Origin of the sequence: Paenibacillus sp. 598K (assembly GCF_003851045.1) — a bacterium.
Classification (GTDB): domain Bacteria; phylum Bacillota; class Bacilli; order Paenibacillales; family Paenibacillaceae; genus Paenibacillus_D.
In genome coordinates this window covers 1-57,671 of sequence record NZ_BFBX01000116.1, presented here as the reverse complement: position 1 = coordinate 57,671, position 57,671 = coordinate 1, and the positions used below count along the sequence as shown (strand labels likewise).

General features: G+C 57.3%; 46 protein-coding genes and 1 pseudogene (1 of these 47 running past the window's edge). 29 read left to right on the top strand and 18 right to left on the bottom strand.

Annotated features, from left to right (window positions below; all coding sequences use genetic code 11):
* The 7 genes from moaC to groL form a co-directional block, all read left to right on the top strand.
* On the top strand, positions 1–277 hold the 3' portion of the coding sequence (moaC, locus tag PA598K_RS28200) for a cyclic pyranopterin monophosphate synthase MoaC (RefSeq protein ID WP_128660140.1). The gene continues 200 nt to the left of window position 1, outside the view; only the last 277 of its 477 coding nucleotides appear in the window; the start codon falls outside the window, past its left edge; it ends in the stop codon at positions 275–277.
* A gap of 50 nt (positions 278–327) precedes the next feature.
* Positions 328–822, top strand: a complete 495-nt coding sequence (locus PA598K_RS28195; protein ID WP_128660139.1) for a MogA/MoaB family molybdenum cofactor biosynthesis protein — start codon at positions 328–330, stop codon at positions 820–822.
* On the top strand, positions 819–1,844 hold the full coding sequence (locus PA598K_RS28190; protein ID WP_128660138.1) for a molybdopterin-binding protein: 1,026 nt from the start codon (positions 819–821) through the stop codon (positions 1,842–1,844). Before PA598K_RS28195 ends, PA598K_RS28190 begins: the two co-directional genes overlap by 4 nt.
* A 126-nt stretch (positions 1,845–1,970) precedes the next feature.
* Entirely contained in the window at positions 1,971–2,204 is a 234-nt protein-coding gene (locus PA598K_RS28185) for a twin-arginine translocase TatA/TatE family subunit (RefSeq protein WP_128660137.1), read from the top strand.
* An 81-nt stretch (positions 2,205–2,285) separates the two neighbouring features.
* The gene (gene tatC / locus PA598K_RS28180; protein ID WP_376739086.1) at positions 2,286–3,107 is read left to right on the top strand and encodes a twin-arginine translocase subunit TatC; all 822 of its coding nucleotides are present in this window, start codon (positions 2,286–2,288) and stop codon (positions 3,105–3,107) included.
* Between the two features lie 203 nt (positions 3,108–3,310).
* On the top strand, positions 3,311–3,592 hold the full coding sequence (gene groES, locus PA598K_RS28175; RefSeq protein WP_128660136.1) for a co-chaperone GroES: 282 nt from the start codon (positions 3,311–3,313) through the stop codon (positions 3,590–3,592).
* Positions 3,593–3,682: 90 nt separating this feature from the next.
* Positions 3,683–5,320: a chaperonin GroEL gene (groL, locus tag PA598K_RS28170; RefSeq protein ID WP_128660135.1), complete on the top strand. Its 1,638-nt coding sequence runs from the start codon at positions 3,683–3,685 to the stop codon at positions 5,318–5,320.
* Positions 5,321–5,439: 119 nt separating this feature from the next.
* On the opposite strand, the gene PA598K_RS28165 is transcribed toward groL, so the two are convergent.
* Positions 5,440–6,024: a site-specific integrase gene (locus PA598K_RS28165; protein ID WP_260405655.1), complete on the bottom strand. Its 585-nt coding sequence runs from the start codon at positions 6,022–6,024 to the stop codon at positions 5,440–5,442.
* Positions 6,025–6,746: 722 nt separating this feature from the next.
* Between PA598K_RS28165 and PA598K_RS28160 the strand changes: the two genes are divergently transcribed.
* The 3 genes from PA598K_RS28160 (at position 6,747) to PA598K_RS28150 (ending at position 11,087) form a co-directional block, all read left to right on the top strand.
* A complete protein-coding gene (locus PA598K_RS28160) occupies positions 6,747–7,181 on the top strand; it encodes a hypothetical protein (protein WP_128660133.1) in 435 nt (144 codons plus the stop codon).
* Positions 7,181–9,085, top strand: coding sequence for a glycosyl hydrolase family 28-related protein (locus PA598K_RS28155; RefSeq protein WP_128660132.1), 1,905 nt, complete (start codon positions 7,181–7,183; stop codon positions 9,083–9,085). The genes PA598K_RS28160 and PA598K_RS28155 overlap by 1 nt, the downstream gene beginning before the upstream one ends.
* Before the next feature lie 1,111 nt (positions 9,086–10,196).
* A complete protein-coding gene (locus PA598K_RS28150) occupies positions 10,197–11,087 on the top strand; it encodes an ATP-dependent DNA ligase (RefSeq protein ID WP_185602272.1) in 891 nt (296 codons plus the stop codon).
* A 17-nt stretch (positions 11,088–11,104) separates the two neighbouring features.
* Here PA598K_RS28150 and PA598K_RS28145 read toward each other — a convergent pair whose 3' ends face one another.
* The 3 genes from PA598K_RS28145 to PA598K_RS28135 form a co-directional block, all read right to left on the bottom strand.
* On the bottom strand, positions 11,105–11,605 hold the full coding sequence (locus PA598K_RS28145; protein WP_128660130.1) for a NucA/NucB deoxyribonuclease domain-containing protein: 501 nt from the start codon (positions 11,603–11,605) through the stop codon (positions 11,105–11,107).
* 148 nt (positions 11,606–11,753) lie between these two features.
* Positions 11,754–11,966, bottom strand: a complete 213-nt coding sequence (locus PA598K_RS28140; RefSeq protein ID WP_128660129.1) for a hypothetical protein — start codon at positions 11,964–11,966, stop codon at positions 11,754–11,756.
* 209 nt (positions 11,967–12,175) lie between these two features.
* Positions 12,176–13,378, bottom strand: a complete 1,203-nt coding sequence (locus PA598K_RS28135) for a glucose-1-phosphate adenylyltransferase (protein WP_128660128.1) — start codon at positions 13,376–13,378, stop codon at positions 12,176–12,178.
* A 202-nt stretch (positions 13,379–13,580) separates the two neighbouring features.
* Here PA598K_RS28135 and glgB point away from each other — a divergent pair, with 202 nt between their 5' ends.
* The 11 genes from glgB to PA598K_RS28080 all read left to right on the top strand — a co-directional run bounded on the left by glgB (position 13,581) and on the right by PA598K_RS28080 (position 28,767).
* Entirely contained in the window at positions 13,581–15,605 is a 2,025-nt protein-coding gene (gene glgB / locus PA598K_RS28130) for a 1,4-alpha-glucan branching protein GlgB (RefSeq protein WP_128660127.1), read from the top strand.
* On the top strand, positions 15,602–17,050 hold the full coding sequence (glgA, locus tag PA598K_RS28125; RefSeq protein WP_128660126.1) for a glycogen synthase GlgA: 1,449 nt from the start codon (positions 15,602–15,604) through the stop codon (positions 17,048–17,050). Before glgB ends, glgA begins: the two co-directional genes overlap by 4 nt.
* Before the next feature lie 92 nt (positions 17,051–17,142).
* Positions 17,143–17,943, top strand: coding sequence for a hypothetical protein (locus PA598K_RS28120; protein ID WP_128660125.1), 801 nt, complete (start codon positions 17,143–17,145; stop codon positions 17,941–17,943).
* A gap of 133 nt (positions 17,944–18,076) precedes the next feature.
* Positions 18,077–18,403: a general stress protein gene (locus tag PA598K_RS28115; RefSeq protein WP_128660124.1), complete on the top strand. Its 327-nt coding sequence runs from the start codon at positions 18,077–18,079 to the stop codon at positions 18,401–18,403.
* Between the two features lie 150 nt (positions 18,404–18,553).
* The gene (locus PA598K_RS28110) at positions 18,554–22,249 is read left to right on the top strand and encodes a response regulator (protein WP_128660123.1); all 3,696 of its coding nucleotides are present in this window, start codon (positions 18,554–18,556) and stop codon (positions 22,247–22,249) included.
* 14 nt (positions 22,250–22,263) lie between these two features.
* On the top strand, positions 22,264–23,088 hold the full coding sequence (locus tag PA598K_RS28105; RefSeq protein WP_128660122.1) for a CheR family methyltransferase: 825 nt from the start codon (positions 22,264–22,266) through the stop codon (positions 23,086–23,088).
* Between the two features lie 50 nt (positions 23,089–23,138).
* Positions 23,139–25,289 (top strand): response regulator, encoded by a 2,151-nt coding sequence (locus PA598K_RS28100; protein ID WP_128660121.1) that lies wholly within the window; start codon positions 23,139–23,141, stop codon positions 25,287–25,289.
* Between the two features lie 51 nt (positions 25,290–25,340).
* Positions 25,341–26,288: a magnesium transporter CorA family protein gene (locus tag PA598K_RS28095; protein WP_128660120.1), complete on the top strand. Its 948-nt coding sequence runs from the start codon at positions 25,341–25,343 to the stop codon at positions 26,286–26,288.
* Positions 26,289–26,402: 114 nt separating this feature from the next.
* A complete protein-coding gene (locus PA598K_RS28090) occupies positions 26,403–27,623 on the top strand; it encodes a CobW family GTP-binding protein (protein WP_128660119.1) in 1,221 nt (406 codons plus the stop codon).
* 93 nt (positions 27,624–27,716) lie between these two features.
* Positions 27,717–27,896 carry a CsbD family protein gene (locus PA598K_RS28085; protein ID WP_128660118.1) on the top strand — a complete coding sequence of 60 codons (180 nt, stop codon included), beginning with the start codon at positions 27,717–27,719 and terminating at the stop codon, positions 27,894–27,896.
* 499 nt (positions 27,897–28,395) lie between these two features.
* A complete protein-coding gene (locus PA598K_RS28080; RefSeq protein WP_128660117.1) occupies positions 28,396–28,767 on the top strand; it encodes a hypothetical protein in 372 nt (123 codons plus the stop codon).
* A gap of 215 nt (positions 28,768–28,982) precedes the next feature.
* On the opposite strand, the gene PA598K_RS28075 is transcribed toward PA598K_RS28080, so the two are convergent.
* From PA598K_RS28075 to PA598K_RS28055, 5 genes are read right to left on the bottom strand one after another with little or no spacing between them, the layout of a single operon-like run.
* Complete coding sequence (locus PA598K_RS28075; RefSeq protein WP_128660116.1) at positions 28,983–29,711, bottom strand: ABC transporter permease; 729 nt, start codon at positions 29,709–29,711, stop codon at positions 28,983–28,985.
* 2 nt (positions 29,712–29,713) lie between these two features.
* A complete protein-coding gene (locus PA598K_RS28070) occupies positions 29,714–30,427 on the bottom strand; it encodes an ABC transporter permease (protein ID WP_260405654.1) in 714 nt (237 codons plus the stop codon).
* Complete coding sequence (locus tag PA598K_RS28065; RefSeq protein WP_128660115.1) at positions 30,424–31,341, bottom strand: ABC transporter ATP-binding protein; 918 nt, start codon at positions 31,339–31,341, stop codon at positions 30,424–30,426. Before PA598K_RS28065 ends, PA598K_RS28070 begins: the two co-directional genes overlap by 4 nt.
* A gap of 60 nt (positions 31,342–31,401) precedes the next feature.
* Positions 31,402–32,961 (bottom strand): sensor histidine kinase, encoded by a 1,560-nt coding sequence (locus PA598K_RS28060; protein ID WP_128660114.1) that lies wholly within the window; start codon positions 32,959–32,961, stop codon positions 31,402–31,404.
* Positions 32,958–33,629: a response regulator transcription factor gene (locus PA598K_RS28055; protein ID WP_128660113.1), complete on the bottom strand. Its 672-nt coding sequence runs from the start codon at positions 33,627–33,629 to the stop codon at positions 32,958–32,960. Before PA598K_RS28055 ends, PA598K_RS28060 begins: the two co-directional genes overlap by 4 nt.
* Before the next feature lie 132 nt (positions 33,630–33,761).
* Between PA598K_RS28055 and PA598K_RS28050 the strand changes: the two genes are divergently transcribed.
* Positions 33,762–34,124 (top strand): response regulator, encoded by a 363-nt coding sequence (locus PA598K_RS28050; RefSeq protein WP_128660112.1) that lies wholly within the window; start codon positions 33,762–33,764, stop codon positions 34,122–34,124.
* A gap of 186 nt (positions 34,125–34,310) precedes the next feature.
* On the opposite strand, the gene pepT is transcribed toward PA598K_RS28050, so the two are convergent.
* Positions 34,311–35,555 (bottom strand): peptidase T, encoded by a 1,245-nt coding sequence (pepT, locus tag PA598K_RS28045; protein WP_128660111.1) that lies wholly within the window; start codon positions 35,553–35,555, stop codon positions 34,311–34,313.
* Positions 35,556–35,981: 426 nt separating this feature from the next.
* A complete protein-coding gene (locus PA598K_RS28040; protein ID WP_128660110.1) occupies positions 35,982–36,629 on the bottom strand; it encodes a transcriptional regulator in 648 nt (215 codons plus the stop codon).
* Positions 36,630–36,860: 231 nt separating this feature from the next.
* On the opposite strand from PA598K_RS28040, the gene PA598K_RS28035 reads away from it, so the two are divergent.
* Positions 36,861–37,268: a hypothetical protein gene (locus PA598K_RS28035; protein WP_128660109.1), complete on the top strand. Its 408-nt coding sequence runs from the start codon at positions 36,861–36,863 to the stop codon at positions 37,266–37,268.
* 354 nt (positions 37,269–37,622) lie between these two features.
* On the opposite strand, the gene PA598K_RS28030 is transcribed toward PA598K_RS28035, so the two are convergent.
* From PA598K_RS28030 to PA598K_RS28010, 5 genes are all read right to left on the bottom strand, one after another.
* Positions 37,623–38,447 (bottom strand): alpha/beta fold hydrolase, encoded by an 825-nt coding sequence (locus PA598K_RS28030; protein ID WP_128660108.1) that lies wholly within the window; start codon positions 38,445–38,447, stop codon positions 37,623–37,625.
* Between the two features lie 147 nt (positions 38,448–38,594).
* Positions 38,595–40,727 carry a serine hydrolase gene (locus PA598K_RS28025; RefSeq protein WP_128660107.1) on the bottom strand — a complete coding sequence of 711 codons (2,133 nt, stop codon included), beginning with the start codon at positions 40,725–40,727 and terminating at the stop codon, positions 38,595–38,597.
* Between the two features lie 78 nt (positions 40,728–40,805).
* Positions 40,806–41,555, bottom strand: coding sequence for a DUF3169 family protein (locus PA598K_RS28020; protein WP_128660106.1), 750 nt, complete (start codon positions 41,553–41,555; stop codon positions 40,806–40,808).
* Entirely contained in the window at positions 41,548–41,766 is a 219-nt protein-coding gene (locus PA598K_RS28015; RefSeq protein ID WP_128660105.1) for a helix-turn-helix transcriptional regulator, read from the bottom strand. The genes PA598K_RS28020 and PA598K_RS28015 overlap by 8 nt, the downstream gene beginning before the upstream one ends.
* Positions 41,767–41,940: 174 nt before the next feature.
* Positions 41,941–44,985, bottom strand: a complete 3,045-nt coding sequence (locus PA598K_RS28010) for a copper amine oxidase N-terminal domain-containing protein (RefSeq protein ID WP_185602271.1) — start codon at positions 44,983–44,985, stop codon at positions 41,941–41,943.
* Positions 44,986–45,181: 196 nt separating this feature from the next.
* On the opposite strand from PA598K_RS28010, the gene PA598K_RS28005 reads away from it, so the two are divergent.
* The 3 genes from PA598K_RS28005 (at position 45,182) to thrC (ending at position 49,531) form a co-directional block, all read left to right on the top strand.
* The gene (locus PA598K_RS28005; protein WP_128660103.1) at positions 45,182–46,471 is read left to right on the top strand and encodes an ATP-binding protein; all 1,290 of its coding nucleotides are present in this window, start codon (positions 45,182–45,184) and stop codon (positions 46,469–46,471) included.
* 153 nt (positions 46,472–46,624) lie between these two features.
* The gene (locus tag PA598K_RS28000; protein ID WP_128660102.1) at positions 46,625–47,641 is read left to right on the top strand and encodes a lipoate--protein ligase; all 1,017 of its coding nucleotides are present in this window, start codon (positions 46,625–46,627) and stop codon (positions 47,639–47,641) included.
* A gap of 489 nt (positions 47,642–48,130) precedes the next feature.
* The gene (gene thrC, locus PA598K_RS27995; RefSeq protein WP_128660101.1) at positions 48,131–49,531 is read left to right on the top strand and encodes a threonine synthase; all 1,401 of its coding nucleotides are present in this window, start codon (positions 48,131–48,133) and stop codon (positions 49,529–49,531) included.
* A gap of 497 nt (positions 49,532–50,028) precedes the next feature.
* Here the strand turns inward: thrC and PA598K_RS38315 are convergent.
* Positions 50,029–50,658: pseudogene (locus PA598K_RS38315) on the bottom strand (cupin domain-containing protein); the annotation flags it as partial.
* Positions 50,659–50,880: 222 nt separating this feature from the next.
* On the opposite strand from PA598K_RS38315, the gene PA598K_RS27985 reads away from it, so the two are divergent.
* Positions 50,881–51,696 (top strand): Nif3-like dinuclear metal center hexameric protein, encoded by an 816-nt coding sequence (locus PA598K_RS27985; protein WP_260405653.1) that lies wholly within the window; start codon positions 50,881–50,883, stop codon positions 51,694–51,696.
* Positions 51,697–51,772: 76 nt separating this feature from the next.
* Here the strand turns inward: PA598K_RS27985 and PA598K_RS27980 are convergent, their stop codons facing one another.
* Positions 51,773–52,564, bottom strand: a complete 792-nt coding sequence (locus PA598K_RS27980) for a helix-turn-helix transcriptional regulator (protein WP_128660099.1) — start codon at positions 52,562–52,564, stop codon at positions 51,773–51,775.
* Between the two features lie 65 nt (positions 52,565–52,629).
* Between PA598K_RS27980 and PA598K_RS27975 the strand changes: the two genes are divergently transcribed.
* Both PA598K_RS27975 and secA2 read left to right on the top strand, forming a co-directional pair.
* Positions 52,630–54,693, top strand: a complete 2,064-nt coding sequence (locus tag PA598K_RS27975) for an alpha-glucuronidase family glycosyl hydrolase (RefSeq protein ID WP_128660098.1) — start codon at positions 52,630–52,632, stop codon at positions 54,691–54,693.
* 494 nt (positions 54,694–55,187) lie between these two features.
* A complete protein-coding gene (gene secA2, locus PA598K_RS27970) occupies positions 55,188–57,479 on the top strand; it encodes an accessory Sec system translocase SecA2 (protein ID WP_128660097.1) in 2,292 nt (763 codons plus the stop codon).
* The last annotated feature ends 192 nt before the right edge of the window (positions 57,480–57,671 follow it).

Below are 57,671 nucleotides of genomic sequence, written 5' to 3'. Positions count from 1 at the left end.
GCGCACCTCGGAGTGGATCCCGATGTGTCATCCGCTGCCGCTGACGGGGATCGACATCCAGTTCCATGACAATGGGGAGGATGTGCTGTTCATCGAGGCGACGGTCAAGACGACAGGCAAGACCGGCGTGGAGATGGAGGCGCTGACGGCGGTATCCGCCGCTGCGCTGACCGTCTATGATATGTGCAAGGCGCTGCAGAAGGACATGCTGATCGGCCCGACACTGCTGATCCACAAGGCAGGGGGGAAAAACGGGGACTATCGCCTGGCAGACTAAAAAAGATGCCGCGGTCGACTGTGCGGCGAACAGGATAGGGGGGGCTGGATATGCAATGGAAGGTAGCCATACTGACAGCGAGCGACAAAGGCTCGGCCGGCGAACGGGAGGATACGAGTGCTCAGGTGATCCGCGAGCTGGTGGAGGAAGAGCTGGGCGGGGAGATCGTCGATTACCGGATCGTCCCGGATGAGCAGGACGAGATCACGGCTGCGCTCATCGAGATGGTCGACTATTATCAGGCGGACCTGGTCCTGACGACCGGCGGCACTGGCCTCGGACCGCGGGACGTCACGCCGGAGGCGACGCAGCGCGTCATCGATCGCGAGGTCCCGGGCATCGCCGAGGCGATGCGGATGTTCTCGATCCAGAAGACCAAGCGGGCGATGCTCTCGCGCGGCATCTGCGGCATCCGCGGCCGCTCGCTCATCCTCAATCTGCCCGGCAGTCCCAAAGGCGTACACGAGAGTCTGGTCGTCATCATGGACCAGCTGCCGCATGCGCTCGGTATCCTGACTGGGACGATCGGGGAGCATAAGCGATGAACGGGCGGGCGGGAGGCACGAAGCTGACCGAGGTGCCGGTGCAAGAAGCGGTCGGGCTGCGGCTGGCGCATGACCTGACGCAGATCATCCCCGGCAAGTTCAAAGGGCGGTTGTTCACCAAGGGACATCTGGTCCGCGAGGAGGATATCCCGAAGCTGCTCGACATTGGCAAGGAGCATATCTATATCCTCGAGCTGGGCGAGGCTGAGCTGCATGAGGATGAGGCGGCGCAACGTATGGCAGAGGCGCTACTCGTCGATGCCGACCTGACCGCGACAGCGCCGCACGAGGGCAAGGTGACGGTTAAGGCGTCTCGGCAGGGCTTGCTGGAGATCGACGGCGAGCTGATCCATGCAATCAATCGTCTCGGCGAGATCGCGCTGGCAACAGTGCCGCATCGGACAGTCGTTCAGCCAGACCAACGGGTGGCGGCGACCCGAGTCATCCCGCTCGTCGTCGATCGCGCCAAGATCGAGCAGGCGGAGCGCCTGTTCGCCGACTACCGCAGCATGAAGGGGAGACCGCCGCTGCAGATCCGGCCTTTCCGACCGATGCGGATCGGCTTGCTGACGACCGGCGGCGAGGTGTACAGCGGACGGATCGTCGACAAGTTCGGACCGGCCGTGCGGGAGAAGGTCGAGGCCTTTGGCTCTGTCGTGGCGGAGCAGCGCTTCGCTCCCGATGACCGACAAATAATTGTCAAGGAAATAGACTATTTGCTGCGTGCAGAGTATGATATGATACTAGTAACTGGCGGAATGTCGGTCGATCCCGATGACCGGACACCGGCTGCGATTCGCGACGCGGGAGCGGAGATCGTCAGCTACGGCACGCCGATGCTGCCGGGCTCGATGTTGCTGATGGGTTATTTGCGGGGCGTGCCGATCTTGGGACTGCCAGGCTGTGTTATGCATGATCCGTACACTTCGTTTGATGTGCTGCTGCCGCGCATTTTGGCAGGGGACACGATTACCCGCGAGGATATCGTGACGATGGGGTTTGGCGGTATGCTGGGCTGTTAGACGCTGCAAGTGTTGGCCCCGTTGTGGGTATACTGGCGGAAGAGACGTATGTTGTAGCAACCCGTATGGATGAGATAGACGGACATTTTTGCTTGACAGCATGAATCGTTGAGGAGGTTAATTGGTATGGGACTGGGTACATCCGGCATCATCTTGCTGGCGATCGTTGCGCTGCTGCTGTTCGGACCGAACAAGCTGCCAGAGCTTGGTCGGGCATTCGGACGCACGCTGAGAGAATTCAAGAATGGCGCCAAAGACATTATGGGCGATGACGAGCAGACAGATCGCAAGACCGTAAGCGCCGTGCAAGCAGACGCGCCGTCGACAGAACCGACTAACAACAAGCGCCTTCCGGACTGACCGGAGACGCTTTTTTTGTGAACCGATGATGCAACATCTCGGGTAGCGCGGCGCAAGCATCTTAGAAAGGCGGTCTTCTCGGTGGCAGAACAGAACAACGCAGCCTCGTCCGGCAAAAGCAGGCGAGAGCAGCTGGCGGATCGACTCGGACAGGAAGGTCTGATGCCGCTGCTGGGCCATGTGGGCGAGCTGCGCAAGCGAATCATCTGGATTCTGGTCGTACTCATCCTTGGCATGATTGCCGGTTTGTCGCTGGCCAAGCCAGCTTATGACTTCCTGATGTCTCAGGAACCGGCAGTGAATCTGACGGTGCATACCTTTTCGCTGTGGGACGGAGTCGGCATCTATATGAAGTTTGCGCTGGTGATGGCGCTGCTTATAACGCTGCCGTTCACCTTTTTCCAGCTGTGGGCTTTCGTGAAGCCGGCGCTTGCCGTGCATGAGCAGAAGGCCACGCTCAAGTATGTGCCGTTTGCCTTGATCATGCTGTTGATCGGCTTGGCATTTTCTTATTTTGTCGTGTTTCCGATGGCGTATTACTTCACGACGACGGTCTCCCGCAACCTCGATCTGGTCGAGACATTTGGGGTAATCCAGTACTTTACCTTTATGTTCAACATTATTATCCCGATCTCGCTGCTCTTCGAGCTGCCGATCGTCATCATGTTCCTGACCAAGCTGCGGATTCTTAATCCGCTGCGACTGCGCAAGATGCGGCGCTTCGCTTACTTCCTATTGATTGCCGCCGCTGCGCTGATCACGCCGCCGGATATCGTCTCGGATATTCTGGTCGCGATACCCCTCATTATTCTGTACGAGTTCAGCGTCTTCCTCTCCGCGCGCGTCTATCGCGAGCAGTTGAAGCGGGAGGCCGAGTTCGAAGCGCAGTACGAGGGAAGATAAGTTGTCACCAGCATCCCGCTCCGCCCCTCGCCTTTCGTTTCGTCGACAGGTGCGGGGCGTTTGTTTTTTTGTGAAGAGATCGCAAAAGGGACTTGAAATTTACAATCAAAATGGGTATTATAAAAATGGTTGTTAGCACTGACGGTTGTTGAGTGCTAATCATGCCGATATTTGGCGACAAATTTAAAAGGAGGCTATTTTTCATGATCAGACCTTTGGGTGAGCGCGTTTTGATCGAACCAATCGCGAAGGAAGAGACTACCGCTAGCGGAATCGTCCTGCCGGACACGGCGAAGGAAAAGCCGCAAGAGGGCAAAGTCGTAGCAGTTGGCATCGGTGCGCTTAAGGACGGTGTACGCGTAGAGCTGGAAGTGAAAGTAGGCGATCGCGTTTTGTTCTCCAAGTATGCCGGCACAGAAGTGAAGTACGACGGAAAAGAGTATTTGATTATGAAGGAAAGCGACATCCACGCGATTTTCGGCTAAATTCAAGTCCGAATGGCGTTTCGGAACCCACATAGATAGCAGTAACGATGCTTACTTATTTGTTTAAAATTTAAGGAGGTTAATCAGGCTATGGCAAAGGATATCAAGTTCAGTGAAGACGCGCGCCGCTCGATGCTCCGCGGTGTCGACGCTCTGGCAAATGCAGTAAAAGTAACGCTTGGACCAAAAGGACGCAACGTCGTATTGGAGAAAAAATTCGGCAGCCCGCTGATCACCAACGACGGCGTCTCGATCGCCAAGGAAATCGAACTGGAAGACGCATTCGAGAACATGGGCGCGCAACTGGTTAAAGAAGTCGCAACCAAAACAAACGATGTCGCTGGCGACGGTACAACAACGGCAACTGTGCTGGCACAAGCGATGATCCGCGAAGGTCTGAAAAACGTAACCGCCGGCGCAAACCCGATGGTTATCCGCAAAGGTATCGAAAAAGCGGTCAAAACAGCTGTCGAAGAGCTGAAATCGATCGCCAAACCAATCGAAGGCAAGCAATCGATCGCTCAGGTTGCAGCGATCTCCGCTTCCGACAACGAAGTCGGCGAGCTGATCGCTGAAGCGATGGAGAAGGTCGGCAACGACGGCGTTATCACTGTCGAAGAATCCAAAGGCTTCATCACCGAGCTGGAAGTCGTAGAAGGTATGCAATTCGACCGCGGCTACATCTCGCCATACATGATCACCGATACAGACAAAATGGAAGCGGTGCTGGATAACCCGTATATCCTGATCACCGACAAAAAAATTACCAACATTCAGGAGATCCTGCCGGTGCTGGAGAAGGTCGTACAATCCGGCAAGCAGCTGCTGATCATCGCTGAAGATATCGAAGGCGAAGCGCTGGCGACTCTCGTCGTCAACAAGCTGCGCGGCACCTTCACTTGCGTAGGCGTCAAAGCGCCTGGCTTCGGCGACCGTCGCAAAGCGATGCTGCAAGACCTCGCTGCCCTGACAGGCGGTCAAGTGATCACTGAAGAGCTCGGTCTGGACCTGAAAGGCACTGACATCGAGCAACTCGGCTCCGCGCGTCAAGTACGCATCACCAAAGAAAACACAATCGTTGTCGACGGCAGCGGCGATGCGGCTGATATCCTGGCTCGCGTCAACCAAATCCGCGCTCAACTGGAAGAGACCACTTCCGACTTCGACCGCGAGAAGCTGCAAGAGCGTCTGGCCAAGCTGTCCGGCGGCGTAGCAGTCATCAAAGTCGGCGCAGCGACCGAAACCGAGCTGAAAGAGCGCAAGCTGCGCATCGAAGACGCACTGAACTCGACACGCGCTGCGGTTGAGGAGGGCATCGTATCCGGCGGCGGCACAGCGCTCGTGAACGTATACAAAGCTGTAGCTGCAGTTACTGCCGAAGGCGACCAACAAACTGGCGTGAACATCGTCCTGCGCGCACTGGAAGAGCCAGTCCGCACGATCGCTGCCAACGCTGGTCAAGAAGGCTCCGTCATCGTCGAGCGCCTCAAAAACGAAGCAATCGGCGTAGGCTACAACGCCGCTACTGGCGAGTGGGTCAACATGTTTGACGCCGGTATCGTCGACCCTGCGAAGGTCACGCGCTCCGCGCTGCAAAACGCAGCTTCCGTCGCTGCGATGTTCCTGACAACCGAAGCGGTTGTCGCCGACAAGCCTGAGAAAGACAAACCAGCTATGCCAGACATGGGCGGCATGGGTGGAATGGGCGGCATGGGCGGCATGATGTAATCAACCTTCCAAAAACGCTGTATTACCAATGAAAAGAGGCCTCCGATGGAGGTCTCTTTTCTTGAAAAATCACAAAAAAATAACAATCCCGGCACTTTGTCTATGAACTGAACCGTGATCTACACATTTAACAGGTGTTTAAATTGAAATGTGACTTTTTCGCTCGAATCTTTTTTCATCTTTTCAGTAACATGAGTATAGATTTTGAGTGTCGTCTTCATGTCATCGTGACCGACTCGTTTCATAATGACGGGCAAATCTACTCCGGCTTCGGCGAGCATACTTATGTGGGTGTGTCGGAATATGTGCGGTGTCGCTTCTTTCGTGATCGATGTAAGTCTTAGAATCCGCTCCACCCGGATGAGTATATTCTTTTGAAGGAAAGGATAGCCGTTTTGACGACAGAACACGAAGTTCTTATCGTGATAATCATCAATAAGCAGCCGCACCGCCAACCTGACCTTCGACTGATATAATTGCAATGATTTAAGCATTTCCATAACCGAAGGTTCGATGTCAAACGTGCGAACACCAGCTGGAATTTTGGGCGGGATTAACTCATACTCACGCATATTATCTTTCGGGCTATATATCTGTTTACTGGTTCGATTCTCATTCTTTTGAAAATCAAGATCGGACCATTTTAACGCGCACAGTTCACCGAACCGCAGTCCCGAGAAAGCTAGAAGGATGACACGTTTCAAATCAAACTCGTTGTAATAAACTAGAACAGAAAATAGAAATTTCAAATAATCCCCGGAATTTTTGGTGAGCCAGCCCTTGCAGATACTGTTCTAGAGCAAACTCGGTATTTTCTGGGAACCATCGCCGGATGGCCAACTCTCCACGGTTACACGGATCTAAGTATTACTGCAGCTCGAACTGTACATTTGCGTTCAGATTAGGCTACAAATCGAAATCCCAGACTGGTCGAGACTCTATAGTAAGGAGAGAGGACAAACGTTCCAGACCTATATTGATGCTAGGCAGGGCATTTAGGAGTATATCGACAGCGGCCAGAATACGAGAATGGGCAATTTGCAAACGTAGATAAATAATCTATCCAGTGCCCTCGCCAATAAGTCTGACAAGGGGCACACGCATCAAGTGACGACAGCACATCATAATCATGGGAACAGCTAGAACCAGTCGAATATGGGAGGCGGGCACCTATAATACGACAGGATCAAATACTTAATGATCGACCTAGTCCATTCTGTGTGGTATAATATCCCAAACCTTACAGGAGGCTTTGATGATATGAAGAAACTGTCATGCCTTTTTGCTGGCGCGATTATCGGAGCTGCCGTTACGCTTACGAAGTGCGTGTACGAGACTGAAATCGCATTTGAGGCTGTCACCCCCCATTCGACATAATGGGGTGTTTTTCCTTGCAAACAAACGTTCCAAAAGGAGGGGAATTTGTATGAACGTATCATTTCAGAATGGCAGATACATGCGCGAGGACGGCACAGTCGTCCAGGGATTTAACCCGGACGGGAGTATTAACGTGCGGGTGCTCGAGGGCAGCGGGGGCGGCGGAGCGCTAAATGTCACTCTCCAGGAAGCAGCGACGGCAGCAGGCAACGGTACATCCTTTGATGTCGGATTTTACAAGACACTGACAATCGAGGTATGGGGCACGTCGACCAGCCGGACGGTTGTCTATGAGGTGCAAAGTATTAGCGGTGCCTGGTATCCAATCCAAGGCCTAAGAATACAGGATTACGCCATGGCGACGCAAACCACCGGAACTGGCGAGGTTTGGCAATTCGACGTCACCGGATTAGCGGCGTTTCGGGCGAGGATATCGGCAATTGCGGGAGGCAATGTGAGCGTCCGAGGAAAGGCGGTGATTTAATGGCAATAGATAGAGCGGCGCTGTCACTCGCAAAGCAAGCGAAGGTAAAGCTCGATAACGCCAGTGTTATTAACGTCAAGGACTATGGAGCAACCGGAGAAGCATCGCAAGACGCCACGGAAGCCTTTAAGGCAGCGATGGCGGCGTGCGGGATGCGTCATGCGCTATTTATCCCAGCGGGCGATTACCGGATACGAGAGCCAATTATTAATAACGCTTCTCGCATTTACGGCGAAGCTAAGTATGTAGACAGCGGAAAACGCGGAACTCGACTCCTGTTCGACCTGCCGAGAACGGCTGCGAACGATATGAAAGCATGCCTGCATTTTGATAAAGGAAGTAATCTCCACGTTGAACATCTCACAATTACGGGCACCTTTACCTACAATCATCGCAACTTGGATCAATACATCAACAAAGAACTTTTCGATCAGCGGAAGATAGAAATGTTTGAACCGGGTCTTTGCGCAATTCACATCGACTATAACTGCGGCGCGGTTATCCTGGACAACGTTTCGACTGGGAGCATCAAATGTGGTGTATGGTTCAACAACCGTACTGGACACATTACGCTTCTTGATTGTTCCATCGGCGGGCTGTTTGGGCTGTATGTCCGAAAGAACACCGGCGACTTCTTTGTCATGGGCGGAACACTTCGGGGCGATTTTTGCGGGGTATTGCTTGGCGACGTTGGCGCAAACCTCGAAATGATCCGCGTACACATGGGGTTTGCTCCCTACGGATTTTTCCAGGTGAACGACGGTCAGATTGATTCGGGGGCGGAACTCAACCGTAAGGGAATGGTTGCGTGGCAATTTCATGCTGTCAAATTCGAACAGATAGGGGAATGCGCGATCGATCTGCTGCCGGACTCGTATAGCTGGGCGAGCAGTATCGACGCTTATGGTTTCTCCTGGTCGCGTCTCGTGGATGACGGAGGATGGTTTTTTTGCATGCCGGACTCACTGGTTTCCCCGGCAGATAAACAAAAGTACGCGATTAAGTTAGGGGACGTCGATAAGGTGCGGATTATGTACGACTACACGACGTCGCTTCCGTTTACTCTCCCGGACCATAGGCGCAATGTTCCAGGCGAGAAGATCGTCTCTTTTCGTCACTTGATGGAGGATTGTATCTTTGAGAGCATCTCGGATAGGTTTTGGACATACGCGACCAAGTCCGCAACATCGCGAGTCCGCGCCACTCCGATTCAACTTTACGAGGACGCTATATCGCTCGGTCAAAATGCGATAACGTCGGGCAATCTCGTCCACACTAACCCTGCGACGTGGGATATCCGTTATGGGACGGTTGAGCCCGTAACCCTTGCTCAGTTGCCGGAAGGACTTGCGATAACCGACGATATCATTGAGATTTACGGTGCGAATCCGCCCCTTTACAAGTTTGTCCCTGATGCTGCCGGGACTAACGATGGTGAGGTTGGATTCAATTTCGTCCAAGCCCCGGACAATAGCAATTATCGCGATTGGATGTATTATCGCGGGTTCTTCGCAATGACGAACATAAATGCATTTTCTACATTGGCGGCAGTGATCGAGGGTCAAGACCTGACGACTGGACAATGGTTGGTAGCCTTCCCTCAATTTAACCAACGATTCCAACAGATCGAATGGCGGAAGGCGTACGGCAACCAATATCGGCGGCTTAACACGAGATATCGCAAAGCAAAATACATGAGCTCGGATCGTGTCAATCCGTTTTACTTTATCCCTCCGACTGTAAGTCTGGTGACGCCGCGTCCATACTCACCGACTCTGCATGCGTATAGTCGAGATGATCTGGAGATTGCGTCAGGGAAAAGCTTGATCCTTAACGCTACCGACGGATCGGGAAGATATAAGATAACGGTCGATGCTAACGGCGTGAAATCTACGAAATTATAGGAGGTGGATATGTTGCGGGCCTCCCGATATGATGTTTTCAAACGACGAACTGGTAAGACAACACCCTAGGGCTTTGATAAGCCCTTTCAAGGGACACCCAATAGCTCAACAACGGAGCTATCGGCAGCAATCAATGCCAGCGTAACGACAATCTCAATCCAGTCTGCTGCTGCTGTGCCGGATACACCTAATCTGATCATGCTGGGCACGGGTGAGGCAGCAGAGGTGCAGGACAATATCCGTATTCTCGACGTCAAGACATCCGAAACTGCCACCATCACGCACACCCTATCGCAAGGCTAATCGATCGTGGAGGCGCAGCAGGCGTCAGGGGCGAGTGTCGTGGTGCTGGGGCAGACAGATTACAACATACTTGGTGTCCAGCGGAAGAGTCGCTGACCGGCTTAAGTACTAATGGCTGTTCGATTGCTCTTGATACAACGTCGGGGAACTACGAAACGGGCGGTGGCAGCGTAAAGGTCACGACAACATCAACAGCGGGTTCCGTGTTGCAGGCGATTCCCGTCGCTTATCTGCGGGTCGGTATTCATCGACTGAGTAATCATCAAAGTCCTTAATGGTTTCAGCATCATGAGGTTTGAGTTTGCTTACCATTGACATGGAGAATCACTCCTTTATTGAAATATCGCTAAATCGTTTCGTTGCCTTGATCTTATTCGATCTTTATGTATAAACAATTATATAGCCGATGATGTAATGAAAGAATACGGGCGTAGCACAGAACTAACTTTTATGTCGGCCTCGCAAAAACCCGATTTGCCCCGTCACGATTGTAATGCTCGCCACAGCGCTTATTTCCGATTTTTTGTGCTCTCCAGTAACGTAACGCTTGCCACGGCGCTTATTTTCGAAAAGTGTCCGTTTCAGCGCTGTTTTGCCGAAATAAGCTCCTGGGCGAGCATTAGGAGGGGATTGCCTGCATTTGAAGGGCAATAAGGCCGAGGGCGAGCGTTAGAATTAAAATCCTTAAAACAGAAGCTCCGCGGGATCGCTGGAACTTCTTTAAGGGCTCCATCCTTCCATCTCCCTATATTTACCGCGTGGCAGCGGCCTGGCCGAGTGCTACAATGGGGCAATGGGAGGGCGCGCGATGTTTTACGAACCGATGCTGCCGGAAGCAGGCGAGGCGGCTTTTGACAGTGGGCGTTATCTGTTCGAGCCCAAGATCGACGGCCATCGGATGCTGCTGTCGATGATCAATGGCAAGGTGAATTTGTATACCCGATTCCGCACCAACATAACCGAGCGTTATCCAGAGCTGCTCCGGGTGCCTGTCGATAGCCCACATGTCGTGCTGGACGGCGAGGCGGCCTATCTTAATCCGGAGACCGGCGACTTCGAGCGCGAGTCAGTCATGGAGCGTCTGCGTCTGCTGAAGCCAGCCCGGATACGGGATGGCGCCAGGCGTCTGCCGGTACGTTATTTCGTGTTCGATATTCTGAGCTATGACGGCGAGGATGTGCGGCACTGGCCGCTCGACGAACGCAAGGCGCTGCTGAACGACGTGCTGGAGGAGAACGAATCGTACAGTCGGGTGCTCTCGGTGGAGGGGACGGGCAAAGGATTGTTCGAGGCGGTGCGGCAGCGCAGACTGGAAGGCCTCGTCGCCAAGCGCAAGGACAGTCTGTACACAGGCGGAGGCTCTGATGATTGGCTGAAGATTATCAATTATCTGCATGCGGATGTGACGGTCGTCGGATACCGCAAATCGCAGTTCGGCTGGCTGATCCACATGAACGGCAAGCCAGCGGGCGTGTTGGAGCAAGGAGTTCCGCTCGCGGTTCGGAGATCGTTCCAAACGGAGATCCGCGATCTAATCATCGGGGAGGACCGGGATTATGTGTACTTGAAGCCTGCGGTGCAGGCTCGCATCCGTTTCCTGAACCGCTACAAATCAGGCACGCTGCGAGCGCCGGAATTTATTCGATTCCTGCCTTCATTAGCTTGCCAACCACAAAGCCAGGGTATCCTTACCGTGTAAGGACCCTGGCTTTGTGGTTAATCGGTCGCGAAGTCGACGCCGCTCCTATCGACGTCGCCTTCGATGACGAACAGGACGACAGTCCCGTCCGGGTAATCGCTCAGCTGATTGCTGACCCAGGACCCTGCCCCTCGATTATCTGACGGACTTATGTATGCGACGCTGGCCTGATCGCCGCCCTCCGCGCACATCGCCATCGGCCACTCGTCGCGGTCGTACCCCGACCGCGTCGGGATGCCGCGCAGCGACAGGTCGCGGTTGCGGTCGGCGCCGCCTCGATCGATCGTACATACCTGCGAGCTCCCGCGCTCGATCGCGGCGGCGATATGTGCGCCCGTCTCGGGATAGCGATCCGCCGGGAAGCGCAGCTCATAGTCATAGTCGACTGCTGGCGGCGCGCTGGTCGGCAGCCATTCTTCGCCGAGCACGCCGAGCGAGACGAGGACGACGAGGGCAAGCCCGATGACGAGTGCAGTCGCACTGCCGGTGCGGCTCGTTTTTGTTCGTGTGGTTCTCATGATGCCTCCTCGGGATAATTTAGGACCATACGTTCGTAGTATACCATGAACCTTATCCTTATGGAGGCGAACACCAGTTGAAGCTTTGCAGACATCAAGACGTCCATGCATGACGAAACCGCCTGTCTGCTTGGATCAGGCGGCTTCGTTAGGCATGGACGGTCGTCTCGGTCATCATCTCGTACAGTGTATGGTAGGCTCTGGCGATATCAGAGTTATGGTTGGTCATCAAGTGCTGCCGGTATTCATGACTCATCTCCATCAGCAGCTCCCGGTAATGGCGTTGCTTCTCGGTCTCCGGGAACAGCGAGCGGCTCATCAGTATGGCTTCATCGAGATACTGCTCAGGAGGCTTACTCATGGTGATCAACTCCTTGAAGGCTTGCTATGCTCTATTAACCTTTCATTCGATGTACGAATCGCTTGCTTTACAAAAAAATCATGTCAGCTGCCGTCGAAGCGTCTAAGGCTCGATGGCAGCTGGCGCTACGGCTGGGTCGATGGATAGCAAAGCCTCCCCTCGCGAGCGCGGAGGGGAGGCTGAGGGCATAGCTTCCGTCGAAGCGAGCCTTACTTGCTGGAAGCGGTAGCCGCTGGCTCGATCGCCTGCCGGCTGTAGAGCTGACGCAGCACATGCGGCTTGCGCGGCGCAGAGAAGATGAGCTCGTCGGAGCCGATGACCGCGATATCGCCCTCGGCCTGGCCGATCACGGCGCCGTCCTCGATAATGGAGCCTTCGCCGATGATCGCGCGCATAATCTTGACGCCGCGTCCAATCTTGACATTGGGCATGATGATGCTGTCATGGAGCTCGCTGCCGTGGCCGATCTGGACGCCCTGGAACAGGACGGAGTGATGGAGATCGCCCTCGACGGAGCAACGCTCATGGACGATCGATCGCTCGATGCGGGCGAGCGGATGACGATAGGAGGACAACGCTTCGAGCGCGGCAGGCGTATGCAGCGGCCAGTCCTCGCTCTCGAGCGACAGCTTCTGCTCCAACAGGTCCATGTGCGACTCCCACAGGCTGTCTACGGTGCCGACATCCCGCCAATAGCCGTCGAACGGGCAGGCCATAAGCGCGATCTGGTCGGCGAGCATCTTCGGGATCAGGTCCTTGCCGAAGTCGTGGCTCGACTGCGGGTCGGCAGCATCCTCGATCAGATAACGGCGCAGCGTCTGCCAACGGAACATATAAATGCCGAGCGACGCTAGGTTGCTGGCTGGCTTGGCAGGCTTCTCCTCGAAGCCGATGATGTGCTGCTCGCTGTTGGTATGCATAATGCCGAACCGATGCGCCTCTGCCCAAGGCACCTCCTTGACCGAGATCGTCGCTTCTGCGCCGCTCGCTCGATGAGTCTCCAAGAGCTGCCGATAATCCATCGTATAGATATGGTCGCCGGAGAGGATGAGCACATCCTCCGGGTTCATTTCGTCGAGATAAGCGATATTTTTGGCGATCGCATCGGCGGTTCCGGTGTAGCCTTCCTTACACTCCGCCGGCGGGGGGAGCAGTCGGAAGCTGCCGGTTGCGTCTTCAGGAAGCCAACAGTCGCCTTCGCCCAGATAACTATGCAGCGATTCGGCCCGATATTGGGTCAGCACGCCTATGGTGTTAATGCCAGAGTTTTTGCAGTTGCTTAGCGGGAAATCGATCATGCGGTATTTGCCTCCGAAAGGGACAGCGGGCTTGGCCAGCTTTGCTGTCAGAGGCGCCAGTCGCTTGCCTTCTCCTCCGGCCAGGATCATCGCTACACATGTATTGGATTTCATACGTTAAGTCCCTCCCATAATGGTTGTTTTCCTTTACTTCCCACAATATTGCAAACCTTGGATCGCAAGTGAGGCCGTTCCAAAATGATGGTAGTCTATATATAACGCCCCCATCCGGTTTTGAAACTGCTGCCTCGCGTCAGAGGATTAATCGAGTCGGGCGGCGAAGTTATACATGAACAATTCATGACATCGGCGTTTTATGAGCTGCAGACTGCGTCAATCCCGCATCATTCGGGTAAGGATTCTATTATTTTACATTCTGGCTAATATTGGTGGTGAAGAGGTGCTGACAACGACTATTGGCGCAGAAGAGATCTATCTCTTCCATGAAGGCACGAATTATGCAAGCTATCGTTTATTGGGGGCGCATCTGCTCCGGGATCCCCAAGGCGTCGAGGGCGTTCGCTTCACGGTCTGGGCTCCGCATGCTCGCGCCGTCGGCGTGGCGATGGACAGCAACGGCTGGCAGGGCGCAGAGCATCCGCTCTCGCGCATCGACAACTCCGGACTATGGAGTGGGTATATCGAGGGCATCGGCGAGGGCACGCTATACAAATATGAAGTGATCGGAGCAGATGGACAGCGGCTGCTCAAGTCCGACCCCTATGCCTTCGCATGTGAAGTCCGGCCGAACACGGCTTCCGTCGTCCGGTCTATCGACGGCTATCAGTGGCGGGACCGGTCATGGGTGCGCAAGCGCAAGCCTCCTTACGATCAGCCGATGAATATCTACGAAGTCCACCTAGGCACTTGGAAATACAATGCCGAAGGCAAATTGCTGAGCTATCGGGAGCTTGCTTCGCTATTGCTCGATTATGTCGTCGATATGGGGTATACGCATATCGAGCTGATGCCGCTGACCGAGCATCCGTACGATCTGTCCTGGGGCTACCAGGTGACCGGCTTCTTTGCCGCTACGAGCCGTTTTGGCGCGCCTCATGAGCTGATGCACCTGATCGATGAATGCCATCTTCGGGGCATCGGCGTCATCCTTGACTGGGTGCCGGCCCATTTTGCCAAGGATGCGCACGGTCTGCGCCAGTTCGACGGCCAGCCGCTGTACGAGCATGAGGATCCGCTGATCGCCGAGAAGCCCGGCTGGGGGACGCTTGGCTTCGACTACAGCAAGCCGGAGGTGCGCTCCTTCCTGATCTCCAACGCGCTGTTCTGGATGGAGATGTACCATGTCGACGGCCTGCGGGTCGATGCCGTGACGAGTATGCTGCTGCGCGACTTCGAGAAGACCGAGTGGCGTCCCAACGCAGCGGGCGGCCGCGAGGATCTCGATGCGATCGGATTCCTGCAGCAGTTGAACCAGGTCATCTTCGCCAGCTTCCCGCATGCGCTCATGATGGCCGAGGAGTCGAGCGCCTGGCCGCTCGTGACCGCGCCGACCGACCAGGGCGGTCTCGGGTTCAACTACAAGTGGAATATGGGCTGGATGAACGACACCTTGTCTTACTTTGAGCTCGATCCGATTCACCGCGCGGCCAAGCAATCGCTGCTCACCTTCCCGATTGCCTATGCCTTTACAGACAACTATGTACTGCCACTCTCGCATGACGAAGTTGTGCATGGCAAAAAATCGCTGCTGAACAAAATGCCGGGCAGCTACGAGCAAAAATTCGCCGGTCTTCGGACGTTGCTGGCTTACTGGTTCAGCTTCCCTGGCAAAAAGCTGATCTTCATGGGCGCCGAATTCGGCCAGTTCATCGAGTGGAAGGACCAGGACCAGCTCGACTGGCTGCTGCTCGAGTACGACATGCATCGCCGGATGCTGGATTACACGCGGACGCTTAATCATCTCTACCTGCAGGAAAAGTCGCTTTGGCAGCTCGACCATGACTACTCGGGCTTCGAATGGATCGACCACGAGGATCATATCCAGAACATCATCGTCTACCTGCGCAAGGGCAAGCGCCGCGGAGAGCAGATCGTCGTCGTCTGCAACTTTGCCCCTGTCGAGCGAGCTGGCTACCGGATCGGTGTGCCGACCGCAGGCGCCTATCGCGAGCTGCTTAACACTGGCGATGCCATCTATGGCGGCGATAGCCAGACGACCGAGACGCCGCACCGCACGGACAAACAGCCTTGGCATGGCTGCAAGCACAGTCTGGAGCTGACCTTGCCGCCGCTCAGCGTGCTCTGGCTCAAAAAGGAGCCGACCCGCCGCAAGTCGACGGTCAGCGCCTTAACCAAGGGAGAGGGGTCACAGAACCGATGAAAGTATTATTTGCCGCTGCCGAAGGAAGTCCGTTTATGAAGACGGGCGGTCTGGCCGACGTCGTATCGGCGCTGCCGAAGGCGCTGCTCGCGAGCGGCGTTGACGTAAGAGTGATGATGCCCAAGTACAAAACCATCGCAGAGTCCCATCGCTTGGCAATGCGCTTCATCAAAGCGATCGAGGTGCCAGTCGGCTGGCGCCAAGTCTATTGCGGATTGTTTGAGCTGATGCATGAGGGCGTGCAGTTCTATTTCCTCGACAATGAATATTACTTCGGCGCCCGCGATACCGCCTATGGTCACTATGACGATGGCGAACGGTTCGCCTTCCTGGATCGGGCGATCCTCGAGGCGCTGCCGCATGTCGCCTTCCAGCCGGATATCATCCATAGCCATGACTGGCATACAGGGATGGTCGCGCCGCTGCTGGACAAGCATTACCGTCACGATCCGTTCTACCGGGACATCCGCACCGTCTACACGATCCATAATCTGCAGTTCCAGGGCGTCTTCCCGTACGAGACGCTGGGCGACCTGCTCGGGCTCGATCATGAGGCGTTCCATCCGGAGCGTCTGGAGTACCAGGGCGGCGTCAGCTTCATGAAGGGCGGCATCGTCTACTCCGACCGGGTGACGACGGTGAGTCAGACCTATGCCGACGAGATCCGCACGCCGTACTACGGCGAAGGACTCGATGGCGCGTTGCGCTGGCTCGGCGACCGGATGAGCGGGATCGTCAACGGCATCGACGAGCAGTCCTACGATCCGGCGACCGATCCGCATATTTTCCTGAAATACAGCTCGGATATCGACAAGAAACGGGCGAACAAAACGGAGCTGCAGCGCGTGCTCGGCCTGGCGCAGGACAAGCAGGTGCCGCTCATCGGCATGGTGACGAGGCTCACCGACCAGAAGGGGCTCGATCTGCTGGCGCGCGTGCTCGATGAGATGCTGCAGGAGGACAACGTCCAACTGGCGATCCTCGGCAGCGGCGACCCGCACTATGAGGGACTGCTGCTCGACAAAGCGCATCACCACCCGGATAAGCTGGCTGTGCAGGTCCGTTTCGACGAGCGGTTGGCTCGCCAGATCTACGCCTCCTCCGACCTGTTCCTGATGCCGTCGCGCTTCGAGCCGTGCGGGCTCAGCCAGCTGCTAGCGCTGCGCTACGGCAGCATCCCGATCGTCCGCGAGACCGGAGGGCTCGTCGATACGGTGCAGGCATACAATGAATTCGAAGGCACAGGCAACGGCTTCTCCTTCACAAACTACAATGCTCATGATATGCTGCATACGATTCGTTATGCCTTATCTTTTTACGACACGCCGGTCTGGCAGCAGTTGGTCGAGCAGGCGATGAGCGCTGATTACAGCTGGTCGCAGTCGGCAGCCCAGTACAAGGCGCTGTATGAAGCGATCGTCGGCGAGCAAGAGACGGCGAGTTAGCGCAGCGGGGGACATCCCCGGGAGAGAACGGCGAGCACCTGAGGGCTCGCCGTTTTGCTGTGTTGTTTCGCGGTTTCCGGGCGAGGGTAATAATGGAAACCAACAAAAGCGACAGCGAGACGGAAAGGGTGACTGGTATGCTCAAATGGACCTTTGCAGCGGTGATGATCCTTGGCCTGTCGACGATCTCTCCAGCGGCGCAAGCGCCGGTATTCCTATACGATAACCCCGTCTTGGCACTGGAAGTCATGGAGACGGATACAGCGATTGCCCCCTATGCATCCACCGTCTCGCCATCCGACATTCCAGAGGATGGATACGGGCCGAGCGACGACGCCGAGGTGAAGTCGCCAGAGCGCGAGGCAGCGCTCACTCCCGAGGCGGCCGCTCCTGAGGAGTCCGATCGCGCGTCGCTCCATCCGGGAGTCTCGGCTCCCGAAGCGTTCCAAACCGGAGCGTCCGAGCCCGAGGCATCCGAGCCCGAGGCATCCGAGCCCGAAGCGCCTGCGCCGGAGGTCCGATTCGAGACGATCAACGGGGTGGCGATGGATGGCGATCTATCGGATGTGCTGGCAGCGCTCGGTGAGCCGACGGAACGGACGACCGACGAGCTGCTCGGTACCGAGGAGGTTCATTATCCCAAGCTGACGGTCGGGCTGTATGAAGGCTTGGTCGATTATGTCGTCGTGCCGGCATCGGCCGGATCGGTCCGGCTCGGGGATACAGAGGCGCTGCTTGCGCTGGCGCAGCTGCGCGAGCTGCTGGGCGAGCCGGATCACGTCGCCGATGACGGGCTGGTGTATGTTAGGGGGCCGCTCGCGCTCAAGCTGTTCACGGATGAAGGGGGCAGCGCCCTGTCCACCCTCGAGGTGTATTGGGCGGCCTCCAGTTGATCGACGCATAGTCCCGCGATCCCCAAAAAATACCTGGCTTCGATTGTTTTAATCCGCTAGGCCAGTGGTAATGAGAGCTATGCTGGTCAAGGCATAACAAAAAATAATATCGGATGGATGGAGGAGAAGAATCATGAGACCGAATGTACAGATTGTCGATAACGGAATGGCTGCGATCAACGCAGTGCGCGAGCTGAATGCTCGAGGCTATAGCCAGGAGGATATCTACGTGCTGGCTCACGACAGCGATCAGACCGACTCGCTGAAGGAAGCCACTAACACGAACAAGATCGGTATGTCGGAGGAAGGCGTATTCAACTCCATGGCCAATCTGTTCAGAAGCCGCGGCGACGAGCTGCGGGCCAAGATGGAATCCGTCGGGATGTCGAAGGCGGAAGCCGACCAATATGAATCGGAGCTTGACCGGGGCAAAGTGCTCGTCATAGCAACCGTACATTGAGTCCAGTCGCGACACCGCTGACCAGATGGCAAGACAAGTCTTCTATGAAGGCTTGTCTTCTATTTGCGTGTTCAGGAGGTTCGTCTAGGCGCCCAGTGTTCATCGGCTGCAGCGAGCATAGTAATAGATAGAGAAGCGAGGAGCATGGGCATGAAGATCAAAACGAAATTGATCATCAGCTCCGCGATTATGATCGCGCTGCTGCTGGTGATGGCCGGCGTCGGCATCAGCAATACTGTCGGACTGAGCACTCAAATGAAGGAAATGTACAACGAGCGGTATGTGAAGATGGAGCTAGCCTACGAGGCACGGGGGCAAGCCAATGAGCTGGCCAAGGAAATCTCCAACCTGCTGCTCAACCCGACAACCGAAAATGTCAGCCTCGCCATGCCTGTGGTAGCAGAGCTGTCTGACGCTGCGACCGGCGCCTTCGCCGAGCTGAAGACGATGGCGCGGGGAACAGGGGACGTCTCCGCCAATGAGCTGCAGCTCCTCACCCAGGTGGAGAGCGCGCATGCCCAATATGCTCGCTTCACGGCAGAACTGCTCGGGCAGATCCAGAACGGCAGCGCCGCAGAAGCGCTGGCTCTGCAACGCGCCGACGGAGAGCGCTACGAGAATGAGCTCATCGCCAAAACAAACGAGCTGGCCGTCTATCACAGCCAGTTCGTAGAGAGCGGCTTCACGTCGGCGATCGCAACCAATGCGCGAGCGCTCATGATCATGATCGCAGTCGCCACGTCCGGCTTACTGCTCGGGATCCTGGCGATGCTGTGGAATATGCGCAATGTCGGTCGAGGCCTGGGAAGTCTCTCGGCGATGATCCGCGGGTTCGCCCAGGGGACAGTCGATCCGACCTCGCGCGTGGAGCATCTGGCGAATGACGAGTTCGGCGATGTCGGCCGGGTATTCAATACGCTGGCCGAAAGTCTGGAGCAAAAAAGCGAATATGAGCTGCGCTACAACAAGCAGATGGAGGAGGACGCCTGGGTCAAAACCCATCTGACGCAGACCGTGATGGCGATCCAGAGCCAGATCGATCTGGGCAAGATGAGCCGCAACTTCGTGCAGGAGCTGGCTCCGCTGACGGGAGCGAGCTACGGCGCGCTCTATATCCGCGAAGGCCAGGGCGCCCGGCAGACGCTGCGTTTGCAGGGCAGCTATGCCTTCCATGACGAGGAGGCGCTGCGCGCGACCTTCGTGATCGGCCAGGGGCTGGTCGGTCAATGCGCCGCAGACGGGCGGATCATCGAGCTGCAGGAGCTGCCTGCCGACTATGTGAAGATCGGCTCGGGCACCGGCGAGACGCAGCCTAGACAGCTGACGCTCTATCCGGTGCAATATCAGGGCGAACTGCTCGGCGTACTGGAGCTGGCCTCTTTGCGGTCGTTCACCTCGGTGGAGAAGCAGTTGCTGGAGGAGACGGTCGAGAGTCTGGGCATCGTCCTGAACAATCTGTTCGGACGCATGCGGGTCGAGGAGCTGCTGCGCGAGTCGCAGACGCTGAGCGAGGAGCTGCAGGCCCAGTCCGAGGAACTGCTCAGTCAGCAGGAGGAGCTGCGCAGCTCCAACGAGCGGCTCGAGGAGCAGACCCGACAGCTCAAGAAGTCCGAGGAGCTGCTGCAGAGCCAGCAGGAGGAGCTGGAGCAGAGCAATGAAGAGCTGCTGCAGAAGACGCATCTGCTGGAGCTGCAGATGAAGCGTACCGAGGAGAAGCATGAGCAGGTCGAGAAGACGCGGCAGGCGCTGGAGAAGCAGACGGTCCAGCTGGCGCTCTCCTCCAAGTACAAGTCGGAGTTCCTCACCAATATGTCCCATGAGTTGCGTACGCCGCTGAACAGCCTGCTCATCCTCTCCCAGATGCTGATGGACAACAAGGAGGGTAATCTGACACCCAAGCAGCTGGAGTTCGCCGGCACGATCTATGCCTCGGGCAACGATCTGCTGAAGCTGATCGACGAGATCCTCGATCTGTCCAAGATCAGCGCCGGCAAGATGGATATCGTCATCGAGCATCTGCCGATCGCCGAGCTTGACCTGTATCTGCGCCGCAGCTTCACGCCGGTCAGCCTGCAAAAAGGGCTGCGTTTCGAGACCGAGCTGTATTCGGAGCTGCCTGAGCAGATCTATACCGACAGTCATCGCGTCAAGCAGATCCTCAAAAACCTGCTCTCCAACGCCTTTAAGTTCACCCAGCAAGGCGCGGTGACGCTGACGATCCGTCCGGCAAGCCCGGAGGAGACCAACCGCAGCGACGATCAGATGATCGCCTTTGAGGTGAAGGATTCGGGCATCGGCATCCCTGAGGACAAGCAACAGCTCATCTTCGAGGCATTCCAGCAGGTCGACGGCACGACGAGCCGCATCTATGGCGGCACCGGCCTCGGGCTGGCGATCAGCCGCGAGCTGGCGGGCTTGCTGGGCGGGACGATTACCCTCTGCAGCAAGGAAGGCGAGGGCAGCACCTTTACGCTGTACCTGCCTGAGTTCCTAGTGGCCGCAGAGTCCGGCTCCAGCGAGCTTCACGACAACGTCCTGGCGGCGTCGGCGCTGGCCGATACGCTCGAAGATTCGACCGTCCAGGCAGCGCCAGCTCGCGAGCGGGACAGCGTCGCGCTGCCGCCGAAGCCGTCCGCCAAGATCGAGGACGACGCCGAGCAGCTCCAGGAGGGCGACAAGGTCGTGCTGATCATCGAGGACGATGTGCATTTTGCCCGCGTCCTGCTCGACATCGCTCGCAGCCGTGGCTTCAAGGGAATCGTCGCCATGCAAGGGGACAAAGGGCTGTCCTACGCCCGCACCTATAGCCCGGATGCGATCCTGCTGGACATCCAGCTCCCGGTGCTGGACGGCTGGGCTGTACTCAATCAGCTCAAGCATCACGCAGAGACGCGGCACATCCCGGTGCATGTCATCTCGGTCGTCGACGATATCCAGCATGGTCTGGCGATGGGCGCGATCGCGTATCTGAAGAAGCCCGCGAGCAAGGACAATCTGGAGCAGGTGTTCTCGCAGATCGAAGGGTTCCTCGAGCGCGATCTGAAGCGGCTGCTCGTCGTAGAGGACGATCCGACGCAGCGCAACAGCATCGTCGAGCTGATCGGTCATGACGATGTGCTGATCACCGCTGTGTCGACCGGACGCGAGGCGCTCTCCGAGCTGCGCAGCGCCCATTACGACTGCATGGTGCTCGATCTCGGGCTGCCGGACATCTCCGGGTTCGAGCTGCTCGATGCGATCCGCAAGGAGGAGACGCTCGGCGATCTGCCGGTCATCGTCTATACGGGACGCGAGCTCGATAAGAAGGAAGAGCTGCAGCTGAAGCGGTATGCGGGGACGATCATCGTCAAGGACGTCAAGTCGCCGGAGCGGCTGCTCGACGAGACGACGCTCTTCCTCCACCGCGTCGAGGCGGATATGCCGGAGGATAAGCGCAACATGCTGCGTAAGCTGCATAATATGGAGTCGATTTTCGAAGGCCGCAACATCCTCATCGTCGACGACGATGTGCGCAATGTGTTCGCGCTCTCGAGCGTGCTGGAGAACTACAAGATGAACATCACATTTGCCGAGAATGGCGTGGAGGCGCTGCAGCAGCTGGAGAAGCCGGGCGGCTTTGACCTGGTGCTGATGGACATCATGATGCCGGAGATGGACGGCTATGAGACGATGCGCGAGATCCGCAGCATGCCCAAGTACGAGAAGCTGCCGATCATCGCGATTACGGCCAAGGCGATGAAGGATGATCGCGACAAGTGTATCGAGGCCGGCGCGTCGGATTATATCGCCAAACCGGTCAATACCGAGCAGCTGCTCTCCCTGATGAGAGTCTGGTTGTACAAGTAAACGGGGGAGAAGCGATGGAAGCCGAAGAACGCGAACGCGTCGAGATCGAGATGCTGCTGGAGGCGATATTCAGACTGTACGGACATGACTTCCGCAATTATGCCTACTCCTCGATCCGCAGACGAATCTGGCATCGCGTCCACGCGGAGCGGCTGGAGACGATCACCGGACTGGCGGAGCGGGTCATCCACGATCGAGCCTGTATGAATCGGCTGTTGGCCGATATGACGATTCATGTGACAGAGATGTTCCGGGACCCCGAGGTGTTCCGGATGTTCCGCACCCAGGTCGTGCCGATCCTTCGCACCTATCCGTTCATCCGCGTCTGGCATGCCGGCTGCTCGACGGGCGAGGAGGTCTACTCGATGGCCATCCTGCTCTACGAGGCCGGGCTCTATGACAAGACGCGCATCTATGCGACCGACACCAATGCCGAGGTTCTGGATGTTGCACGCGAAGGGGTGTTCCCATTGGAGCGGATGCAGCTCTATACGCGCAACTACATGGAAGCGGGCGGGAGCGAGGCGTTTTCCGATTATTATACCGCCCGCTACGACTCGGTGATCTTCCACTCCTTCCTGAAAAAGAACATGGTGTTCGGCCAGCATAACCTGGTGACGGACGGTTCATTTAACGAATTTAATCTCATCCTGTGCCGCAATGTGATGATCTATTTCAACAAGCAGCTGCAGGATCATGTGCACCGGCTGCTGTATGACAGTCTGAGCATATTCGGCGTACTCAACCTGGGCACCAAGGAGTCGATCAACTTCACCTCGCATGCGGAGGATTACGAGGAGCTGGATGGTCAACATCGGCTGTATCGGAAGATTAGATAATCAATAGAGATCATAAAGATGGTTACAAGGCAAAAAACGGAAGGTGAGCCATGGAAACGGGACAATTTCCAATCAATATTCTGCTGGTGGACGATAACCCGGATAACCTGTTGGCCCTGGAAGCGGTGCTGGGCAACCGCGAATACAATCTGGTGAAGTGCCTCTCGGGGGAAGAGGCGCTTCGCAGTCTGCTCAAGGACGACTATGCGGTGATCGTCATGGATGTGCAGATGCCCGGGATGGACGGCTTCGAGACGGCGCGGCTGATCAAGTCGCGAGAGAAGACCAAGGAGATCCCGATCATCTTCATCTCGGCGACGAGCAAGGAGTCGGAGCATTTTTATACGGGCTATTCGGTGGGGGCCATCGATTATATGCTCAAGCCTTTCGTGCCGCAGATCCTGCGCACCAAGATCGAGGGCTTCGTCCGCTTGTTCGTTACGAACAAAAAGCTGCAGCTGCAGACGGAGCTGCTCCATCAGAAGACAGTCGAGCTGGAGCAGATGAATCGCGAGCTAATGCGGACCGCTTATATGCTGAGCAAGACGGAGGCGCAGGCGCGCGTCATCCGGGAGACGTCGATCGATACGATGATCACCTTTGACGAGCATGGCATGATCCTCGACGTCAATCCGGCGCTAGAGGGGATGTTCGGGTATCGGCAGGAGGAGGTGATCGGCCGCTCGATCGAGCTGCTGATCCCGGGCTTCGCCGAGTATGACTATGACGACCATGCCAACAGTCCGCTGACGGGGGCTACGCCGGGCAAGCTGAGGGAGATCATGCCCAGACGCAGCGACGGCACCCTCTTCCATGCCGAGGTCCAGATCGGCAAGGCGATCATCGACGACGAGGAGATCTATGCGTGTACGGTCGCCGACATTACGCAGCGCAAGCAGTTCGAGAGCGAGCTGGTGGAGGCCAAGGAACGCGCCGAGATCGCAGCCCGCGCCAAGACGGAGTTCCTGGCGATGGTCAGCCACGAGATCCGGACGCCGATGAACGGCGTACTCGGCATGACCTCGCTGCTGATGGAGACCGAGCTGAACGAGGAGCAGCAGGAGTATGCCGACATTATCCACAAGAGCGGGGACGCTTTGCTGCTGGTCATTAATGATATCCTCGACTACTCGAAGATCGAGTCCGGCAAGATGGAGCTTGAGGAGGTGCCGTTCCAGCTGTCGGCCTGCATCGGCGAGACGTTCGACCTGTTCACCGTCAAGTCCAAGTCCCATCAGCTGGAGCTGACCTGGCTCATCGACCCGCAGATCCCGAGCGAGCTGGTCGGCGACGTCACCAAGCTGAGGCAGGTGCTGATCAACCTCGTCGGCAATGCCGTCAAGTTCACGGAGGAGGGCAGCGTCCATGTCCATGCGACCTTGGAGGAGGAGTGCGAGGAGGGGGTTGTCATCGCTATCGCGGTGCAGGATACAGGCGTCGGCATCCCGGCGGATAAGCTGCCGTTGCTCTTCCAGCCCTTCTCCCAACTGGACTCCTCGATGTCGCGCAAGTACGGCGGCACAGGCTTGGGTCTGGCGATCAGCAAAAATCTGGTCGAGCTGATGGGCGGCTCCATCTACGTGCAGTCCCGGCACGGCGAAGAGGGGGAGAACGGCACCACCTTTCTCCTCTCGCTGCCGCTGCGCAAGCGCAAGCCAAGGCTGGCGCCCGAGCCGGAGCTGGGAGCGCCGGCACCTTTCTCCTTTGCCGCCCTGCTCGAGGGGGACGAGAGAGCGGATGAGGGGGAGCTTGCGGAGGCGCCGCCGTTGTTGCCAGATCCGCGCCAGCTCGCCCCTGAAGACTATCGCATCCTCGTCGCCGACGACAATGAGGTCAATCAGAAGCTGTCGCTGCGTCTTCTGGAGAAGCTGGGCTTGACCGCCGATGTCGTAAGCAATGGCCGTGAGGCGTGGGAGCGGGCCAGTAAGCATGGCTACAACCTGATCCTGATGGATATCCAAATGCCGGTCATGGACGGATTCCAGGCGACGCACGAGATCATCTCCAGCGTGCCAGCGGAGAAGCAACCGGTCATTGTCGCGATGACGGCCAACGTGCTGCGCGGCGAGCGGGAGAAGTGCATCGCCTCGGGGATGCAGGACTTCATCAGCAAGCCGATCCGTCTCCAGGCGCTGCGAGAGATCGTCGAGCGTTACCGTTACAGCATCCCATATGATCATAGTGCGACGGCCCCGCTCTGAGGCGCCGGAGTGGTCTGCACGTGTACGAGACAATAGAGGAGGGCAGCCGAGATGACGCAGGGGCCGGTGGTGCATGAGGGCAAGGATTGGATCTGGCATCGGATCGACAGCGTGCAAGCCCCACAGACTGCAGCGCTCGTCCGCGACCAGCCGGAGCTGAAGCGCTGGTGCGAGGGGCTGGCCGAGCGCTCGACCAATGCGACAGGCATGCGTACGCATGCTGGCGAGCATAACGCGCTATATGGCTCGATCGTCGTCCGGCGGGACGGGGATACGCTGGAGCAGCGTTCGATCTTTCATTATTATCTGACGCGGGAGATGCTGGTGACGATCGGCTTCGATACGGATCAACTATGCACGACGACGGAGACCGAGCTGCGCGCCAAGCTGGATAGCTGCGATAGCTCGCTGGACGGCTTCTTCCTGCTGCTGGGCGAGACGCTCGACCGTTATCTGGAAGGGATGGACCGTCTCGAGGAGGAGCTGTTCCATCTGGAGTCGGAGATGCGGGAGCATAACGGGATGCGGGTGCTGAGCCGGATCATGGACTGCCGTTACGACCTGCTGCACGGGTCCTCCCTGTCTCTGCCGATCCGCGAGTGTACGGCGGCGGTTCGGGAGGTATTCGACGACGAGGCGGAGGCGAGCGTCGAGTACAAGCGCACGCAGCTGCGCCTTGAACGGCTGACGATGCTCGAGCGGCATTATGCGCAACAGGTTGAGACGCTGCTGCGGATCGACGACAGTATCGGCAGCGTTCGGGGCAACGAGATTATGAAGACATTGACGGTGTTTACCGCCGTCGTTACCCCTGTCATGGCGCTCGGCGCGCTGTGGGGGATGAACTTCAAGGCGATGCCTGAGCTCGAATGGCCGTGGGGCTACGCCGCCGCTCTGACGCTGATCGCGATCGGTACAATCGCCGTCTACGGCTACCTGTACTCCAAAGGCTGGACGGGCGAGCTGTTGAAGAGCGCGCGCAAAAAATCGAAGCGATAGGGCATTGTTCTTTGACATTGGCTTGGCTTGACGCAGCGGGTCGCTCGGCGCTATAATCCGGCATAGCAACGCGTGCGAGTGAAGCGCGAGTCGATCAGGGAAGGGTGAGGCAATATGGACAAGCGGGAGACGACGGTGCCCGTGCATCTGATCTCGGGATTTCTGGGGAGCGGCAAGACGACGCTGCTGCGACGACTGCTGGACGATGTCCAGGAGGCGGGACTGCGGCCGGCAGTCGTCATGAATGAGCTGGGCGATGTCAATCTAGACGGCCAACTGGTGGACGATAGCGTGCCGATGAGCGAGATGCTGAGCGGCTGCATCTGCTGCACGATCCGCAGCGACCTCAGCATGGAGATCAAGGCGCTGGTGGACGAGCACCGGCCTGACGTCATCTTCATCGAGGCGACCGGGGCGGCCCATCCACTCGAGATTATAGACGGTGTCACGGAGGCTTCGCTGTTCGTGCCGATCGAGCTGCAGACGTTGATCACAGTCGCGGACGGCCCGGAGCTGCTGCGGCTCGCACGGCGCGGCGGCGGCCGGACGTTCAAGCTGATGCAGGAGCAGATCCGCTGTGCGAGCCGTCTGTTGCTCAACAAGATCGACAGGCTGGCACCCGAGGAGATCGTCGAGGTCGAGCAGCTCGTACGGGAGTGGAACAAGGTCGCGCCGCTGATCGCGACAAGGAATTGCATCGTCGACACCGCCTTGCTGCTCGATCAAGGCATCGCGCTGACGGAGGCTATGGCGGGCGGAGGCGACGGTGCAGCAAGCGGGGGCAGCGGTGTGGCAGGCAGAGGCGACGGTGTGACAGACGTAGGCGTTGGTGCGGCAGGCGGGCGCGATGGTGCGACGGGCGACGGCGATGGCGTGACATGCATTCCAATGGACGGGGAGGCGCAGCGCTCCCATGCGCATGCCAAAGACGCCAATAATGATGCTCACTCCCATACTCATGACCAACATGACCATACTCATGCTGAGGCCCATGACCATCCCCATCACGAGCATACTCATGCTCACGCTCATACGCATGAAGCCCATGCGCATGTCATGGTGCTGACGCATACGTTCGAGGGGCCAATCGACAGCGAGGCGTTCGAGGCGCTGTTGCGCGACCTGCCCGAAGAGGTGTACCGGGCCAAGGGTATCGTCACCTTTCGCGACACGCCGAGCCGGTATATGTTCCAGTACGCGTTCCGGGAGAGCGACTTCCTGCCGATTCGTCCACAGGGCGAGGTGCGTGACGTGGCGGTATTCATCGGCGAGCATTTCTCCAGCGAGCGGCTGAAGACAGCGCTGCGAGCCTTGGAATCGGGGACGTCCGGTTAGGTCGGCAGAATCTGACTGTTTAGCGATGGGATGGAGGCGGGTATAAAGTATCATCACTTGCAATTCCATTCTACCGTTGAGGAGAGGATCAGCATGAGCAACAATAGCGGATTGAGCGATAAGATCAAAGGCAAGGTCAACCAGGCCAAAGGCGAAGTCAAGGATCAGGTCGGCAATGCGACCGATAACCGCAAGCTGCAGGCCGAAGGCAAGATGGATAAGGTGAAAGGCAAGATCCAAGAAAAAGTCGGCGAGGTCAAGGACCGCACCTGAAACTCCTAAGCGGGCTGAAGGCGGGGACGACGACTAAGTAGAAAGACGATAAAAGGAGGACGATGCTGGGAATCTCGGGCATCGTCTTTTTTGGTGCGCTGCGGTGGCCTCGCGGCGGGGACTTGTGCGAAAAATGGCACAGAATCGGCGATGAAGCGGCGCGCGGCCCGAACTTGTGCGAAAGATCGCACAAATCAGCCGTATAGTGGCGTGACGGCCCGGACTTGTGCGAAAAATCGCACAGAATCGGCGATGAAGCGGCGTGCGGCCCGAACTTATGCGAAAAATGGCACAGAATTTGCGATGAAGCGGCGTACGGCCCGGACTTGTGCGAAAAATGGCACAGAATCGCCAAAATGGCAACGCCAGATCTGGATGTTACTCTACGCTCCCTGCCGAGTGGGAAAATTTGGTCGGATGGCGCAGGCCAAGGGTCCAAGCTATCCAAAACTTGTCCTCATATACTGTACCATGCTTTAAACGAGAGGAGCATGTGCAGATGAGAAAACCAGTTAGCATCTTGCAAACTTACCCACGGTTGACCGTCTACGACGAAGAAAACTTCCGTGGTCGAAGTCGTATCCTGAGGGGGAACCTGGGGATACAGGATCTGGATAATGTTTTGGATGGTATTGAGAGCCTCCGCTTCTTCTCTACCAGCTCCAATGCGACTTTGGTGCTGTTCACCCGTACACGCTTTCGCGGCAACTTCCGCATCTTGCGCGGCAACCGCAGCATCCGCGATCTGGACGATCTGATCGGCGGCAACGATGTCGAGTCGCTGATCTCCACCAATCAGCGCTTGACGACCGCTCAGGTGCGCGCGATTCGCCGGAGCGGCCAGTTGCCGAGCGGCTACCGACTCATTTGATTAGTTCATGGTGCCAAGCCTCACGCCACCACAGCTACGCCGCTACCAGCCTCACGCCACCACAGCTACGCTACCACCAGCATTACACCAGTACAGCTAACACCATCACCCGAACACCATACTTCTAACCACACGGCCCGGGACTTCTCCCAGGCCGTTCTTGCTCGTCGTAGCAGACAGGCCGTCTCAGGAGGTCTGAGGCTGACGAGAGCGTCTTAGACGGCCTTCCTCGTGAAGTAGATCCAGCCGACCAGATAGAACGCCACGAAGCTGACCAGAATTACGATCGGCAGCGTACCCGATGCGATCCCAAAGGCGTCAAAGGACATCGACTGTTCGCGAGGCATCATGGCCAGCGTCGGTTGAGCCCATGGATAATAGGGCGCGAAGTCCTCTGAATTGATGATGAGTATGTTGGGCAGTGTGAAGAAGGTGCCGATGGCGACCGGAGCAGCGAAGCTCTGAAGCCAGGTAGCGGCGAACATCTGCAGCGCTGCCAAGGGCAGACAGGCCGCCCAGCCTCCTAGCATCGAAGCGAGCAGCGCTCCCCAAGGGATCGCTTCCGCGTATCCTTGCCAAGTCCCGATGAACAACAAGGCGGCCAGGATGAGCAGTTGGAGAAGCGCGAGCAGCAGCGCGACCATTGTCAGCTTGGCCGTATAGACGACATAACGCGACACGGGCAAGGCCAACAGTTGCTTCCAGCCGCCGCTTTGATGCTCATAACGACATACGAAGGCGGTAAGAATGGTGACCAGGAGCGGTAAGAACAGCAGCCCGTGCATCACCGATACGATCGCCAGGAGCTGCTGCCACGAGCCGCCCCCCTCCTCCAGCCCGCCTAGCCAGCCGGCCGCAAAAGTAAGGATAGCGGGGAGCGCCACCACCACCCAGACGACCGAGCGACGCAGCTTTATCCATTCCGAGCGAATCATCGCAATCATCGTTACCTCACATCCTTTCTGACGAAGATGACTAGGCTGATTAGCAGTACCAGCCCGCCGGTGACGATGCCCGCGAGCACCGAATAGAGCGGTTCGTCATAGCGATTGTCCAGATGAGGCCAGATCCAGGGCATCCAATCCGGCATCCAGAGGGAGAAGGTAGCGAGCACCAGGTTTACGATCCCGACGGTCATCGGCACCGCCTGATTGGCGATGATCGTAGATAATCCTGTATGCAGCGCGACGAAGGGCATAATCGCCAGATAAGGATAGTATGCTGCCTGGAGCAGCGTGGTCATCGGCGGCGAAGCCTCCAGTCCGAGCAGCCAGCCGAATATGAGCGTGAAGATGACGATGAGCGAGCTGGAGACGAGCAGCAGCAACGCTGTAAGTACGAACTTGGCCACAAAAACAGAGGAGCGGGTGACCGGCAAGGCCAGCGTTTGCTTCCAGGCATTGGTCTGATGCTCGATGCCGGCCGTCAGGGAGGCCAGAATGGCCAGCCCGATAAACAACGAGGGCAGCATCAGAATGTTGACGTTTCGGGTTAATCCGAGCCACAGATCATCTGCGTACAGCGACATGAGATAATCGTACCGCAACCCGTAATTGACTACCTGCAGACCGACCGCGCCCAGCGGCCCCAGGACGACCAGCAGCCAGATCCATTTGCGCCGGATTTTCAGCCACTCGGTGGACAGCACGCGGAGTATCACAGGCTTCCCCCCGTCCCGGTCATCTGCAAAAAGATGCTCTCCAGTGTGGCACTCGACTCCTCGACACGGTAGATCTGATGATCGGCCTGGACAAGTCGGGCGACCAGGACGGCGACCTGCTCGTCGGGCAGTCGCTCCAGCGTCAGTTCATCCGACGAGACCTCGGCCTGGCAGCCTAGCGAGAGCAGCAGCCTGGCGGCTTGCTCCGGCTCGCTGACGCGCAAGCGGATGCTGCCCTTGGCTTGCTTGCGCAAACGGCTGATACTGTCCTCGAACATCATCCGGCCGGCGGCGATGATGCCGACGCGCGTCGCCATCTGATCCATCTCCGACAGCAGATGGCTGGAGATCAGGATCGTCACGCCATGCGTTCGCGGCAAGCTCTTGATCAGCTCGCGCACTTCGAGGATGCCTGCCGGATCAAGACCGTTGGTGGGCTCGTCCAGGATCAGCAGCTCGGGCGCGCCCAGCAGCGCAGTGGCGATGCCGAGGCGTTGCTTCATGCCGAGCGAGTAGCCCTTGACGGGGCGACGGGCATCCTTGGTCAGCCGGACGATCGCCAGCACTTCGTCGATGCGAGACTTGGGCGCATCCAGCAGTCGGCGTACAGTCTCCAGATTCTCGTAGCCGCTCAGATGGCCGTAATACGAAGGGGACTCGACCAGCGAACCGACCTTGCGCAGCACGGCGATTCGTTCCGAGCGGATATCCTTGCCGAGCATATAGATCTGTCCGCTCGTTGGGCGGGCCAGTCCGAGCAACATCCGGATCGTCGTCGTTTTACCGGCGCCGTTCGGTCCGAGGAAGCCGTAGATTTCCCCTTTCTGAATCCGCATATCGACGCGGTCGACGACTGTGCGCCCGCCTAATTTTTTCGTCAGTTGTTTCGTTTCTACCATCCATGGACTGTTCATTCGGATTCACCTCAGGTATCACTGTACCAGAGCAAGGTTAAATCCAGAGGCGCTGCAAGTTTAAGAACGGTTTAAAAAATGAGTGATCGTCACGGTTGTCCCCTGTTCGTCGGTCTCGATGCCCCACTTCAGTTGCATTTCCTTCAGCATCAAGGAGACGATCGAGAGGCCAATTCCGGCGCCTTTGTACTCCGAAGGCTCTTGCATCCCCGGCCCGCGGTCGCGGATGATGATGCGGCTCCCGGGAGCCGCTCCGGCATCGCCCGGGTGCTCCGAATCGTCCTCGGACGTCTCGACCCGCAACTCCAGATATCTGCCGGACAAGGCATGCCGCAAGATGTTCTGCAGCAGATTATCCAACACCCGCTCCATCCACCTTGGGTCGATATTCCAGACGAGTCGGCGCTCCGGAAGCTCGAGTCGAATCTCGAAATGCGCTTCCTCGAATGCCGGATACCACTGGGCAGCCTGGGCTCTCACAAGACGCACGATGTCCGTGCGTTCCGGGCGGTACGGATACTTGCCGGCGTAAAGCAGCGAGTAGGAGAGCAGGTTGTCGATGAGATCGCTCAAGTAACCGACCTTGCTGTCGATCAGCGTCAGCGAGGACTGGCCGGCTGCTGTGGCCACATCTTCCTTCAGACTGTAGACATGGCCGCGGATCGCCGTCAGCGGCGTACGCAGATCATGCGACAGATTGGCGATCAGCTGACGGCGCAGCTGCTCCTCCTCCGCTTCCCGCTGCCTGCTCTCGCGGAGCTGCGCGACCATTTCGTTGAAGGCCCGCTCCAGTCTGCCGATCTCATCCAGATTGCGGACCTCCACCGGCTCAGGAATGGCGCGTTCATCATCGATGGTCATCGCCTGCTCGAGGCCGAGCAGCCGCCTCCGGATCCGATAAAAGAACAGCCAGGAGAGCAGCAGGAAGATGAGCAGGATGATGCCCATCGTGAGGATGATCAATGACGATTGCTGAAGCCATATGCGTTGGAGCGGCGGCTCCATCTGTTCCCGGGGGACCTGCAGCACCATAAAGCCGGCCTCTTGCCTGTCCCCCAGAAAGGCAACGACGGTGAAGGGGTTGCTTTTGTAGCTTTGCTTCATGAACGCGACGGTGTAGGAGGGGCTCCAACGCTCAGGCAGGTCGTCCTGTATGGGGAGCTGCAGCATCGTCTGCCCCAGATCGTCGACCCAGAACATGTCCGCCGCAGGGTACCGTCCCTTCAACTCTCGCAGCTTGGCATCGATATCGGCGGCGCTGGCGCCCGCCAGCGAGCCAGCCTCCTTGTGCCACATCGTCTCCATCTCTGTGCCGCTCTGATAAGGGTTGGGAGCGACAGCGGTCGTTTGGCTCATGGTGTGGAGCGCGATGCTGACGATCGGCAGCGCAACCGGGACGAACAGCACCGCTACGGTAATCAAGAGCGCATATTGGGAGCTGAGCGAATGCTTTAGCCGGAACGTCCTCAGCCATCGCACGCTCTCGCCAGGAAGCTTGCTTAAGAACGCCAAGCTGACGACAGGCAGCGCGATCGGGATGAAGAGCACCGCTGCGACGATCAAGAGCACAAAGTCGAAGCTGAACGGTTGCTTGAGCCGGAATGTCCTCAGCCATTTCATGGCTTCACCCGGAAGCCGATCCCGCGTACCGTCTGGATGATCGCGGGCTGCGAGGGATCGACCTCGATCTTTTCCCGCAGATAGCGGATATGGACGTTCAAGGTTTTGTCTCCATCGAGATAAGGCTCGCCCCAGACGGCCTCATAGATCTGTTCCTTGGTCAGGACGCGTCCGTGATGGCGGAGCAGGTACATGAAGATCTGAAACTGCTTGCCCGAGAGCAGGATTTCTTCTCCTGTAAGTGTATCCGTGATTTGACCGCCTGGCAGTAGCACGCGCAGATGCTCCAGCGTCAGTGTCTGTTCGTCCCGCTGAGGCCCCCGGCGCAGCAGGACCTGGATGCGGGCTGCCAGCTCCTCGGGATGGAAGGGCTTGGTCATATAATCGTCCGCAAAGTTAAGCCCCTGCAGCTTGTCATCGACAGCGGTCCGTGCCGACAGTACGAGGATCGGCAGGTCAGGCTGTTGGTTTTTGAGTCGTTGGCCGATCGTAAAGCCGTCGAGTCCCGGCAGCATCACGTCGAGGATGACCAGATCCGCCTCCCGGGCCAGTTCGCCTGCATGCTCCCCGGAGGTGCGCCAGGTGACCTCATAGCCGCGTTTTTCCAGATCGCCGGACGTCCAGCTGCCGATATCCCGGTCATCTTCGATATAGAGGATTCGTGTCATACATCGTTCACCTCGGGTATGTTATTACCCCTACTATAATCCAACTCGCTGTCAGAAGAAAAGCCGCTCCGCTGTTCAGAGATTGTACAGATCGCTGTGCTATGCTAAGCCTAACTAAGGAGGCGGACATACATGGCAGCCATCATGATCGTCGACGACACGGCATTTATACGAGGCATGCTCAGAGAAATCCTGGAGAGGGCGGGACACCAGGTCGTATTCGAAGCGACTAACGGCGAGGAAGCGGTGCGCGGTTATCACACGTATAAGCCTGATCTGGTGACGATGGACATCACGATGCCTTATATGGACGGCGTGGACGCGTTGAAGGCGATCGTCTGTCGGCATCCTGCGGCCAAGGTGGTCATGTGCTCGGCGATGGGACTTCAGCCACGGATTATCGAGGCCGTGCAAGCCGGAGCCAAAGACTTTATCCTGAAGCCGTTCCGGGCAGAACGCATCCTGGAGGCAATCGATAAGGTTATTTACAATTGAGCGTACCATTTTCAAGTCCAAGCTCGGACCAGGCTCTGGTCTGAGAATACAATTGTTCACGATTGCTGCGTCTCCGCACAGGGAGCCGCAGTTTTTGTTTGATGCCGTTTCACCGCCTAACTGGCGTCCCATCGGGACGCCGTCGGGTGGTGGCATATATGGGTCATAGAGAGGTGCGCGTTGCCCTCAGTTGAAACGCTCGGCCTGCTGCTCGCAGCGGCTGATAATGCCGACGATGACATCGACGGCGCGGAGCATGACATCGACGGAGACGTATTCGTAGCGGCCGTGATAATTCTCTCCCCCAGTAAAGAGATTCGGCGTCGGCAAGCCCATGTAAGAGAGCTGCGAGCCGTCGGTGCCGCCGCGGATCGGCTTGATGACCGGCTCGATACCAAGCGCCAGCATGGTCTCTCTGGCGACCTCGACGATATCGCGGACCGGCTCGATCCGATCCCGCATGTTGTAATACTGATCGCGGATCTCGATCGAGATCCGTTCCTCGCCGTACTGCTGCTGCAGCTGACGCACAGCCTCCTGCAAATGCGCCTTGCGCGCCTCGAAGCCTGCCTTGTCGAAGTCGCGGATCAGATAGCGCGAGTGCGCTTCCTCGACAGAGGCCTCCATCGCGACCAAGTGATAGAAGCCTTCATAGCCTTCCGTGTGCTCCGGCGCTTCGGATTCGGGCAGCTGACGATGGAGCGCCATCGCGAGCTTGCCGGCATGGATCATTTTGCCTTTGGCTGTGCCGGGATGCACGTTTTTGCCACGGAAGCGGAGCGTCGCGAGGGCGGCGTTGAAGCTCTCGTACTCCAGCTCGCCGAGCGGGCCGCCATCCACCGTGTAGGCGAAGGCTGCTCCGAAGGAAGCCACATCGAACCGATGCGGCCCCCGGCCGATCTCCTCATCCGGCGTAAAAGCGACGCGCACCCGGCCGTGCTTGATCTCCGGATGCTGGATCAGATAAGCCATGGCGGTCATGATCTCGGCGATCCCGGCCTTGTTGTCCGCGCCCAGCAGCGTCGTGCCGTCGGTCGTGATCAGCGTATGCCCCCGATAGCCTGCCAGCTCGGGGAACTCGGCTGGCGAGAGGACGATGCCTTGCTCCTGATGAAGCACGATATTGTCGCCGTCATACGATTCGACAAGCTGCGGATTGACGCCTGCGCCGGTCATCTCGGTGGCGGTATCGAGATGGGCGAGGAAGCCGATGACCGGCACCTCGCGCTCGGTGTTGGCAGGCAGCGTCGCCATGACGTAACCATGCTCGTCTATCGTCACCTCCGTCATGCCGATGTCCTGCAGCTCGCTGACGAGTATCCGTCCCAGCTCGAGCTGGCCCGGCGTGGTTGGGCAGGTCTCGCGATCGTCGCGAGATTGCGTATCGACACGGACGTACCGGACGAAGCGGTCGATGATTTCCTGTTTCATGAGTTCTTTCCTCTCCTTCGGGCTAGGGCATGTCAGACACACCCTGGGGTAATCAGGCACCTAGGATTAGGCTGCCTGTCGCTCTTGTGCTTCATTCGCGATGACGCCGAGGTTTTCCTGTTTTTCATTTTCTTTCGGGCACTATCAGGCATTGCAGTAGCCATTCTTCTGGTGCGGAAGCGTACGCTTAGTTCATTTTTATGCCCCGAGGAACATACACATCGTTATTTCGTGGAAATCGGCGATTTCTTGAATGTAAGGAACATGAGTATCCTTATTTGTTCGAAAATGCCCTTTTTTTCTCGATTTGGCGGAAATAAGACGATGTATGTTCTCAAGACCGCCCAAAGGATCGGTATTCGTCGAAATAAGGTTATGTATGTTCCTAGGACTGCTGCGTTTGACCATGCGGCCGACAGGAGTGCATCATTCGGTCAAGCGATAGGAACGCATGCGTTGCTGACCGCTCGTCACTTCAAGCAGATGACGATCGACCAGTTGGTGCAGGATGCGGCGCGCATGCTGGACGGATACGCGGAGATGGCGAGCCGTCTCGAGCGGGGTGAAGGGCCGCAGCACGCGTCGGCCATAACGCAGCACCTCCGCTTCGACCCACGACAGCTCGTCCTCGACACGTTCGGTGACGAAGCGGCCGATAAACGCTAACACCATCTGTTTGCAGAAGTGAGGCTCGTCCTTGATCGAAGGGTAAGCTACCGACAAAAATGTCCAGCCGTCCAGCGACAACAACGAGTGTCGGCGGCATAAATCCTTGAATCGCCGGACATCCAGATCGCGCGCGTGCGAGCCGAAGCCTTGGATCTCGATACCTCCCTTCGCCCCGCCGGGTCTATAGGCTAGATCAAGATACCGGTAGCCGCCGGCAAAGTCCCGCACCTCCCACTCGGCATACAAGTGCTCAAAGCTGCCCGCAGCGGGCAGCCAGATACTCCGCAAATACTCGACGGTCCCGTGTCCCAATCCACGCGCCAGTATTTCTCTGCGCCGGGGGTTGCGCTCCTCCTTCAACTGCTGGTGTATCCATTCCTCATACCTCTGCTGAAAGCTGCTCATCGTGTCGTACCTCCTTCTGAGAATAAACGAAAAAAGCCGCTCCCTTCGACGAATCGCTTCAAAAGCGACAATCGAATAAGGGAGCGGCGTGTGCTTCACGACCGATCTGTGGTTATTATAACGCACCCCGTCTCTGCCGGGAAGGGCGAAATTGCTTATATTCCCCTTCAAACGGGTAATACTATCTATCATCGGGACATAGAATAGACTACAACTGAAGGAGTGATGACGATGGTGAGACGATGGACAAGCAAGCTTGGACGAGGCGTAATGGCGATGTTGCTGGCAGCCGGCCTCTTCATCGGAGCCGGCACCGGCACCTCCGCAGCAGCAATGATCGGATATACTTATAGTTGGACAGCATATCAGTCGATCTGGCAGGCGTTTGTGCTGGACGGTCTGGAGGAAGAAGAGACGTTGACAGGGACAGGCCGTTATGTCGGCATGGCCGATCCACATACGATTGAGGTCATCGTGAAGGGCGAAGCGTACGCGTTCCAACTAGGTGACGATCTGAGAGAGACAGTGGAGAAGCTGGAGGAAGACGACCGGGTCGTCTTTGAATATACGGAGGAGCCGCTCGACGAAATTGCGATATTGCGGACCTTGCTCTCGATCAAAGTTATGGAACAGGAATAAAAGTGGTGGGGCAGAATTAATCGATGCTGGTGTGAAGCCGTATGCGCTGTGAGCGCAGCGGCTTTTTTTGCATGCGAGCCTACACATGCTTGCGGGCGGGCCCGGGAGCAAGAGGAAGGCGCGGTATTGGAGGGCGCGCAAAAAACAGCCCGTACCAGGAGTGTGGCGACGGGCTGTTGTGTGCAGAGCGTCCAAGGTGCAAGAGCGAGACCGGCATGCTGGTAAAGCGTTGCCGTCCAATGCGCGGTGCGGCCCGCCTAAGAAGGCGCTCGCGCCTCAGCGCCTGGCCGCCAAGCGGGGCCGCTCCCTCCGGGCTCGGCTGGCACATCGCGGTTCTCCACTGCCTATGCGCCGCTACTCATGCTGCAGGAAGGCCATCAGCGCTTCGTCGAAGGCCTCGGGCTCATCGAACAGCATGCCGTGTCCGCTATGCTCGAAGGTTACGGTGGTCGCGCTGTCGATGCCCTCGCGCAGACGCTCGGCGAAGGCTGGCGGACAGATCTGGTCGCGCTTGCCCTGGAAGATCGTCGTCGGCACGGTAATCGCGGCCAAGTCGCCGAACAGCTCCTCGTCGCGCAGCGTCTCGGCGACGCCGATCGTCCCCCAGGGAGTAGCCTCGAGGCCGAGCTGGTGCAGCCAGTCGGTGAACGCAGGACTTACCTGACGCGCCCCCTCCCCTTGGGCGAGGAAGAGCTCGCCGAAGTCTCGCAGCATCTGCGGCCGATCGTCTTGGACGGCTGTAATCTGCGCATCGACTTCCGCTCGGGTCATGCCGTGCGGGTAGTCTGGACGTTGCGTAAAGCATGGTGCGGCTGCGCCAAGCAGGGCAAGCTGCGTCACCGCATGCTGGGCGTGTCTGGCCATATAACGGACGGCGATGGCGCCGCCTACCGAGAATCCGACCAGCGCAACATTTTGCAGCTGCAGATGATCGATGACGGCGCGCACATCGTCGGCGAGACGGTTATAGCTATAGCCAGACGCCGGCGCGTCGGAGCGGCCGAAGCCTCGCATATCGATGCCGATGCACCGATAACCGGCTCTGGAGAGCGAGTTCATCTGGTATTCAAACATGCTGTGATTTAGCGGCCAGCCATGCAGGAACAAGACAACAGGACCGGAGCCGATATCTTCAACATACAGGTTGACATAGGGTTCCACTTCGATATAGTGTGCCATGTGTATCAGTCTCCTTTGCCATTAGGGTTACGTATACTTACCCCATCCACCCTGGAGCTAACCTGGAGCGGTCGGCGCGGGACGTTGTCCTGTATAAAAAAAGCCTTCATCGCCAACAAGCGGCAATGAAGGCTGACAGTCCTCATATCAGGCCGCGTCATCCGTCTTCTCGCCCGCATCCGACTCCGCTTTCGCAGCTGTCAGCTCGGCGACGATGATGTCGGTCGGCTGGGTGAATATGCCGTAGAGGAAGGCGGCTTCCTGGGCTCGCGTCAGCGGCTCGAGGGAGCGGTAGTCGGCTGCGCCGTCCTCGGCGAACGTGACCTCCGGTCCATGCAGTCCGAGCTGGACCATCATTTGTACGGCCTGGACCGCCCATGGAGCAGTGGCTCCGGTCAACGGCACATCGTCGAACAGCTCGGCAGGATATTGCAGCACCATCAGACGCCAGAACATGACGGCCGCTTCCTGACGGGTAATGGCGCGTTCGGGAGCGAAGCTGCCTTGGCCGTCGCCCGACACCATGCCCAGCTCATATGCTTGCTGGATGTAAGCCGCAGCAGGGTGGCCAGAAATATCGGTGAAGGCGTATGCCTCCGTCGGACTGCCGTCGAGGCCGCTGATCGTTAGCAGCCGCTGGACATACGCTGCCCGCGTAACGGCTTGATCCGGCAGGAAGCGGCCTTCGCCATCATTGGGGTAGTATCCTAGCGATTGTAACGGCAATACCGCATAAGCGTAAGGATGGTCGGCATCCAAATCTTCGAATCCGGCTGCTTCAGCCCCTTTTTGTGTATAGCTGTAAGGATTGATATAAGGCTCCTTCATGTAAGCGACCTGCCCTTGCTCGTCGAGCTGGAAGGCGGCGAACAGTCCTGTCTCTTCATCGACGAACAGGTTGTCGCCGACGGGCTTGAACTGCCCTTCGCCGAGCAAGGAGCTGCTCCACTGGAGCGCTCCGGCGCTCTCGCCGGATTGGAGTCGGGTGATGAATATCCCTTGTCGCAGGTCGGCGTAGTAGCCGTCATATCGGGCCAGGTCATCTGGCGTGGCCGGAGCATCGTCCGGCAGCTCCGCAGGAGCCGCATATTGCGGGAAGAACGTCGCGATGAACTGCGGGTAGAACAGCTGACGCAGCGCGCCGAGTTGATTATAAGTGATGAAGACGCCGGTATCCTCCTCAGGGATCATGAACAGAAGAGAGCTGTATCCGGTAATGTCGCCGGCCTTGGTAATAATCGCCGGGTTGCTGCCTGCGCCGGGCAGCTGCATCGGCGCTTCGAAGCCGTAGGTAGTGTTCGGCAGAAGCGGGTGAATCTCGGAGCGGTAAGGCTCCATCAGCGCCACCGATTGCTCGTTCAGGATGCGGCCCTTGCCCGTGTCTCCGCCGCTGAGGAAGGCGATCATGAACTTGCCGATATCTGCCGGCGTAGACATCATGCCGCCGTGCGGCATGATCGTAGGGGTGACGGCATAAGGCGGCACCGCTTGCCCGCCAGGTCCGTACCCGACAGCAAGCTTGTCCTTGAGCGCTCCCTCCGGCAGGTAACCGCTATCCTTCATGCCGAGCGGCTCGAATAGATGCGTCTCCATATAATCCTCGAAGGGCTCGCCGCTCGCCTTCTCGACGACCAGCCCGAGCAGCAGGGAGGCGAAGTTATCGTACATATAGGAGCTGCCGGGCTTGCGAGCGACTGGCGGCATATGCGTCTTCACATAGTCCTCGATCTCGACCTTTTTGCCGAGATCCTCGTGCAGATCGTCAAGATTGGGATCGCGGATCTCAAAGCCGGTCGTATGCAGCAGCAACTGCTCGACGGTGACCGGTTGGTCGAACGGGTTATCGAGCGTCAGGCCAGGCGTATAGGTCAGGAAATCCGCCTTCAGGTCCAGCTTGCCTTGTTCGACTAGCTGCATGGCCGCCACCGCGGTGAACGATTTGGAGACGGAAGCGATGCGGAACACCGTATTCTCGGGATCGACGGCTTTTTTGTTCTCCTTGTCGGCGTAGCCGTAGCCTTCCTGGGCGACTACTTCGCCGTCCTTGACGATAACGACGGCAGCGCCGGTGTAGTGGGCCTTGGTTTGCTCGGCGGCGAAAAAATCGTCGAGGAACGCCTTGGCGTTATCTGCATTCAGCGTCTTTGCCGCAGACGGCGCAGCGGCCGGCTCGGCAGCCGCAGCCTGGATCGGTGGGAGGATCAGGCTAAGCGACAACAGGGCGGCAGCTGCGGTTTTGGCAAAGTTGCCTGGAGCTTTCCTTGCGGGTACTGGATTCATGGTTGTACCTCCATTTCGTAAGATGGGTCGTAGCGCATCTGGGACAATACGGCGTCCATGGGGAGCGCCGCAGATAAGCTACTTGTGGCGATAGTATTTCGAGGCTTCCCAATAATACGCTGTCTGCTGGATAATCCAGATGACGCCGAGCGCGAGGATCGGCATCGGGTTAAAGGATACCAGGATCGAATAGAGGACGAAGCCGAACATACCGATGATCAACGAGACGTTAACCGCTTTGTAGGCGCTGAATGCGGAGCGATAGACGATATAACGCTCGGCCTCGTCGAGCTTGTCAAAAAACTCTTTGGCTCCATTCTTGCCTAATAAATCAAGCGTGCGCGCCGGGAAATAACGGTTGTACACCTGCACGGTGCGAATCTGGAGGAATGTGCTGCCAAACGTAGCGATGACGCTGCTGATCAAGTTGATCACAATGAAGCTGCTATCTTCGGCAACGGCTGCCGAGGAAGAAGCATAAGCCAATGCGGTGAACAGCCAAGTCAGCGAGACGATCACGCAATACAGACTCGAGAGCATCAGCTTGCTGAGCAGATACTCCTGTCGGTTGGCCTCCTCCTCCGATGCTTCATCTCCGAGCGGTTGCGCCGGCAGGCGGACGATGCCGACGATCGTCCAGATCGCGAGGCCGACTGCGAGCAGCGCCGCCAGACCAAAGGCCAGATCGTACGTATAATACAGCGTCGGCTCGAACCGCAGCGACGACACACTCTCTGTCACTACGCGGCTGGTGATCATAAAGCCGAAGACAGCTCCCAACCCCAAGTAAATGAGCAGATGCATGCTCTTCTTAATCTTCTTACTCATCCGAATGCCCTCCTTGCAAAGCAAAAATCTCTTCCACCTTCACTTGAAACACTGCCGCAATCTTGAGCGCAAGCACGACAGAAGGCGAGTAATCGCCTCGCTCGATCAGCGCGATCGTCTGGCGGGAAGCGCCGATTCGTGCTGCCAGGTCGCTCTGGGAGATGCGGTCGCGCGCCCGATATTCGCGGACGCGGTTCGTTAGCTCGCTCACCTTCTCACCTCCGTTTGATTAGATTGTATATTATAATATACAAATAGTAAAGGATTATTTACAAAATGAATAATATTCTATACATCCATCCTGAGGCCTCGTACATGGTCTAGGTAACAAAAAAGACCCTTCATCCGAAAGGGATGAAGGGCTTGTGAACGACAAAGCGGTCAGTTAGAACGTAACATCGCCCGAAGGATCAGACAATGTGCCGGCGCTTGGAGCGCCGCCTTGCGGTACGGACAACACGTAGACGCGGTAGACGCCGCCTGTAGTCAAGGCATTGCCTCTGCTATCGGTATCGCCGGCGAACAGGACGGTCGAGGTCTGGCCCTTGGACACCTGGATGAACCGGTTGGCGCTGACGGCTGCACTGGCAGATGCCGGATCAAAGCCCGTGCCGGACGGTACGACGATGACGGCATAGTAGGAGATGCCCAGATCGTTGGCTGGCGGCGTGAAGCTGACGCGCAGCTCGGTTTTGTCTGCGTTCTGTACGACATTGGCGCTGACGCCAGTGACTGGCGTCACCGGCGAGCTGAGCGTCAGATCGCTGGACGGAGACGAGATTGCATTGGTCAGCGAGCCTGTGCCGACCGACAGGACGAACACGCGGTAGGCCACGCCGTTTTGGAGCGGCGCGCCGTCCGTGTCACGTGTACCGGAGGCCAAGGTTTGGACGATATTGTTGCCCGTCTTGCTGATGACGGTATAGTTGGACGAGGCGACATTGTTGGCTGACGCCAGTGTGAAGGACGAAGCGGAGGTCGATTTGACGACCATCACGCGGTATTCTCTAACACGCGACTCGTCGGCAGCGCGGTTGAAGGCAACCTGCAAGTCGCGGCCGTCGCCGAAGTCGCTCACGTCGGCGATGGACAGGGCGGACACCGGCTGTGCCGAGCTGTTGCCAAGCTGAACGACCGACGACGCGGAGGACAGGGTGTTCAAGCCATTGCTGGCTCCGGTTCCGACCGACAGGACGAAAATCCGGTAGTCGAGGCCGTTTTGCACCGGCGTGCCGTCGGTATCGCGGGCGCTGGCGGCCAGCGTCTGGCTGATGTTGCTGCCCGTCTTGTTGATGACGGTGTAGTTGCTGCTGGCGACGCTGTTTGCAGCGGCGGGCGTGAAGTTGCCGACGCTTGCGTTTTTGACGACAAAGACACGGTATTGGCCGATCTGCGACTCGTCTGTCGCCCGTGTAAAGGAGACGAGCAGATCGCGGCCGTCGCCGAAGTCGCTGACGTCGGAGGCGGCGATGTTGGTCGCTGCCGGTACGCTGTAGTTGTTAGCCAGCGTAATCTGAGCGGACGGCGCGGACAGTGCATTGCTGTTGCCCGAGTTGCTCTGGCTGACCGACAGGATGAACACCCGGTAGCTAGTGCCGTTGCGGATCGCGGAGCCATTGACGTCGCGGGCGCCGGAAGGCAGCGTCATCGAGATATTGTTGCCTGTCTTGTTCACTACAGTATAATTGCTGCTCGATACATTATTGGCATTAGCCAGCGTAAACGAGTTGGCATTGGCCGCTCTGACCACGAGAATGCGATATTGCGAAACCGCGCTCTCGTCGGCCGGGCGATTGAAGCTGACGAACAGATCGCGACCGTCATTATAATCGCTCATGTCGGCAACGCCGACATTGTAGGCCGGCTGCGTGCCGTAGTTGCTGGTCAGCGTCAGGGCATTCGAGCCTGCGGAGAGCACGTTGCTGCCGTTGAAGCTGCCTGAGCCTACAGAGAGGACGAAGGCGCGATAGGATACGCCGCTGCGGATCGTATCGCCATCGGTGTCGCGAGCGCCGGAAGCGAGCGTCTGGCTAATATTGCTGCCAGTCTTGCTGACGCTGGTATAGTTGCGGCTTGCGACGCTGTTGGCCGAAGCCAGGTTGAAGGCGTCCGCTTTGTTCGTCTTGACGATCATAATCCGGTATTGGCTAAGGTTGCTCTCGTCTGTAGCACGGTTGAAGAGGACGCGTAGATCGCGGCCGTCGCCGTAGTCGCTGACGTCGAGCACGGCGACGCTGGTCGCGTAGCCGAGCGACAGGTTTTGCGAGAGCGTCACGATATCGGACGCCGCAGAGAGCGAGTTGGCCGTATGACCGATCGCAGCGACGAACACCCGATAGCTTGTGCCGTTGCGGATCAGGGCGCCGTCAACGTCGCGGGCCGTCGAATCGAGCGTCTGGCTCAGATTGTTGCCAGTGCGATAGACGACGGTATAGTTGCCTGAGGATACGGATAGCGCCTTTTGCAGATTAAAGCTCGAAGCATTGCCCGATTTGACGACGAAGATCCGGTATTGATTGAGCCGGGATTCGTCCGCGAGCTTGTTAAAGGCGACGCGCAGATCGCGACCGTCGTTCAGATCGCCGACGTCGGTTGCCTTGACGCCAGTCACGCTAGGCAGCACATTGCTGGCTGTCAGCGTAAAGGAAGCCGAGGCATTCGAAAGCGCGAATTGATTATTGCTGTTGCCGACAGTAAGCACGTACAGTACGTACGACTGACCGCCGCGCAGTGTCTCGCCGTCGGTGTCGCGCGTCTGCGACGCGAGCGACAGATTGACGTCGCGACCGGTAGGCAGCACCGTCGTGTAGTTGCGCGAAGAGACGCTGAGCGCAGCGGATTGATTGAAGCTTTGCGATTTGCCAGCCTTGACGGCAAACACGCGATAGTGGCTGACAGCCGATTCGCCGGAAGAGGCGCGGAAGTTGACGGACACGTCGCGACCGTCTCCTTGGCTGCCATTTACACTAGCATACAGATTCGTCACAGCGCTCACCGGCTGCGAAGCCTCGGTGGTTGTGATGAACACCTGATTGGACTGCCAGTCGACCTGGGCGCCGATTGATTCGCTGACGAAGCGGACAGGGACGAGCGTACGGCCCCGGATGACCTGGGCAGGGACGTCGAGCGTCACGCTTTGTCCGTTGACGGACGCGGTGCGCGAGCCCAGACGGAGGATGACGGTCGTGCCGCTCTTGACGGCTGTAATCGTCTTGGTCGGCGCATCGTAGTCGACATCCGCCTGGAGCGCTTCGAAGATCGCGCGCAGCGGCAGCATGATGCGACCGCCGGTTGTAATCGGCGGCTGGTCGGTGATGAGCCGGCTCCCATTAATATAGATGGTTGTTTCGTTTGCTGCCTGGACGCCTGAGTGCAGTGCCAGTGAGAAGAATAGTGTGATTGCCAGACATGCGGACACCAGCTTTTTCACGCGTGTTGCCTCCCTATACAAGATATGTTTTCTTTGAATACTACTTTGACGCTGGATGTGTGTCAAAAGTTTCTAGAATTTGCGTCTGTTCAAAAAAATATTGGCGAATCAAACCATTGACAATTCCAGCCATGTTCTTTATGATAGCTCGACTACGGTTGTAACGGTTCGGGGCTTTACATGCAAGGAGGAGAAGATGGATTTGAAGATGAACAAGGAGAAGATCGGCAGTATCTATACTTACGCTCGTCAGACGGAAGCGGAGATCAGCCGATACGGGGAATACGCGCGCATCATCGACGGCGTCCGCGAGGCGCTGCGTCAGCAGTACGGGGTAGCCTACGAGCTGTATGCGAGCGATGACCCCAACACGCAGTATTGGAAGCTGCTGGAGGAAGATATCAAGAGCGGCTGCAAGGAAGTCGAGCATGTGGCGCGGATCTTCGATCGGCTGGAGGAGCGGACCTTCGCCTACAACGACGACAAAAAAGAGCCAGACTATCACGTGCATTTGTCTATCTTGAACAATGTGTTCGCCTATCCGGAGATGGGCGTGGCGCTGGCCCGCAGTCCGGTGTTTATGCCGCATGGCCTGTCTTACCAGGATTATGTATTCGCTGTCGACGATGACGCGCTTCGACATTTCCTGGGCAATGTCCGTCAGCGGGAGCGGCAGCAGCAGATTAACCGAGTGACCGTATTTACGGATATGCGGGAGGGCGTTCGCAGGGAGGACGAGCCGATCGGCAGACGCGTCGGGCGCGACGATGTCGTCATGGACGAATCGATCAAGAAGGAGATTTTCCGTTCGCTGGATCAGTTTTTTGCTGGCGACCGTTCCTTTTACGAACGTTACGATATCCCGTACAAGCGGGGCATCCTGCTCTACGGCCATCCCGGCAACGGCAAGACGACGCTGGTAAAGGCGATCGCCGGCAGCGTGCCCGGGCCGGTCGCCTACTGGCAGATCACCGAGTTCACGACGAGCGAATCGATCGGCGAGGTGTTCGAGGCGGCGTCGCGGCTGACGCCGATGGTGCTCGTCATCGAGGACATCGATTCGATGCCGCAGGATGTCCGGTCCGTGTTCCTGAATACGCTCGATGGCGCGACGTCCAAGGAGGGCATCTTCCTGATCGGCACGACCAACTATCCGGAGAAGATCGATCCCGGACTGATGAACCGGGCCGGACGCTTCGACCGGTCGTATGAGGTCAAGATGCCTAGCGAGGCATTGCGGCTGAAGTATTTGCAGCTGCGCAGCTTCGAGACGTTCGTCGGCGAGGCTGGCAACGAGGCGGCTGCGGCGATGACCGACGGCTTCTCCCTCACCCAGCTCGGCGAGCTGTATGTCTCGGCGGCGCTGGAGTGGCATGAGCGCGGCGATGTCGATGTGGAGCAGCTTGTGCGCGGGATGCGCGGCGAGCTGGAGAAGGGCCGCCGGCACGAGTGGATGAGTCGCGGCGGGACCGTCGGCTTTCTGTAAGCTCGGGCGGGAGCATATCGCTCTTGCCTCCCGGCCTCTAGCCGCTGCTTTGTTCGGCGGACTGCCACTCGGCGCTTGCGGCGGGCTGCTGGCTTCGCTGGATGCGGACGGGTATAATGGAGATTAGTGAATCCATAGCGGGAGGCTGGGACGATGCGATTTATCGATAATGGGGGCTGTCACGATCCGGCAGTCAATCTGGCGCTGGAGGAATACGCGCTGCGCCATCTGCCGATGGATGAGGGCGGTTATTTGCTCTTCTATATTAATGAGCCGTCGATCATCATCGGCCGCAACCAGAACACGATCGAAGAGATCCACGCCGAGCATGTCGAGGCCAAGGGCATCCATGTCGTGCGTCGGCTCTCGGGCGGCGGGGCGGTCTATCACGACCTCGGGAACCTCAACTACAGCATCCTGACGGCCGATGACGGCAAGTCGTTCCACAACTTCGTAAAGTTCGTGCAGCCGGTCATCGAGGCGCTGGGCAAGCTGGGCGTAGAGGCGGCGATGACCGGGCGCAACGACATCCAGGTCGGCGAGCGCAAAATATCGGGCAACGCCCAATACGTCTCCAAGGGCAGGATGTATACCCACGGCACGCTGCTGTTCGACTCGGACATGGAGCAGATCGTCTCGGCGCTTAAGGTGAAGCCGATGAAGATCGAGTCCAAGGGTACGAAGTCGATCCGCTCGCGGGTGGCCAACATTAGCGAGTTCCTGCCGGAGCCGATGTCGATCGAGGCGTTCAAGCGGCGGCTGCTCGCCGAGCTGTTCCAGTGCGAGCCGGAGCAGGTGCCCGTCTATACGTTGAGCGAGTCGCAATGGGCCGAGGTGCATGAGCTTGCGGATCAGCGCTATCGGAGCTGGGACTGGAATTACGGGCGGTCGCCCAAGAGCAACATCGCCCATGCGATCAAGTTCCCTTCCGGCATCATCGATGTGCGGATGCAGGTCGAGGATGGGCGGTTGGCGGAGATCCGGCTGTTCGGGGACTACTTCGGGGCTCATGACGTCGCCGAGCTGGAGGAGCGTCTGCAGGGCGTCCGCTACGAGGAGGGCGCCTTGCGCGAGCGGCTCGAGGGTGTCGAGCTGAGCCGGTATTTCGGCGCGATTACGCTGGAGCAGTTCCTCGGCTTGCTGCTGCTGAGGGATGACATGTCCTCCTAATACGGCATAACTCGTGCCGCATGACTTAGGAGCGCGTAACTAATACCGCTCTCTGGCGAGCGTTAGCTTGCAAAATCTTGCTTTTTCGGCCGAATAAGCGCTGTGGCGAGCGTTAGGATCTGGTGGCGGACTAAACGTTACGGGGTACCAGACAAGCACTGCCGGCAAGCGAAACAGTCGCTTGCCGGTTTTTTTACAACTCGCTGTTTATCTCCGACGAAGCACGTCGCACACCTCAAAGTTTTGTGCAGCAAAACTAGCTTTGTAAGCATGTACTTAGGACCTGCGTGGACCAAAACAAGGCGCAGTCTTGCTCATCGCAGAGCGAGAAGCCGTTTACCTTGGATTCCCTGGCTTATTATAGCCCAACTGGCCGCTGCAGCGGCAATCTTGACTTGGCGAAGCGTGCGATTACATGTAGAATATAGCGTAGGTATCAGATCGCGATCCCGCGCGGATGCGATGACTATGGGTATGGAGTGAATGAGGATGAAATACAGAAGCACTAGAGGTCAAGTATCCGGCAAAGGCTTCATCGAAGCGCTGCTGATGGGGTTGGCCGACGACGGCGGGCTGCTGATCCCGGAGGAAATCCCGGTGATCGATGCCGCTACGCTGCAGCAGTGGAGCAAGCTGAGCTACGAGGAGCTGTTCCTGGCGATTTTCGCCTATTATACGAACGACGAGATCCCGCAGGAGGATCTGAAGGCGATGGCGTCCCGCGCCTATGGCCGTTTCCGGCATCCCGAGGTGACGCCGTTGAAGCGGATGGACGACAAGCTGTACGTGCTGGAGCTGTTCCACGGACCGACCTTCGCCTTCAAGGACGTGGCGCTGCAATTCATGGGCGAGCTCTATTCCTACGTGGCGCAGAAGCATGGCGAGACGATCCATATCCTTGGCGCGACGTCCGGCGACACCGGAGCGGCAGCGATCGCAGGCGTGCGGGGCAAGGAAGGGATCCGCATCTGCATCCTGCATCCGCATCAGAAGGTGAGCATCGTCCAGGAGCGCCAGATGACGACGGTCGACGACCGCAACGTGCTCAATCTGTCCGTCAAGGGCAACTTCGACGACTGCCAGCGCGTCATCAAGGAGCTGTTCGCCGATCTGCCGTTCAAGAGCAAGTACCATCTGCGCGCGATCAATTCGATTAACTTCGTCCGCATCCTGTCGCAGGCGGTCTATTACTTCTACGCTTACCTGCGTCTGCAGGACCAGCTCGAAGGCGCTGAGGTCAACATCTGCGTGCCCTCCGGCAACTTTGGCAATATTTTCTCCGGCTATCTGGCCAAGCGGATGGGCTTGCCGATCGGCAAGCTGATCATCGCGACCAACGAGAACAACATCCTCGAGAACTTCGTGCGCACCGGCGAGTATCGTTCGGGCGAGTTCAAGAGCACGCATAGCCCGTCGATGGACATCCAGGTGGCGAGCAACTTCGAACGTTATCTGTACTACTTGCTCGGCGAGGATGCGGAGGCTGTCTCGGCGGCGATGAAGGGCTTCCAGGAAAATGGCGTTATCGCGCTCGGCGGCGAACTGTTAGAGCAGGTGCAGCGTGACTTCGCGGCGTATGGCATCGATAATGCGAGCTGCTTGTCCACGATTAGCCGCTACCAGGAGGCGCATGCTTACCTGCTGGACCCGCATACCGCGTGCGGCGTCTCCGCAACCGAGAGCTATGCCGCCGAGAGCGGCGACGGGCGGGTTGCGATCTCGTTTGCCACGGCTCACCCGGCCAAGTTCGACGAAGCGATCCGACTCGTCGACATCCAGCAGGAGCTGCCGGCCGAGATTCAGACGCTGTTCGACAAGGAGCAGCATCAGCTCGTCATGGAACAGGACAAGGAAGAGATCGTTCGCGAGCTGGAGCGTTTTTTCGCCTGATCGCATAAGCGCTGGTCTCGTCTGTTCCGACGGATTATTAATGAAACGCCAATGAAGCGCTGCCCGCCTTCCAACGTGAAGGCAGGCGGCGCTTTTAGCTTGTTTAGAAAATGGCGTCCTATCGCAGAACGCTAGATAAAAGGCCAGCGCTTCGGCGCGTTGCCCGGGTAATGCTGTCCGGGATACGAGCCATAGTGGGCATGGGGGAAGTCGCCTGACTGGGCGGCTGGCGGCGCATAGGCAGACTGCGCGTGAGCGGGCGTCCGCGTGTCGGCATACCCATAACTGCTAACCGGCTGCGTCATGCCTGGCTGATGGCCAGGCGGGATCATGCCGGCTTGCTGACCGGGCTGCATCGCAGGCGCAACCATGCCGCCGTACTGACCTGACTGCATTGGTGCCGACATCATTCCCGCATACTGACCGGGCTGCATCGATGGCGATACCATGCCCGCTTGTTGACCGTGCTGCATCCCCGGCGCCATCATGCCTGGCTGGCTGTAACCACCCTGTGCCGACGACATGTGGCTGCTGTGCGAAGCTCCGATCTTGATCGTGGGCTTGGCGGCGGGTGTGCCTTGGACCTGCGAGTGATGACAGTCCTTGGGCGGGCCGATGAATACAGTCTGCTGGAGCGGCGCCAGCGCCTGCGCGATCTTCTCGCGATCGAGACAATACGAATGAGCCAGCACCTCTGGCGGCGTCAGGCGCAGGATGTCCGAGCCGAGGATCACATCGGGCACCGGGGCGTCGAAGATGGCGAGCAGATGCGTATTGTCCTCGGTGGCCGCGTCATAGTGCCACCAGCCTTGCGGCACATTGGCGACCTGGCCGGGCTTGATCGGGAAGTGCAGCAGTTGCTTCGTAAACGGGTTGAGCACGTTGATGACGGCAGCGCCGGCGATGCAGTAGACCAGCTCCGAGGCGTTCTGATGGTAATGCGGCTCGACGAGATTGTCCTTGCTCAGGAAAATATCGAGCAGGGAGACATTGCCGAGCGTGTTGAGCTGCTGGATGCTAAGCTCGGCGATATAATTGCGGGGGTCCTTGCGAAAGATGACATTCTGATTCAGGTCATAGGTGAACTGCACGTCAGGCGACGTGAAGTCCATATAAGACACGGCCATGCGCTATCCTTCCCCTCTTGTTGACCTCATGTTGAGACCAGTATGTAGTACTCTATGCAACGGCCTATGGGTTGGTGTCTAGAGCGCGAGCGTGTGCAAGAGGTTGAATTTTTACAAATAATATTGCCTTTCTCTCTGGAGGGCGAGGCGCGCTCGGGATATAATGTGGGCGAGATGGAAGAGCGCCGACGGAATAGACGGACATCGAAAGGGGCGCAGACTGTGAAGCAAACGATCGGAGCTTATATTCAATTGATGGAAGCGTTGTCAATCAAAAAGGGCGGGAACGGCGTGGATGGCTTGATCTGCGGCGACCCGGGGCGGGAGGTAACGGGCGTCGCTGTCGTATTCTCGGCCACGCAGTCGGTGCTGGCGGCCGCCGAAGCCGCCGGAGCGAACCTCATTATCGCTCATGAAGGACCCTACTATAGTCATCATCCCGGAGCAGCCTGGCTGGAGACGGACGACGTCTATCATGCCAAACGTCAATGGATCGCGGAGCGCGGGCTGGCGATCTGGCGCAATCACGATCAATGGCATCAGCGTCAGCCGGATGGCATCACGGAGGGGCTGGTGCAAGCGCTCGGCTGGGAGCAGCAGATCGAGGCCTACACGCCGATGGCGGCGGTCGTCACCGTGCCGGAGACGACGCTGGAGACGCTGGCGAGCGCGGTGGCGCAGCGATTGGGCACATCGTTCGTGCGATATGCCGGCGAGCCGGGAATGAGCTGCCGCAAGCTAGGCGTGCTGGCGGGCTATCGCGGCAATGCGGCGCAGGCGCTGCCGCTGATCGCCGAGTACGGCGTGGACACGATCATAGCGGGCGAGGGGCCGGAGTGGGAGCTGCCCGACTATATCGCCGACGCCGCCTATCAAGGTCGGCCGCTTGGTCTCGTCCTGCTAGGGCATGCCGTCAGCGAGGAGCCGGGGATGCGACTGTTGGCGGAGGCGCTGCAGGCTGCGGCGCCTAAGGTGCCTGTGCGCTATATCGCTGGGCCCGCTCCGCTTGCGATCCGCCAGGCGGATGGCAGAGGCTAGTCTGTGTGTGCCGCGTGCAGGGGAGGGCGGCTCCATGCCAGCGCCCGGGGTGGCCCGTGCGACATTCAAGCAGCGGCTAGTCGAGCGGGATTCGTCGCGCCGCCGAGGGCGGATAGCCTTTGAGGGTGCGGAACACGTTGCTGAAGTAGCTGATATCCTGGAAGCCGCAGCGCTCGGCGACCTCGGAGACGCGGAACCCGCCGGCGGCCAGCATCATCTCGGCATGGTTCATGCGGATCATGTTGACGAACTGCTTGAAGGTGAGGCCGGTATCCTGCTTGAAGCGCTTGCTAAAGTAGACGGGATGCAGGCCAGTCAGCTCGGCTACTGTCTCCAGTCGCAGCGGCTCTGCGTAATGGTCGCTGATATAGGAACGGGCCATCGCCATCCGTTCATCGGTGCGTGCGGCTTGGCCGAGTCGGGCGCCCTGCAGCAGCAGACGGTGCAGGATGAGCAGGAACAACCCTTTGGCTTGCAACTCGTACCCCTGCTGCTTGGTCATCCAGACCTGGGTGAAGTCCTTGAGGTAGCGCAGCATCTCCGGCGTCTGACAGCCCTTGGACACGGTAGGCAGCGGCAGCGAGGGCAGGCCGTCCGGGAGCAAGTGGAAGTTAAAGGCGTACGAGTGCATCGGGTTGTCCGCGGAGGTGGAGGCTTCGCGGACCGTACCGGGAGGGATGTAGAGCAGGTCCCCTGCGCGGACGGTGACCAGCGTATGGTCGACATAGTAGTTGGCCGCTCCGGAGACGACGAAGGTCAGGTCGTGGAAGCCGATCCGTTGCCGGATAATCTCCCAGTCGGGATAACAGCGGCGATCAACGAACAGGAGTACCTCCGGGTCCAAGCTTGCATAGCAGGACAAGTCCATCGTATCCCTCCTAGAGATTGTTCAAACCATTATATTATACCAGACGAGAGGCGGAAGAGACGCATATGACCGCAACGATCTATAACAAACCGGGCTATCTGGCCTGGCTGAACTACCGATTCATCGAAGACAAGGCTAGCCGAACCAGCTGCGCGCGCTACGGCTCGGCCGTGACGATGCTAGGCGACTCGCCGCTGATGGAGTCGGCGGCCGAGGAGCTGCGCCTCGGATTAGGACAATTGCTGGGCAAGGAGCCGGCGCTTGGCCAGTGCAGCGCTGTCGGCGAGTCGCCTTGTGGCATCCTCATCGGCACGCAGGCTGCGATGATCGAGGGTGGCCTAGAGGAACTGCCCGCATCACTTGGCGAGGAGGGCTACTCGCTTCGCGAAGCGGATGGCGTCATCCTCGTCATCGGCGGAGGGGAGCGCGGCGTCCTCTATGGCGCCTTTCATCTGCTGCGATTGCTGCAGACCGGGGCCGAGCTGCAGGGGCTGGAGCTTGTCGAGCAGCCGAGCAACGAGCTGCGGATGATCAACCATTGGGACAATATGGACGGCTCGGTCGAGCGCGGATATGCGGGGCGCAGCTTGTTCTTCGACCAGCATGAGTTCCGCGTCGATAGCAGACGGCTGAAGGATTATGCGAGGCTGCTCGCTTCGATCGGCATCAATGCGGCCACGATCAATAATGTCAATGTGCACCGGGTCGAGACGGAGCTGATCCGCGAGCGCTTCCTGCCCGAGGTGGCGAACATCGCGGCGCAGTTCCGCGACTATGGCATCCAGCTCTATCTCAGCGTCAACTATGCGGCTCCGGTCGAGCTGGGCGAGCTGACGACCGCCGATCCGCTAGATGAGAGCGTGCAGGCGTGGTGGAGCAAGCAATGCGAATCGGTATATCGTCATATCCCGGACTTCGGCGGCTTCGTCGTCAAGGCGGACTCCGAGTTCCGTCCGGGTCCATTCACCTATGGTCGCGACCATGCGGATGGCGCCAACATGCTGGCCGATGCGATCGCTCCATACGGCGGGCAGGTGATCTGGCGCTGCTTTGTCTACAACTGCCTGCAGGACTGGCGCGACCGCAGCACCGACCGGGCCCGCGCAGCCTATGATCATTTCATGCCGCTCGACGGCCGCTTCCGGGACAATGTGCTGCTCCAGATCAAGAACGGACCGATGGACTTCCAGGTAAGGGAGCCGGTATCGCCGTTGTTCGGCGGGCTGGAGCGGACGCAGCATCTGCTGGAGCTGCAGATTGCCCAGGAGTATACGGGGCAGCAGCGCCATCTGTTCTATCTGGTGCCGCAGTGGAAGCGGATCCTGGACTTCGACACCCATGCTCGGGGCGAAGGCTCCACCGTCGCCGAGTCGGCGAGCGGACGCTTGTTCGGCCAGCGGCTGGGCGGGATCGCCGCCGTCACCAATGTCGGCAACGATGCGAACTGGACGGGGCATGGCCTGGCCCAGGCCAATCTGTACGGCTACGGCAGACTGACCTGGAACCCGCAGACGACGGCAGAGCAGATCGCCTCGGACTGGATCCGCATGACCTTTGGCGCGGATGCCGAGACGGAGCGGGTCATCTCTGACATGCTGATGGCCTCGCCGGACATCTACGAGTCGTATACGGCGCCGCTTGGCGTCGGCTGGATGGTCAATCCGAACCACCATTACGGCCCTAATGTCGACGGCTACGAATATGACAAGTGGGGCACCTATCACTTCGCCGATCGCGACGGCATCGGCGTCGATCGCACGACGGCGACCGGCACCGGGTATAGCGGTCAGTATCACAAGCCTTGGTCGGATATTTACGAATCGGTCGAGCAGTGCCCGGATGAGCTGCTGTTGTTTTTCCACCATGTTCCCTATACGCATGTGCTGCATTCCGGCAAGACCGTCATCCAGCATATCTACGACACCCACTTCGACGGCGCGGAGCGTGCGGCCGGTCTGCTGGCGCAGTGGGATGCACTGGAGGGACGGATCGAGCCAGGGCTGCATGCCGGCATCCGCGAGCGGTTGGCTCATCAAGCCAAGCATGCCTGCGAGTGGCGGGACCAGATCAACACCTACTTCCTCCGCAAGTCCGGGATCGCGGATGAGCGCGGGCGGACGATTTACTAGGGTGTGCAAACACGCCCTAGAGCCCGGATTGATCCAATCTTATCAATTGAAAAAAGCGCCCTCGGGCGCTTTTTGTTGTGGTAAACTTCAACTAAAGGGTGCTCCTCTCCACTGTTTGGCTCTCGATGAACGCATTCTTCTTAAGGCCCGGGCACCTTTGCTTATTTTTTTGTGGAGGTATTATGTTGAATCGAGAAAAAAGTTTGTGGAATATTTACCTTTATCCCTACTTGGTCAAGATTCTAATCGCATTTACGGCCTACGATCGGGTCCCGCTTTGCATCTTTATTTTTGAAGATAAAACACACGTATACATTAGACAAGTACAACGAAGTGTTGTTGTCATACATCGGTTAGTTTCCAATCATTTTGTGCAATGTTTCGGATTAGTGAGCTGTGAGAGTAAGCAAATATTAGTCAAGCTTCAAATCTTTAAGGAACCAGATCTCCTTATCTAAAGGACTCAACGTCTTTGGTTCAATAAGGAGGTTATTATGAATCTTGCTAATAACAGCATATACAATAAGCTTAGTATGACATTGAACAAGATGAAGCTGAAATCTTATCATGAAAAACTGGGACAAATAAAATCCATTTCGTTAAGGAATCGGACACATGCTCAACTCCTTGACGCCTCAATGGAACTGAAAACGAAGGTTCATCAGGGAGTATCGCTTGATCATCTGCTTGTAGATGCAGCTGCTCTCGTGAATGAAGCGGCATACAGAACCATTGGATATACCTTGTATGATACACAATTAATGGCTGGTCTGGCCCTGCATGAAGGCAACGTGGTAGAGATGCAAACCGGCGAGGGCAAGACACTTTCGGCAGTTCTACCCACATATTTGAATGCATTAACAGGCGAAGGCGCTCATATTTTTACATTTAACGATTATTTGGCCAGGCGAGATATGGAGTGGATGAGCCCCATTTATCGTTATCTGGGACTCTCGGTGGGCTGTATCAATGAAGGGCAAGGCTTTGAACAACGAAGAGAGGCATATGCGGCTGATATTACCTATGTGACTGCGAAACAAGCGTGCTTTGATTTCTTGAAGGATTCACTGGTTTACGAGGTGAAGCATCGGATGCAGCGCCCTTTTCACTTTGTATTAGTGGATGAAGCAGATTCCATATTAATCGATGAAGCCAGAATACCACTTGTTATAGCAGGGGATATGGGGAGCTCCAGTCTGGACTTCAGTCACATGCTTCAAATTGTTAAACAGCTCACCCCCGGTGAAGATTTTGATACGGATGATAACCACCGAAATGTATACTTAACAGAACAAGGCGCAGACAAAGCAGAAAAAATACTTGGTTGCGGAAATTTATATGATATAGACAACAATGATAGGTTAACGGAATTAAATTGCATGCTGCATGCGGTAACATTGCTCAAAAAAAACGTTCACTATATTGTTCGTGACGGTAAAGTACAGCTCATCGATGAGTTTACAGGCCGGCTAGCCGATAAAAGACATTGGCCGGATGGCTTGCAAGCAGCTGTTGAAGCAAAAGAAGGGCTTGCGGTTCAATCCTCAGGTAAGATTTTGGGTTCGATGACTCTCCAGCATTTCCTGAGCTTGTATCGCAAAAGATGTGGGATGACAGCCACAGCCCAATCTTCAATGGATGAGTTCAAAGAGACGTATAACTTGGAGGTAGTTGTAATTCCGCCCAATAAAACATGTCAACGAATGGACGATCCTCATCTTATTTATACGGATAAGAGTTCAAAATGGAAAGCGATCCTTAACGAAATCTCATCTGTTCATCTTACAGGCCGTCCCATTCTCGTGGGAACAGCAAGTGTAGAGGAGTCGAATCAATTAGCCGAACAGTTGACTCGTATAGAGATTGATTGCCATGTCCTGAATGCACAGCATGACCAGGAAGAAGCCGATATTATTGCCAAAGCCGGTGAAATGGGAGCCGTTACAGTCTCAACGAATATGGCAGGACGCGGGGTAGATATTCTACTAGGCGGAGGAAACTCTGAGGAGTACTACAAAGTCGCGGCTTTAGGCGGATTATATGTTCTAGGTACCCATTTACATGAAAGTATGCGGGTGGATAATCAATTAAGAGGAAGAGCAGGGAGGCAGGGAGATCCAGGCGCTTCAAAATTCATTATCAGTTTAGAGGATGATATATTGGTCACCTTTGGATTACAGGAAGTGCTTCCTGAGCAATATCAAAACTGGCAGAAAGACAGGCCCCTGGAAGGAACCAGAATTCAAAAGATAATTCAACATATCCAGCTTGTCATTGAAGGGCAAAATTACGAAATAAAGAAAACGCTCAATAAATATTCCGATATCATTGAACAACAGCGCAAGGCGCTATTTGCCAAGCGGAATGAAGTATTAACGGACCAAGTCATTCCCGGCATACTGAAAGAAAGAGAACCTGATATATATCAGAAGCTATGCAAGGAATTCGGAATGGATACAGTAAACGAAAAAGAAAAATATGTATACCTGGTTCAGCTCGACCACAACTGGGCAGATTATCTCGACTATGTTTCTTTTGTTAGGGAAAGTATTCATCTGGAAAGCATAAGCAATAAAAATCCATTGGATGTGTTTAATCGCCAGGTTATTGAGGCTTTTGAGCAAATCGGCGATAAAATAGAGAGCGATGTCGTCAACGTTTTCCTAAACACGGATCTGCCTGAAGGCATGATGAACTTGGATATCGAAGGAATGCGCGTGCCTTCAGCTACTTGGACGTATATAATTAATGATCATTTCTTTAAAAACCGCGTTAGTCTGATTTAAATTGAATCCGGTGAGGGTCCGTTAACGGCCTTCACCGGATTTTTTTTGAAACGGTCATTAACAATGATACTCATCGGCAAGATCCAAAAAATGTTCATTTGTCAAATCGCTCGAAAAGGAATATAATTAGTACTATATTATAACTGTCTCTTATACACATCTCCGAGCCCACGAGACGGACTCCTATCTCGT

Bases quoted from the DNA above. Each gene is read 5' to 3' on its own strand.
- PA598K_RS28195 (WP_128660139.1), top strand. From the start codon at position 328: ATGCAATGGAAGGTAGCCATACTGACAGCGAGCGACAAAGGCTCGGCC.
- PA598K_RS28190 (WP_128660138.1), top strand. From the start codon at position 819: ATGAACGGGCGGGCGGGAGGCACGAAGCTGACCGAGGTGCCGGTGCAA.
- PA598K_RS28185 (WP_128660137.1), top strand. From the start codon at position 1,971: ATGGGACTGGGTACATCCGGCATCATCTTGCTGGCGATCGTTGCGCTG.
- groES (WP_128660136.1), top strand. From the start codon at position 3,311: ATGATCAGACCTTTGGGTGAGCGCGTTTTGATCGAACCAATCGCGAAG.
- groL (WP_128660135.1), top strand. From the start codon at position 3,683: ATGGCAAAGGATATCAAGTTCAGTGAAGACGCGCGCCGCTCGATGCTC.
- PA598K_RS28160 (WP_128660133.1), top strand. From the start codon at position 6,747: ATGAACGTATCATTTCAGAATGGCAGATACATGCGCGAGGACGGCACA.
- PA598K_RS28155 (WP_128660132.1), top strand. From the start codon at position 7,181: ATGGCAATAGATAGAGCGGCGCTGTCACTCGCAAAGCAAGCGAAGGTA.
- PA598K_RS28150 (WP_185602272.1), top strand. From the start codon at position 10,197: ATGTTTTACGAACCGATGCTGCCGGAAGCAGGCGAGGCGGCTTTTGAC.
- PA598K_RS28145 (WP_128660130.1), bottom strand. From the start codon at position 11,605: ATGAGAACCACACGAACAAAAACGAGCCGCACCGGCAGTGCGACTGCA.
- PA598K_RS28140 (WP_128660129.1), bottom strand. From the start codon at position 11,966: ATGAGTAAGCCTCCTGAGCAGTATCTCGATGAAGCCATACTGATGAGC.
- PA598K_RS28135 (WP_128660128.1), bottom strand. From the start codon at position 13,378: ATGAAATCCAATACATGTGTAGCGATGATCCTGGCCGGAGGAGAAGGC.
- glgB (WP_128660127.1), top strand. From the start codon at position 13,581: ATGAGCTGCAGACTGCGTCAATCCCGCATCATTCGGGTAAGGATTCTA.
- glgA (WP_128660126.1), top strand. From the start codon at position 15,602: ATGAAAGTATTATTTGCCGCTGCCGAAGGAAGTCCGTTTATGAAGACG.
- PA598K_RS28120 (WP_128660125.1), top strand. From the start codon at position 17,143: ATGGAAACCAACAAAAGCGACAGCGAGACGGAAAGGGTGACTGGTATG.
- PA598K_RS28115 (WP_128660124.1), top strand. From the start codon at position 18,077: ATGAGACCGAATGTACAGATTGTCGATAACGGAATGGCTGCGATCAAC.
- PA598K_RS28110 (WP_128660123.1), top strand. From the start codon at position 18,554: ATGAAGATCAAAACGAAATTGATCATCAGCTCCGCGATTATGATCGCG.
- PA598K_RS28105 (WP_128660122.1), top strand. From the start codon at position 22,264: ATGGAAGCCGAAGAACGCGAACGCGTCGAGATCGAGATGCTGCTGGAG.
- PA598K_RS28100 (WP_128660121.1), top strand. From the start codon at position 23,139: ATGGAAACGGGACAATTTCCAATCAATATTCTGCTGGTGGACGATAAC.
- PA598K_RS28095 (WP_128660120.1), top strand. From the start codon at position 25,341: ATGACGCAGGGGCCGGTGGTGCATGAGGGCAAGGATTGGATCTGGCAT.
- PA598K_RS28090 (WP_128660119.1), top strand. From the start codon at position 26,403: ATGGACAAGCGGGAGACGACGGTGCCCGTGCATCTGATCTCGGGATTT.
- PA598K_RS28085 (WP_128660118.1), top strand. From the start codon at position 27,717: ATGAGCAACAATAGCGGATTGAGCGATAAGATCAAAGGCAAGGTCAAC.
- PA598K_RS28080 (WP_128660117.1), top strand. From the start codon at position 28,396: ATGAGAAAACCAGTTAGCATCTTGCAAACTTACCCACGGTTGACCGTC.
- PA598K_RS28075 (WP_128660116.1), bottom strand. From the start codon at position 29,711: ATGATTGCGATGATTCGCTCGGAATGGATAAAGCTGCGTCGCTCGGTC.
- PA598K_RS28065 (WP_128660115.1), bottom strand. From the start codon at position 31,341: ATGAACAGTCCATGGATGGTAGAAACGAAACAACTGACGAAAAAATTA.
- PA598K_RS28060 (WP_128660114.1), bottom strand. From the start codon at position 32,961: ATGAAATGGCTGAGGACATTCCGGCTCAAGCAACCGTTCAGCTTCGAC.
- PA598K_RS28055 (WP_128660113.1), bottom strand. From the start codon at position 33,629: ATGACACGAATCCTCTATATCGAAGATGACCGGGATATCGGCAGCTGG.
- PA598K_RS28050 (WP_128660112.1), top strand. From the start codon at position 33,762: ATGGCAGCCATCATGATCGTCGACGACACGGCATTTATACGAGGCATG.
- pepT (WP_128660111.1), bottom strand. From the start codon at position 35,555: ATGAAACAGGAAATCATCGACCGCTTCGTCCGGTACGTCCGTGTCGAT.
- PA598K_RS28040 (WP_128660110.1), bottom strand. From the start codon at position 36,629: ATGAGCAGCTTTCAGCAGAGGTATGAGGAATGGATACACCAGCAGTTG.
- PA598K_RS28035 (WP_128660109.1), top strand. From the start codon at position 36,861: ATGGTGAGACGATGGACAAGCAAGCTTGGACGAGGCGTAATGGCGATG.
- PA598K_RS28030 (WP_128660108.1), bottom strand. From the start codon at position 38,447: ATGGCACACTATATCGAAGTGGAACCCTATGTCAACCTGTATGTTGAA.
- PA598K_RS28025 (WP_128660107.1), bottom strand. From the start codon at position 40,727: ATGAATCCAGTACCCGCAAGGAAAGCTCCAGGCAACTTTGCCAAAACC.
- PA598K_RS28020 (WP_128660106.1), bottom strand. From the start codon at position 41,555: ATGAGTAAGAAGATTAAGAAGAGCATGCATCTGCTCATTTACTTGGGG.
- PA598K_RS28005 (WP_128660103.1), top strand. From the start codon at position 45,182: ATGGATTTGAAGATGAACAAGGAGAAGATCGGCAGTATCTATACTTAC.
- PA598K_RS28000 (WP_128660102.1), top strand. From the start codon at position 46,625: ATGCGATTTATCGATAATGGGGGCTGTCACGATCCGGCAGTCAATCTG.
- thrC (WP_128660101.1), top strand. From the start codon at position 48,131: ATGAAATACAGAAGCACTAGAGGTCAAGTATCCGGCAAAGGCTTCATC.
- PA598K_RS27980 (WP_128660099.1), bottom strand. From the start codon at position 52,564: ATGGACTTGTCCTGCTATGCAAGCTTGGACCCGGAGGTACTCCTGTTC.
- PA598K_RS27975 (WP_128660098.1), top strand. From the start codon at position 52,630: ATGACCGCAACGATCTATAACAAACCGGGCTATCTGGCCTGGCTGAAC.
- secA2 (WP_128660097.1), top strand. From the start codon at position 55,188: ATGAATCTTGCTAATAACAGCATATACAATAAGCTTAGTATGACATTG.